General features: G+C 68.3%; 42 protein-coding genes, 3 tRNA genes and 1 pseudogene. 23 read left to right on the forward strand and 23 right to left on the reverse strand.

Features of this window, described 5'->3' with window-relative positions; genetic code table 11:
- Positions 1–184: 184 nt before the first annotated feature.
- Positions 185–1,546 carry an MFS transporter gene (locus ABZ824_RS34045; RefSeq protein ID WP_355075871.1) on the reverse strand — a complete coding sequence of 454 codons (1,362 nt, stop codon included), beginning with the start codon at positions 1,544–1,546 and terminating at the stop codon, positions 185–187.
- Between the two features lie 123 nt (positions 1,547–1,669).
- On the opposite strand from ABZ824_RS34045, the gene ABZ824_RS34050 reads away from it, so the two are divergent.
- The 4 genes from ABZ824_RS34050 (at position 1,670) to lysA (ending at position 6,668) form a co-directional block, all read left to right on the forward strand.
- Positions 1,670–2,248 (forward strand): PadR family transcriptional regulator, encoded by a 579-nt coding sequence (locus ABZ824_RS34050; RefSeq protein WP_356968301.1) that lies wholly within the window; start codon positions 1,670–1,672, stop codon positions 2,246–2,248.
- Positions 2,245–4,275 carry an NADPH-dependent 2,4-dienoyl-CoA reductase gene (locus ABZ824_RS34055; protein ID WP_356968303.1) on the forward strand — a complete coding sequence of 677 codons (2,031 nt, stop codon included), beginning with the start codon at positions 2,245–2,247 and terminating at the stop codon, positions 4,273–4,275. The genes ABZ824_RS34050 and ABZ824_RS34055 overlap by 4 nt, the downstream gene beginning before the upstream one ends.
- A 106-nt stretch (positions 4,276–4,381) precedes the next feature.
- Positions 4,382–5,185, forward strand: a complete 804-nt coding sequence (gene cmrA / locus ABZ824_RS34060; protein WP_356968305.1) for a mycolate reductase — start codon at positions 4,382–4,384, stop codon at positions 5,183–5,185.
- Between the two features lie 142 nt (positions 5,186–5,327).
- Positions 5,328–6,668 carry a diaminopimelate decarboxylase gene (gene lysA / locus ABZ824_RS34065; protein ID WP_356968307.1) on the forward strand — a complete coding sequence of 447 codons (1,341 nt, stop codon included), beginning with the start codon at positions 5,328–5,330 and terminating at the stop codon, positions 6,666–6,668.
- Between the two features lie 9 nt (positions 6,669–6,677).
- Here the strand turns inward: lysA and ABZ824_RS34070 are convergent, their stop codons facing one another.
- The gene (locus ABZ824_RS34070) at positions 6,678–8,366 is read right to left on the reverse strand and encodes a helicase HerA-like domain-containing protein (RefSeq protein WP_356968309.1); all 1,689 of its coding nucleotides are present in this window, start codon (positions 8,364–8,366) and stop codon (positions 6,678–6,680) included.
- 185 nt (positions 8,367–8,551) lie between these two features.
- Between ABZ824_RS34070 and orn the strand changes: the two genes are divergently transcribed.
- From orn to ABZ824_RS34085, 3 genes are all read left to right on the forward strand, one after another.
- Positions 8,552–9,205 (forward strand): oligoribonuclease, encoded by a 654-nt coding sequence (gene orn, locus ABZ824_RS34075; RefSeq protein ID WP_355075860.1) that lies wholly within the window; start codon positions 8,552–8,554, stop codon positions 9,203–9,205.
- A gap of 55 nt (positions 9,206–9,260) precedes the next feature.
- A tRNA-His gene (locus ABZ824_RS34080) sits at positions 9,261–9,336 on the forward strand.
- Between the two features lie 600 nt (positions 9,337–9,936).
- A complete protein-coding gene (locus ABZ824_RS34085) occupies positions 9,937–10,188 on the forward strand; it encodes a hypothetical protein (protein WP_355075858.1) in 252 nt (83 codons plus the stop codon).
- Positions 10,189–10,252: 64 nt separating this feature from the next.
- Here ABZ824_RS34085 and ABZ824_RS34090 read toward each other — a convergent pair whose 3' ends face one another.
- Entirely contained in the window at positions 10,253–11,395 is a 1,143-nt protein-coding gene (locus ABZ824_RS34090; RefSeq protein WP_356968366.1) for an Ig-like domain-containing protein, read from the reverse strand.
- Positions 11,396–11,796: 401 nt separating this feature from the next.
- Here ABZ824_RS34090 and ABZ824_RS34095 point away from each other — a divergent pair.
- From ABZ824_RS34095 to ABZ824_RS34110, 4 genes are all read left to right on the forward strand, one after another.
- Positions 11,797–11,869 (forward strand) — tRNA-Lys (locus ABZ824_RS34095).
- Positions 11,870–12,580: 711 nt separating this feature from the next.
- Positions 12,581–13,213, forward strand: a complete 633-nt coding sequence (locus ABZ824_RS34100; RefSeq protein WP_356968312.1) for a transglycosylase SLT domain-containing protein — start codon at positions 12,581–12,583, stop codon at positions 13,211–13,213.
- Positions 13,214–13,351: 138 nt separating this feature from the next.
- Positions 13,352–13,666: a hypothetical protein gene (locus ABZ824_RS34105; protein WP_356968314.1), complete on the forward strand. Its 315-nt coding sequence runs from the start codon at positions 13,352–13,354 to the stop codon at positions 13,664–13,666.
- A 93-nt stretch (positions 13,667–13,759) separates the two neighbouring features.
- Entirely contained in the window at positions 13,760–14,296 is a 537-nt protein-coding gene (locus tag ABZ824_RS34110) for a DUF1992 domain-containing protein (protein WP_356968315.1), read from the forward strand.
- Positions 14,297–14,315: 19 nt separating this feature from the next.
- Here ABZ824_RS34110 and ABZ824_RS34115 read toward each other — a convergent pair whose 3' ends face one another.
- Positions 14,316–14,768: a MarR family winged helix-turn-helix transcriptional regulator gene (locus ABZ824_RS34115; RefSeq protein ID WP_355075850.1), complete on the reverse strand. Its 453-nt coding sequence runs from the start codon at positions 14,766–14,768 to the stop codon at positions 14,316–14,318.
- A gap of 70 nt (positions 14,769–14,838) precedes the next feature.
- Here ABZ824_RS34115 and ABZ824_RS34120 point away from each other — a divergent pair, with 70 nt between their 5' ends.
- Entirely contained in the window at positions 14,839–15,816 is a 978-nt protein-coding gene (locus tag ABZ824_RS34120) for a pirin family protein (RefSeq protein ID WP_356968316.1), read from the forward strand.
- 139 nt (positions 15,817–15,955) lie between these two features.
- A complete protein-coding gene (locus tag ABZ824_RS34125) occupies positions 15,956–16,252 on the forward strand; it encodes an excalibur calcium-binding domain-containing protein (RefSeq protein ID WP_355075846.1) in 297 nt (98 codons plus the stop codon).
- 63 nt (positions 16,253–16,315) lie between these two features.
- On the opposite strand, the gene ABZ824_RS34130 is transcribed toward ABZ824_RS34125, so the two are convergent.
- Positions 16,316–16,537 carry a DUF3618 domain-containing protein gene (locus ABZ824_RS34130; protein WP_067802691.1) on the reverse strand — a complete coding sequence of 74 codons (222 nt, stop codon included), beginning with the start codon at positions 16,535–16,537 and terminating at the stop codon, positions 16,316–16,318.
- A 166-nt stretch (positions 16,538–16,703) separates the two neighbouring features.
- Between ABZ824_RS34130 and bcp the strand changes: the two genes are divergently transcribed.
- Complete coding sequence (bcp, locus tag ABZ824_RS34135) at positions 16,704–17,177, forward strand: thioredoxin-dependent thiol peroxidase (protein WP_355075844.1); 474 nt, start codon at positions 16,704–16,706, stop codon at positions 17,175–17,177.
- A 59-nt stretch (positions 17,178–17,236) separates the two neighbouring features.
- On the opposite strand, the gene ABZ824_RS34140 is transcribed toward bcp, so the two are convergent.
- Positions 17,237–18,463 carry a hypothetical protein gene (locus ABZ824_RS34140; protein ID WP_356968319.1) on the reverse strand — a complete coding sequence of 409 codons (1,227 nt, stop codon included), beginning with the start codon at positions 18,461–18,463 and terminating at the stop codon, positions 17,237–17,239.
- A 298-nt stretch (positions 18,464–18,761) separates the two neighbouring features.
- Between ABZ824_RS34140 and ABZ824_RS34145 the strand changes: the two genes are divergently transcribed.
- Positions 18,762–19,382, forward strand: a complete 621-nt coding sequence (locus ABZ824_RS34145; RefSeq protein WP_355075985.1) for a TetR/AcrR family transcriptional regulator — start codon at positions 18,762–18,764, stop codon at positions 19,380–19,382.
- Between the two features lie 38 nt (positions 19,383–19,420).
- Here ABZ824_RS34145 and ABZ824_RS34150 read toward each other — a convergent pair whose 3' ends face one another.
- Both ABZ824_RS34150 and ABZ824_RS34155 read right to left on the reverse strand, forming a co-directional pair.
- A complete protein-coding gene (locus tag ABZ824_RS34150) occupies positions 19,421–19,858 on the reverse strand; it encodes a holo-ACP synthase (protein ID WP_043721202.1) in 438 nt (145 codons plus the stop codon).
- A gap of 76 nt (positions 19,859–19,934) precedes the next feature.
- Complete coding sequence (locus ABZ824_RS34155; RefSeq protein WP_356968321.1) at positions 19,935–29,252, reverse strand: fatty acid synthase subunit beta domain-containing protein; 9,318 nt, start codon at positions 29,250–29,252, stop codon at positions 19,935–19,937.
- A gap of 386 nt (positions 29,253–29,638) precedes the next feature.
- On the opposite strand from ABZ824_RS34155, the gene ABZ824_RS34160 reads away from it, so the two are divergent.
- From ABZ824_RS34160 to ABZ824_RS34180, 5 genes are all read left to right on the forward strand, one after another.
- Positions 29,639–29,720, forward strand: a tRNA-Leu gene (locus ABZ824_RS34160).
- Between the two features lie 169 nt (positions 29,721–29,889).
- On the forward strand, positions 29,890–30,321 hold the full coding sequence (locus tag ABZ824_RS34165; protein WP_356968323.1) for a hypothetical protein: 432 nt from the start codon (positions 29,890–29,892) through the stop codon (positions 30,319–30,321).
- Complete coding sequence (locus ABZ824_RS34170) at positions 30,321–31,403, forward strand: site-specific integrase (RefSeq protein ID WP_356968325.1); 1,083 nt, start codon at positions 30,321–30,323, stop codon at positions 31,401–31,403. The genes ABZ824_RS34165 and ABZ824_RS34170 overlap by 1 nt, the downstream gene beginning before the upstream one ends.
- Positions 31,400–32,251, forward strand: a complete 852-nt coding sequence (locus ABZ824_RS34175) for a DUF2637 domain-containing protein (protein ID WP_356968327.1) — start codon at positions 31,400–31,402, stop codon at positions 32,249–32,251. Before ABZ824_RS34170 ends, ABZ824_RS34175 begins: the two co-directional genes overlap by 4 nt.
- 203 nt (positions 32,252–32,454) lie before the next feature.
- Positions 32,455–32,694 (forward strand): hypothetical protein, encoded by a 240-nt coding sequence (locus tag ABZ824_RS34180; RefSeq protein ID WP_356968329.1) that lies wholly within the window; start codon positions 32,455–32,457, stop codon positions 32,692–32,694.
- A 232-nt stretch (positions 32,695–32,926) separates the two neighbouring features.
- Here the strand turns inward: ABZ824_RS34180 and ABZ824_RS34185 are convergent, their stop codons facing one another.
- Together ABZ824_RS34185 and ABZ824_RS34190 are read right to left on the reverse strand one after the other, a co-directional pair.
- Entirely contained in the window at positions 32,927–35,290 is a 2,364-nt protein-coding gene (locus ABZ824_RS34185) for a GNAT family N-acetyltransferase (protein ID WP_356968368.1), read from the reverse strand.
- A gap of 201 nt (positions 35,291–35,491) precedes the next feature.
- Positions 35,492–36,082: pseudogene (locus tag ABZ824_RS34190) on the reverse strand (methyltransferase domain-containing protein); the annotation flags it as partial.
- A gap of 98 nt (positions 36,083–36,180) precedes the next feature.
- On the opposite strand from ABZ824_RS34190, the gene ABZ824_RS34195 reads away from it, so the two are divergent.
- The gene (locus ABZ824_RS34195) at positions 36,181–37,242 is read left to right on the forward strand and encodes a phosphotransferase (RefSeq protein ID WP_356968331.1); all 1,062 of its coding nucleotides are present in this window, start codon (positions 36,181–36,183) and stop codon (positions 37,240–37,242) included.
- Between the two features lie 64 nt (positions 37,243–37,306).
- On the opposite strand, the gene ABZ824_RS34200 is transcribed toward ABZ824_RS34195, so the two are convergent.
- The 12 genes from ABZ824_RS34200 to ABZ824_RS34255 form a co-directional block, all read right to left on the reverse strand.
- The gene (locus ABZ824_RS34200; protein WP_356968333.1) at positions 37,307–37,735 is read right to left on the reverse strand and encodes a hypothetical protein; all 429 of its coding nucleotides are present in this window, start codon (positions 37,733–37,735) and stop codon (positions 37,307–37,309) included.
- A gap of 120 nt (positions 37,736–37,855) precedes the next feature.
- On the reverse strand, positions 37,856–38,008 hold the full coding sequence (locus ABZ824_RS34205; protein WP_356968334.1) for a hypothetical protein: 153 nt from the start codon (positions 38,006–38,008) through the stop codon (positions 37,856–37,858).
- A 234-nt stretch (positions 38,009–38,242) separates the two neighbouring features.
- Positions 38,243–38,956 carry a hypothetical protein gene (locus ABZ824_RS34210; protein ID WP_356968336.1) on the reverse strand — a complete coding sequence of 238 codons (714 nt, stop codon included), beginning with the start codon at positions 38,954–38,956 and terminating at the stop codon, positions 38,243–38,245.
- Positions 38,953–39,399, reverse strand: coding sequence for an NUDIX hydrolase (locus ABZ824_RS34215; protein ID WP_356968338.1), 447 nt, complete (start codon positions 39,397–39,399; stop codon positions 38,953–38,955). Before ABZ824_RS34215 ends, ABZ824_RS34210 begins: the two co-directional genes overlap by 4 nt.
- A complete protein-coding gene (add, locus tag ABZ824_RS34220) occupies positions 39,392–40,423 on the reverse strand; it encodes an adenosine deaminase (RefSeq protein ID WP_356968340.1) in 1,032 nt (343 codons plus the stop codon). The genes ABZ824_RS34215 and add overlap by 8 nt, the downstream gene beginning before the upstream one ends.
- Positions 40,424–40,426: 3 nt before the next feature.
- Positions 40,427–41,515, reverse strand: coding sequence for a Gfo/Idh/MocA family oxidoreductase (locus ABZ824_RS34225; protein WP_356968342.1), 1,089 nt, complete (start codon positions 41,513–41,515; stop codon positions 40,427–40,429).
- A complete protein-coding gene (locus ABZ824_RS34230; protein ID WP_356968344.1) occupies positions 41,512–42,390 on the reverse strand; it encodes a hypothetical protein in 879 nt (292 codons plus the stop codon). The genes ABZ824_RS34225 and ABZ824_RS34230 overlap by 4 nt, the downstream gene beginning before the upstream one ends.
- A complete protein-coding gene (locus tag ABZ824_RS34235; RefSeq protein WP_356968346.1) occupies positions 42,387–43,493 on the reverse strand; it encodes a Gfo/Idh/MocA family oxidoreductase in 1,107 nt (368 codons plus the stop codon). The genes ABZ824_RS34230 and ABZ824_RS34235 overlap by 4 nt, the downstream gene beginning before the upstream one ends.
- The gene (locus tag ABZ824_RS34240; RefSeq protein ID WP_356968348.1) at positions 43,490–44,485 is read right to left on the reverse strand and encodes a Gfo/Idh/MocA family oxidoreductase; all 996 of its coding nucleotides are present in this window, start codon (positions 44,483–44,485) and stop codon (positions 43,490–43,492) included. The genes ABZ824_RS34235 and ABZ824_RS34240 overlap by 4 nt, the downstream gene beginning before the upstream one ends.
- Positions 44,482–45,438 (reverse strand): sugar phosphate isomerase/epimerase family protein, encoded by a 957-nt coding sequence (locus ABZ824_RS34245; protein ID WP_356968350.1) that lies wholly within the window; start codon positions 45,436–45,438, stop codon positions 44,482–44,484. The genes ABZ824_RS34240 and ABZ824_RS34245 overlap by 4 nt, the downstream gene beginning before the upstream one ends.
- Entirely contained in the window at positions 45,432–46,667 is a 1,236-nt protein-coding gene (locus ABZ824_RS34250; protein WP_356968352.1) for a methionine adenosyltransferase, read from the reverse strand. The genes ABZ824_RS34245 and ABZ824_RS34250 overlap by 7 nt, the downstream gene beginning before the upstream one ends.
- Positions 46,651–47,772: a Gfo/Idh/MocA family oxidoreductase gene (locus ABZ824_RS34255; protein WP_356968354.1), complete on the reverse strand. Its 1,122-nt coding sequence runs from the start codon at positions 47,770–47,772 to the stop codon at positions 46,651–46,653. Before ABZ824_RS34255 ends, ABZ824_RS34250 begins: the two co-directional genes overlap by 17 nt.
- A 451-nt stretch (positions 47,773–48,223) precedes the next feature.
- Here ABZ824_RS34255 and ABZ824_RS34260 point away from each other — a divergent pair, with 451 nt between their 5' ends.
- On the forward strand, positions 48,224–48,979 hold the full coding sequence (locus tag ABZ824_RS34260) for a GntR family transcriptional regulator (protein WP_356968356.1): 756 nt from the start codon (positions 48,224–48,226) through the stop codon (positions 48,977–48,979).
- Between the two features lie 10 nt (positions 48,980–48,989).
- On the forward strand, positions 48,990–49,691 hold the full coding sequence (gene pyrF, locus ABZ824_RS34265; protein ID WP_356968358.1) for an orotidine-5'-phosphate decarboxylase: 702 nt from the start codon (positions 48,990–48,992) through the stop codon (positions 49,689–49,691).
- 750 nt (positions 49,692–50,441) lie between these two features.
- Here the strand turns inward: pyrF and ABZ824_RS34270 are convergent.
- The coding region (locus tag ABZ824_RS34270) for a GNAT family N-acetyltransferase (RefSeq protein WP_356968360.1) at positions 50,442–50,815 on the reverse strand (374 nt) is incomplete at its 5' end.

The raw sequence follows: 50,815 nt of genomic DNA on the forward strand, positions 1-50,815 counted from the left end.
ACGTAACTCACTCGGCGGGCCGGGGCTCCTCGACATCGCCGCCCGCCGCGACCGAATCCGCCGAACTCACTCGGCGGGCCGGGGCTCCTCGACATCGCCGCGCACCGCGACCGAATCCGCCGAACTCACTCGGCGGGCCGGGGCTCCTCGACATCGCCGCCCGCCGCGACCGAATCCGCCGAACTCACTCGGCGGGCCGGGGCTCCTCGACATCGCCTCGCACCGTGACCGGATCCGGTGATCGCACCGGCAGCAGCACCGCGAGCCCGGCCGCGAGCACGACCAACAGTCCCGCGATCCCCGCCCGGTCCGAACCGAACAGCCAGACGAACAAGCCGAACAGGCTCGGGGCGAGGAAGGACACCGCGCGCCCGGTGGTCGTATACAAGCCGAAGAGCTGCCCCTCCCGGCCCGGCGGCGCGAGGCGGGTCAGGAACGAGCGCGCCGCCGCCTGCGCCGGGCCGACGAAGACGGTGAGCAGCAAGCCGAAGATCCAGAACATCAGTGGGCCGGACACCACCAGCAGCGCCAGCCCGCACACCAGCATCGCGGCCAGGGATACCACGATGACAATCTTCGGCCCGGCCCGGTCGTCGAAGCGCCCCGCGACGATCGCACCCAGCGCCGCAACGACATTGGCCGCGATGCCGAACAGCAGCACATCCGAGTCGGCGATCCCGTAGACCCGCACGGCGAGCACCGCACCGAAGGTGAACACCCCGGCGAGGCCGTCCCGGAAGACGGCGCTGGCCACCAGGAAGCCGACCGTGCGCCGGTCGACGCGCCACAGCTCGCGCAGGTCACGCCACAACACCCGGTACGAGCCGAGGAACCCCGCGCTCGCCGCGCCGGGATCGGCGTTCGTCCGTGGCAGTTCGGGGACCGCGAACAGCACCGGCAACGCGAAGGCGGCGAACCAGACGGCGGCGAGCACGGCGACCAGCCGGATGTTGAGTCCCTGATCGGTGGGCACGCCGAGCAGCCCGCGGTTGTCTCCCTCGCCGGATATGAAGCCGAAATAGCAGATCAGCAGCAGCAAGATGCCGCCGAAATAACCCATCGCCCAACCGAATCCGGAGACCCGGCCAACGGTCTGGGGCGTGGAGACCTGCCGCAGCATCGCGTTGTACGGCACGTTCGCCAGTTCGAAGCAGGCCGACGCGAACGCCAGCAGCGCCAGGCCGAACCACAGGTCGTGGTAGTCGTCGTGAACGAAGAACATCAGCGTCATCGCCGCGACGGTCAGCGCGGTCAGCGCACCGAGCGAGCCCTTGCGCTTCGCGGACGCGTCGAAGCGCTGTCCGCTGACCGGCGCGGTCAGCGCCACGATCAGGCCCGCGATGCCCAGCGCCCACCCAAGCCACGCGCTGGCGGAGACACCGCCGGGCAGATCGTCGCCGACCTTGTCGGTGAGATACACCGAGAAGACGAAGGTGAGGATCACGGCGTTGAATGCCGAAGATCCCCAATCCCACAGCCCCCACGCCACCACTTGCCCGCGCCCGGCGGCCTGCCCGACTGTCGCCTGGGCGTTCACCTCGGTCATGCCGCGCAGCTTAATGCGCGTGACGGTGACGAGGCGGGCCGAAATCGGGTCCGGCCGTGACGAAACGGAGGGTCCTTATGCACCTAGTTGCATAGTACCGAGTGTCACGGCTATCCTCACCGCATGGCACTCGAGCATGCGTTGCTGGTATCGCTGACCGAGCGCGCCGGCTCGGGATACGAGCTGGCGCGCCGCTTCGACAAGTCCATCGGCTACTTCTGGAGCGCGACCCACCAGCAGATCTATCGCGTCCTCAAGCGCATGGAGGAGTCCGGCTGGGTCGACGGCGAGACGGTGATCCAGGAAGGCAGGCCGGACAAGAAGGTCTACTCGGTGAGCGAGACCGGACGCGCCGAACTCGCGCGCTGGATCGCCGAACCGAGCGATTCCGCCACTCCGCGCAACGAACTCGCCGTGAAGATCCGCGCCGCCGCGTACGGCGACATCACCGCGTTGCGCGCGGAGGTGGCCCGCCACCGCGACCAGCACGCCCAGCGGCTCGAGCTGTACCGGCACATCGAGAAACACGACTTCCCCGCTCCCGAGCGGCTCGCCGGGACGGCCCTGCACCAGTACCTCGTCCTGCGCGCGGGCATCCGCGTGGAGGCCGGATTCGTCGAATGGTGCGACGAAGTTCTGCAAGCACTACACCCGCGCGCGACACCCCCGCACGCGGACGGAGAAAGGCGACCTGCCCCATGAGCTCCTTCCCCCATTTGTTCGAGCCGCTCGATCTCGGCTTCACCACCCTGCGCAATCGCGTGGTGATGGGTTCGATGCACACCGGGCTGGAGGACCGCGCCTGGGACACCAACAAACTGGCCGCCTACTTCGCCGAACGAGCACGCGGCGGCGCGGGCCTGATCATCACCGGCGGCTACGCGCCGAATCGCGCAGGCTGGCTGCTGCCTTTCGGCGCCAAGCTGACCAACAAAACCGAAGCGTACCGGCACCGCGCGATCACCAAAGCGGTGCACGAGCACGGCGGCAAGATCGCCATCCAGATCCTGCACGCGGGTCGCTACTCCTACATGCCGGGCAGTGTGTCGGCGTCGTCCATCAAGGCGCCCATCAACCCGTTCCGGCCGCGCGCGCTGTCGGCCAAAGGCATCGAGCGCACCATCGACGACTACGCCCGCTGCGCGAAGCTGGCCCAGTTCGCGGGCTACGACGGCTGCGAGATCATGGGCGGTGAAGGATATTTCATCAACCAGTTCCTCGCGCCGCGCACCAACAAGCGCACGGACGCGTGGGGCGGCTCCCCGGAGAACCGGCGCCGGATCGCGGTGGAGATCGTGCGCCGCACCCGCGCCGCGGTCGGCCCGGACTTCATCATCGTGTTCCGGCTGTCCATGGCCGAGCTGGTGGAGAAGGGACAGAGCTTCGACGAGATCGTCGCGCTGGCCGTGGAACTCGAAGCCGCCGGGGTGAACATCCTCAACACCGACATCGGCTGGCACGAAGCGCGGGTGCCCACCATCGTCACCTCGGTACCCCGTGCCGCCTTCGTCGAATTCACCGCGAAGATCACCGCGCGGGTGACCATCCCGGTGTGCGCGTCGAACCGGATCAACATGCCCGAGGTGGCCGAAGAGATCTTGACCCGCGGTGACGCGCAGCTGATTTCGCTGGCCCGTCCCTTCCTCACCGATCCGGAGTGGGTGAACAAGGCCGCCCAGGATCGCGTCGACGAGATCAACACCTGCATCGCGTGCAACCAGGCGTGCCTGGATCACGCCTTCCAGCGCAAGACGGTGTCCTGCCTGCTCAATCCGCGCGCCGGGCACGAGACCGAGCTGAAACTGCTGCCGACCCGCCGCAGCAAGCGCGTCGCCGTGGTCGGCGCGGGCCCGGCCGGGCTCTCGGCGGCGGTGAGCCTCGCCGAACGCGGCCATCGCGTCGACCTGTTCGAGGCCGACGACAAGATCGGCGGCCAGTTCGACATCGCCCGCCGCATCCCGGGCAAGGAAGAATTCAGTGAGTCGATCCGGTACTACACCCGGATGCTCGAGCTCACCGACGTCACGGTGCACCTGAACAAGCGGGTCGGCGCCGCAGAACTCATCGCGGGCGGCTACGACGAGGTCGTGCTCGCCACCGGCGTACAGCCGCGGATCCCGGACATCCCCGGTATCGACCACCCCATGGTGCTGTCCTACGCCGAGCTGGTGCGGGAGGAGAAGCCGGTCGGCAAGCGCGTCGCCGTGATCGGCGCGGGCGGCATCGGCTACGACGTCAGCGAATTCCTCACCGTGGAAGGGCATCCCGCCCTCAAGCTGGACGAGTGGAAGGATGAGTGGGGCGTCACCTCCGACGACGAGCAGGTTCCCGGGCAGCTCACCACGCCCAGGCCGGCTCCGGCGGCGCGCGAAGTCGTTCTGTTGCAACGCAAGACCACTCCGTTCGGGAAGGACCTGGGCAAGACTTCCGGGTGGGTGCATCGGGCCGCGCTGAAGGCCAAGGGCGTCGAGCAGATCGGCGGTGTGAACTATGAGCGCATCGACGACAACGGCCTGCACATCAGCTTCGGAGAGAAGCGACAACGGCCCCAATTGATCCCGGTCGACAACGTCATCGTCTGCGCGGGCCAGGAATCCGTGCGCGACCTGGAGGCCCCGCTGCGCGCCGCCGGGATGAGCCCGCACCTCATCGGCGGCGCCGAACTGGCCGCCGAGCTGGACGCCAAACGAGCCATCGACCAGGGAACCCGGCTGGCCGCACGGCTGTGAACGGGCGGCGGCCGGGCCCGGACGCCCGGCCGCCGTGACCGCGGCACGGAACCCCGCCGGGGATCGTGCGGCGGACCACCGGGTCACGTCGCCTAGGCTGCATCGGGTGAGCCTGCCCTCCCCCACTTCCGAGAACCGCGCGGTCGTCACCGGCGCCTCCTCCGGCATCGGCACCGCGCTCGCCGCCGAACTCGCCGCCCGCGGCTACTCGCTGATCCTGGTCGCCCGCCGCGAGGAGCTGCTCACCGAGCTCGCGCAGCGCCTGACCCTGGCCCACGGCATCACCGCCGAGGTGCGCGCGGTCGACCTGGCCGACCGCGAGCAGCGCGCTGTACTGGTGGAAGAACTGGCGACCCGCGAGATCGCCGTCTTGTGCAACAACGCGGGCATCGCGACCTTCGGCGCGATCGCCGAACTCGACCCGGCCTACGAGCGCGCGCAGATGGAACTCAACGCCGTCGCCGTGCACGACCTGACGCTGGCCGTGTTGCCCGGCATGCTCGCCCGCGGCAGCGGCGGCATCCTGATCAGCGGCTCGGCCGCGGGCAACATGCCGATCCCGAACAACGCCACCTACGCCGCGAGCAAGGCGTTCGCCAACACCTTCTCCGAATCGCTGCGCGGCGAGCTGAAAGGCTCCGGGGTGCACGTCACCCTGCTCGCGCCCGGCCCGGTCCGCACCGAGACCCCGGATCCCGCCGACGCCTCCATCGTCGACCGGATGGTGCCCGACTTCATGTGGGTCTCCTCGGAAGCCACCGCGAAGGTGTCCATCGACGCGCTCGCCCGCAACAAGATGCGCGTGGTCCCCGGCCTGATCAGCAAGGGAATGAGTGTGGCGGGACAGTACGGCCCGCGCGCGGTCACCGCTCCCATCGCCGGCGCGTTCTACAAGAAACTCGGCAGCTGAGCCAGCCGCGTCAGCGAGCTGTCAAGAAGCGACGCCCGGTGGTCAAGGATCCGCAAATGACCGGCCCACCGGCCCCGCACCCGGCGTAGTCCTGGCATCGGCCCCGCAATTCGAGAAAGCGGGGGCGACCCAGGAGAACATCGTGACGCTGCTCGACATCCTCCCGTCATTGCGGTCGGGATCACCTTCGCGCCTGGATGCCGCGGTCTGGCCGCGGGACACGCACTACGACGGCGACGGCGGGATCACCCTCGGCGGCGTCGCCCTCGCCGACATCGCCGATCAGTACGGGACGCCCACCTACGTCCTGGACGAGCAGGAGGTACGGTCCCGCTGCCGGGCCTATCGCAAAGCTTTTCCCGAGGCCGAGATCATCTACGCGGGCAAGGCCCTGATGACCCGGTCGGTGCTGGATTGGGTTACCCAGGAAGGCCTTTCGGTCGACGTGTGCTCGGCGGGCGAACTGGCCGTCGCGCTGGCGGCCGGTGTGGACCCCGCGCGCATCGTCCTGCACGGCAACGGAAAGTCGTTCGACGAACTGGCCACCGCCGTGCGCAGCGGGGTCGGCCGGATCGTGATCGACTCGCACACCGAGATCACGCTGCTGTCCGCCCTGGCCACGAAGCCACAGCAGGTGTTGCTGCGGCTGTCCCCCGGCATCGATGTCCACGGTCATCCCGCGGTGCGCACCGGTGTGCACGACCAGAAGTTCGGCTTCCCCCTCGGCAGCGATTCGGCCGCCGAGGCGATCGACCGTGTGCTGCGCCAACCGAACCTCACCCTGGTCGGCTTCCACTGCCATCTGGGCTCGCAGATCTACAACCCGGATCACTACGGCGAGGCGGTACGGCGCTTGGTCGCCGCGATGGCGCAGGTGCGGCAAGACCACGGCGTCGTGCTGACCCAACTGGATCTCGGCGGCGGTCACGCGGTGGCCTATCGCGCCGGTGACGCCGAAATGAATCTCGCCGAACTCGCCGACATCCTCGAGGACGCCCTCGACGCCGCCTGCGCCCGCCACCACTTCCCACGGCCGGTCCTCGCGCTGGAACCCGGCCGTGCCGTCGTCGCCAGGGCCGGGGTGACGCTGTACCGAGTGCTCTCGATCAAGCACGTCGAAGGCGGGCACACCTACGTCACCGTGGACGGCGGGATGAGCGACAACCCGCGCGTCGCGCTCTACGGCGCGCGCTACGAGGTCGTGGTCGCCAGCCGCCACCCGTGCGGTCCGCAGATGACCGCGACGGTCGCCGGTCGCTTCTGCGAGGCGGGCGACATCCTCGCCGCCGACGTCCGGCTGCCTGCCGACCTGCGCCCCGGCGAGGTGCTCGCGATGCCGTGCACCGGCGCCTACCATCACAGCCTTGCCTCGTCCTACAACACTGTCGGGCGGCCGCCGATCATCGCCGTTCGACACGGCCTCGCCCGCGAACTGATCCGCAGGGAGACGACGGCGGACCTGCTCGCCCGCGAGGTCGGATGACCGGCGCGCTCAACGGCGCCGGGTGCCGAACAGGCTGCGGGTGATCTCGCGTCCCGCCGCGGTGGCGGCCGAGCGCAGGAAGCCGCGGACCGCGGGATTCCGCATGATCCGCTCGGCGGCGGACTCCTCTTCCACGCGGTTCACGTTACGGCCGGGGACGGGTGCCGGTTCCGGCTCCCGCGCCGCGTCGGCCACCTTGGCGGCCAGCAGTTCGTAGGCCGATTCCCGGTCGATGGTCCGGGCGTACTTCGAGGCCAGCGAGCTGGACAGCGCCCGCGACCGGATCGCGTCCACGCCGATGGTGTCCATCAGCGACCGGGGTGGCCGCATCCTGGTCCAGGCCACCGGCGTCGGCGCGCCCTGCTCGGAGAGCACCGTCACGATCGCCTCGCCGGTGCCGAGGGAGGTCAGCGCCTGCTCCAGGTCGTATACACCGGTCCTGGGGTAGGTGCGGACGGTCTTGGCCAACGCCTTCTGGTCGTCCGGGGTGAACGCGCGCAGCGCGTGCTGGATGCGCGCGCCGAGCTGGGACAACACCGGGTTCGGGATATCGGTGGGCAACTGTGTGCAGAAGAACACGCCCACTCCCTTGGACCTGATCAGTTTGACGGTCTGCTCCACCTGATCCGAGAACGCCTTCGAGGCGTCGGAGAACAGGAGGTGCGCCTCGTCGAAGATGAACACCAGCTCGGGACGCTCCACGTCGCCGACCTCCGGCAGGGTCTGGAACAGGTCGGCCAGCACCCACATCAGGAATGTGGAGAACATCACCGGCCGCGCCGCCTCGGCACCCAGCTCGAAGAGTGTGATCACCCCTTTTCCGTCCACCACCCGCACCAGGTCGGCCGGGTCGAGTTCCGGCTCGCCGAAGAACGTGTCGCCGCCGTCGGCCTCCAGATTCGCCAAGGCGCGCAGGATCACGCCCGCGGTGGCCGCGGAGACACCGCCGATGCCTTTCAGGTCATCCTTTCCCTCGGAGCTGGTCAGATGAGTGATCACGGCGCGCAGGTCCTTCAGGTCCAGCAGCGCGAGGCCATTGCGGTCGGCCCAGTGGAAGATCAGTCCGAGGGTGGATTCCTGCGTCTCGTTCAGCCCGAGCACCTTGCTCAGCAGAACCGGGCCGAACGAACTGATCGTGGCGCGGATCGGAAGTCCTGTCCCGGTGGTGCCCAGCGACACGAATTCGGTGGGGAAGCCGGTCGCCGCCCAGTCCGCGGCGCCGGTCTCCGCGATCCGCGTGGCGAGTCTTTCGCTCGATCGGCCCGGCTCGGCCAAACCCGACAGGTCGCCTTTGATATCGGCCAGCACCACCGGAACCCCAGCGCTCGACAGTTGCTCCGCGATGCCTTGGAGGGTCTTCGTCTTCCCCGTACCGGTCGCCCCCGCGACCAGACCGTGCCGGTTCATCATCCGCATCGGGATACGGACGCGCGCGCCGGAATCCACCCTCCCGTCGACCACCACGGTGCCCAGGTCCAGCGCAGCGCCCTCGAACGCGTAGCCCGCGGCGATCTCTTGTGCGGCGGTCGAGCCCGGGGACGGTTCGTCTCTTCCTTCGGCAGCACCGGCTCCACCCGCTGTCTGCTCGGCCAGTTCACGTTCCGCGGCCTCCGCGGCGGCGGACGCCTCCGCCGCGATCCGCGCCGCCTCGTCGGCCGCTTTGCGCGCCGCGGCCGCCTTCTCCTGCGGGGTGGTCATCGCACGTCTCCGTCCTGGCTCGACCGGGCTGCTTCACTCAATGTTTGCTGCCGCACCGAAAACGCCGGGTGACGATCTGGAAGAAACTGTATCGCCACCGGTCGGATTCCTGTCCGCATCGGCGGCTTCGGGGTTGCCGAGCCGTATCGCGGGCACCGGACCTTCGCCCGGCTAATGTTGCACGGGTGTCCGACAAATACATGGTGTGGATGGATTGCGAGATGACCGGCTTGCGCTTGGACAGCGACAAGCTGATCGAGGTGGCCGCACTCGTGACCGACAGCGATCTCAACATCCTCGGCGAGGGCGTGGACATCGTCATCCACGCCGACGACGACGCGCTGGCCGCGATGCCTGCCGTGGTCGCCGAGATGCACGCGCGCTCCGGGCTGACCGACGAGGTCCGTCGCTCCACCGTCACCCTCGAAGAGGCCGAGCAGCGCGTGCTCGACTACATCCGCCAGTACATCCCCACCCCGCGCACCGTGCCGCTGGCAGGCAACTCGATCGCCACCGACCGCGGTTTCATCGCCAGGGACATGCCGCTGCTGGATGCCCACCTGCACTACCGGATGGTCGACGTGAGCTCGATCAAGGAGCTGTGCCGCCGCTGGTACCCGCGCATCTACTTCGGCCAGCCGGAGAAGGGCCTGAGCCATCGCGCACTGGCCGACATCCAGGAGTCCATCCGGGAACTGGAGTACTACCGGCGGACCGCGTTCGTCGCGCCGCCCGGTCCCTCCACCACCGAAATCGCCGCCGTCGCCGCCGAGGTCTCCGAGACCGCCGAACAGCGGACCGAATCGGCGCAGGTCAACGGCTCGCCAGATAACGATTAGGGAGTGGGCGGGTAGACACGCTAATATCTAGCCCGCTGGTTCTTCACCGGCGATGGTGAGCGTAGTTCAGTTGGTAGAGCACCAGGTTGTGATCCTGGCTGTCGCGGGTTCGAGTCCCGTCGCTCACCCCAGGTGTCGCGGTGTGCGAACCGTCCTCTGAGGCGGTTCGCACACTACGGCTGGCGCTTTCTCTACTCTGTTCATTCCCCGCATCGGCGCGCGACGTGAAATAGCCGTCCGTATCTCTCCGAGGCGGCGATCATGTCCCAAAGACCCCAAGCCATCGGCAAGCGCCTGCACTCGAATGGGTCCACATGCGAAATGCGTCACGATGCGGCGTGCCGTTTCATGCCTGAGCGCGCCCTCCTGCCACGGCCGACCACCGAAGGTCTCGGCGCCTATGGAAATCATCTTCCGCAGAGGCCGAGCGCCCGCATGACCCACCTCGCCGCACCGGCCGGGTCCTGACGCGTTCGTCGCGGGCATCGCTTCGCGCCGCCGATCGAGGAAACCGGCCCACGTCCCCACCGAGAGCCGAGTCGGCTCGATCGGGCGCGGCTGACACTCCGCGCAAGGCTCTTTCACTGCGCCCCAGACCTTTTGCCACCGGCGCTCACCGCGATGTGAAACGAAACCACTCCAGAATCCGCCACGCGTCCGTAGACTGCGGTGCACGTGGGACGGTGTCGCTGGGGCGCCTTCCCGGTTCGACCAGAAAGACACACCTCGTGATGCGTTCCGCGGTTATCGCAGCCTTCGTCGGCGCCACTCTCCTCACCGGATCCAGCGGAACCGCGGTCGCGGGAATCGGACTTCCCCCGCTGCCCGACTCCGGCTCGGCGTCGAGCGGATCGGCGGGCGGCCTGGCCACCACCGGCTCCTCCGGCACCGGATCGGCGGGCAGCAAGCTGCTGTGCGCCGCCACCGGCAGCGCCATCGCGATCCTGGGCGACGCCCAGTTGGGTTGCAACATGCTGCCGTGACCCCCTGAACGCCGAACGGGCCACCGGATTCGCTCCGGTGGCCCGTTCGGCGTTCCGCTTCGGCTCAGCGATTGTCTTCGGCGTTGCCCGCTTTCCAGACCGACCACGGGATGTTCCAGTCACCCAAGCCGTCCACACCGGACAGGGTGCCGCCCACGGTGTTCTTCACGATCGTGATGTCACCGCGCTTGGCGTTCTGGAAGACCCACTGCGCGTTCGCCGGACTGAGGTTCAGGCAGCCGTGACTGGTGTTGCTGTACCCCTGCGCACCGACCGACCACGGCGCCGAGTGGAAGAAGATGCCGCTGTAGGACAGTCGCGTCGCGAAGTCGACCGGCGTCTTGTACCCGTCGGGCGCGTTGACCGCCACGCCGTAGGTCGAGGAGTCCATGATGATCTTCTCGTGGCGGTCGGCCACGATGTAGACCCCGTTGTCGGTGGGGGTGCTGTCCTTGCCCATCGAGGTCGGCATGGTGCGGATCACCTGGCCGTTCAACTCGACGGTCACCTGCTTGGTGTTGTCGTCGGCGGTGAAGACCATCGCGTCGCCGATGGTGAAGAACGAGTGGATGTTGTCCTGCCCGTACAGGCCGTTGCCGAGATTACGTCCGTAGACGTTCACATCGACGGTGATCTTCGATCCCGGCGCCCAGAAATGCTCCGGCCGCCAGCGCACCTCGCGGTTGTTCACCCAGTAGAACGCGCCCTCCACCGGCGGCTCCGTGGTGATCTTGATCGCATCCTGCGCGGCCTTCCGGTCGGGGATGTTCTCGTCGAACTGGACGGCCACCGGCTGTCCGATACCGACGACCTCCGCCTCGCCGGGCACCAGATAGGGCTTGGTCTGGTTACCGGGCGAACTCGTGGTGAAACTCAGCGTCGCGGAGTTCGCCCCGCCGAGCCCGATCGCGTCGGCCTTCAGTCGGTAGGTCTTGCCGTAGCCGAGCACCTCGGTGGTCTCCCACGAACGCCCGTCGGCGGCGAGCCTGCCCTCCACCGCCTTGCCCTGCGGGCTGACCAAGCTCACGTTGGTGAACTTGCCGTCTTCCACCTCGAGCGCCAACGGGACGCCCGGCGATACCCCTACCTCGCCATCCTTCACCGGCGACAACAACTTCGGCTTGATCAGTTCTGTGATGGGGTTGCGGTCGATGGCCACCTGAGCCGCGTCCTTGGCGTCGGATGCCGAACATCCGGTCAATGCCAGCGCGGCGACCGCGACAACTATCACCGGTCCCGCGAACGTGCGTAGCGACCGCCTCGTAGTCGGCTTGCGCACGTGCCGACCTCGACCAAAACTCATTTCAACCCCGTTTCAAAGTCTCGGCGCTCCAGGACACACCGAGGGCTTCGGATACCGACCGCCACGCCGCTCACCCCGCCGTGTACGCGGGCGGTCGAAACCACAATCGGACATTCTGCCAGTGCGTCACGTCCTGGCCAATGTGAACACCTAGTCCGTCACTGCAGCGTTACCACCACTAGATCACCGCGGCGAACCCCCGCGTTACGGCGGCGGAGAGCATCACATCCGCGCCGGTCAGGACACGATTTCACTTCTGCGGCCCCGGCCTGTTAAGGTTTGTCCCGCACCGGAACACGGAGCAAGCGCCATTAGCTCAATTGGCAGAGCAGCTGACTCTTAATCAGCGGGTTCGGGGTTCGAGTCCCTGATGGCGCACAACACGCAAACCGTGCCCTTGTCAGTCATCGGCTGGCGAGGGCACGGTTTTTTTCGTCTCCACGATGGCCCCGATTTCCGTGACATCACCGTGACCTGGACTTTTTCCCAGTTGCACCAGTGGTCTCAATTCGGACAGCTATACGCCCGCCATCGCCGCGAAATCCACCTGTGCGCCCGAAAATTTCTGTGACCTACGGCACAAGAGGTTTAACGGCAAACTCCCAGCTTGGATAACGATTCGGCAACCGCGTCTTGGGCTTTCCAAGATCGTCAGCGCCTGCCGTTCATGATCAGTTCACCGTCCGTTAACCATGCGTGACCATTCTGCAATCAGGTCACAAAGCGACCTGAAGTTTGGTCAGCCCGAGGAGTTGTAGACACCGATTCGGTAACGATCACACGGCAGGCACCCTGCCCGCCACGTGATCGGCGGAGCGGAATCCGGCAACGGACCCGCAATCCCATACTTCCGCCCGTCTCACCGCATCGAGGATGCGGGTCTCGCGCGACAAGCGGCCGAGCCCACCGAGGGCGATCCGGTGCCGCACGCAGAAGCGTCGCGTTCCGGGGACATCAGCGTCCCCCACAACAAAACCACACAAAAGCACATGGCCGTTTCGGCGAACGCACACGAGCGTACGCCGCAGGATCCGTGCTGCCCAACTGCGGCCGGATCGAGTAAGTCCCCGATCAAGGAACCGATTCGCAATGCCTGACAGACGCCTTTCCACCCTTCGCCGCCCCTCGCTCCGCGAAACCGTCACCGTCGCCTTCGCCGCCGCGGGTGTCGTCGCCGTGGCCGCCTGCTCCGCTGCGTCCGTTGCCGACAACAGCGTCCCGTCTCGCATCGCCATGGTGGCCGAGCAGCAGCCCGAGGCCGCCGCCGCTCCGGTCGCCGCACCGGCGGCCGAGGCGATCCCCGCGCCGATGCCCGCACCCGCGCCCGCCCCCGCCCCCGCGCCCGCTCCGGAGGCGGCCCCGGTCCCGGCCCCGATGCCCGCCCCGGCCCCGCCGGTCTACGCGGACAACCTGGACGGCTGGATCCGCCAGGCGCTCGACATCATGTCGGCGAACGGCATCCCCGGCACCTACAACGGCATCTACCGCAACATCATGCGCGAGTCGACGGGCAACCCCCAGGCCATCAACCTGTGGGACTCCAACGCCGCCATGGGCATCCCGTCCAAGGGCCTGCTCCAGGTGATCGACCCCACCTTCGCCGCCTACCACGTCGCCGGCACGCCCTTCGACATCTGGGACCCGGTCGCCAACATCGCCGCCGCCTGCAACTACGCGGCGCACCGCTACGGCTCGATGGACAACGTCAACAGCGCGTACTGATCCACACCGTCACGCAGCCTCCCCATCCATCGGATGGGGAGGCTGCGGCGCTTTCCGGCCGTGTCCGCGCGGTCGGCCAGGCGTGTCTGCGGCTCCGGCAATAATGGTCCACATACCCGCGACCCCCTGGACCTTGCCGTGACCGACTACGCACACAACGACGCGGCGGCCAAGAGCCGCGCCGAGAAAGCACGCCGGCTGGCGAGTTACCTCTGGCCCCGTGGCATCACCGGCTCCGAGGTGCTCGCGATGCCCGCGCCGGTACGGCGCAAACTGGCCAGGGCCGCCGGAACGAATCCGCCGAGCACCGACGAGACCTGGACCGCGGTGGCACGGCTGCTGACGGAGAAGGACGACTGGGCCGCCCGACATCCGCGGCATCCCGCTGCCCGGCGCGAGCACACCGACGAGAAACTGCTCTGGGTGAAGCCGCCGATCACGCCGTGGTCCTGAGTTTCCGCGAAAGTCTTTGCGATTCAACGTTTTCCGCGTCTACTACAGACTTTCGTAGACTAGCGTCATGCACCCGCCGACTCAGCCGTCACGATGACCGAGCGCAAGCCGCCGAAGCAAACCTTCGAATCGTGGATCGACAAGCAGATCCGCGAGGCGGCCGAGCGCGGCGAATTCGACAATCTGCCCGGTACCGGCAAACCGATTCCCGGAGTGGGCACGGCTCCCGACGAGGACTGGTGGCTGCGCGCATATCTGCGTCGCGAAGGAGTCAGCGGTGACGCGCTGCTGCCCCCGTCGCTGTTGCTGCGACGCGATATCGAGCACTTGCCCGAGACCGTGCGTGATGCGACCGGCGAGCGGGAGGTGCGAGCCGCCGTGAACGAACTCAACAAACGCATCGTGGAGTGGCTGCGGATGCCGCAAGGACCGTTCGTGCCGATCGCTCCGGTGAACGCGGACGAGATCGTCGAGCAATGGAGGCGCGCACGCGAGGTCGCAAGGCCGAAACGCGCGCAACCCAGCCTCGAAGCCACCGGCCCCGCCCGAGCGCAGTCCGGCCGCATCGCGCCCCGTCCACGCCGCCAGTGGTGGCGGCGATGGCGGCGGCACGACACCGAAGCCGGATAGCGGCGGGAACGAACGGCGATCAGGCGCCGAGTTCGGTCACCTGCTCGACCTCGGTGACCACCTTGTCCGCCAGCGCGCGCAGCGCACGCGCCTCACCCGGCGTCATCAGCTCGACGAAGACGCGACGGACCAGATCGACGTGGTTGGGCGCGGCCCGCTCCAGCGCCACCCGCCCTTGCGGCGTGAGCTGCACGATGATGCCGCGGGCATCCTCCTCCGCGGGGCGCCGCTCGACCAGTCCGCGCGCGTCCATCCTGGCCAGATGCTTGGACAGCCGGCTCTTCTCCCAGCACACCTCGGTGGCCAGCTCTTTGGCGCGCAGACACCCGTTGGCGGCTGCCGACAACGCCACCATCAGCTCGTAGTCCGCCAGGGACAGGCCGTCCTCGGCCAGCCCGGCGGAAATCGCCCCGTCCAAACGCTGGCGCAGCCGCACGTAGGCCTGCCACGTCGCCTGCTCGTCGTCACTCAACCACCGGACCATGGGAATGAAGTGTAGTCACCGTTGGTTGACATGGACACCAACTCCCGAGGAGGTCCCCATGCCCGCCGTCACTGTTCCCGACATCATGGTCCTGCCACGCCTCCCCCGCCCGGACGCGACCCTGCGCCAACGGCCGGTCCGGAGCGTGGTCACCGCGCACAAACAGCGCGAAGGCGCGGGATTCGAGGTGCGCAGGCCGTTCCCCAGCATGGATCTGCGCACGGCCGATCCCTTCATCCTGCTCGACCAGATGGGTCCGGTCGCCTACGAACCGCACGAGGCGAAGGGTGCACCGTGGCATCCGCACCGCGGCTTCGAGACGGTCACCTACATGCTCGACGGCACCATGGTGCACCACGACTCGCAGGGCGGCGGCGGCGTCATCGGCGAAGGCGACACCCAGTGGATGACCGCGGGCTCCGGCATCCTGCACGACGAGGTCCCGCCGGAGGAGATGGTCGCCTCCGGCGGCTGGTTCCATGGCATCCAGCTGTGGGTGAACCTGCCGCGCGCGCTCAAGTTCGCCACGCCGCGCTACCAGGACCTGCGCGCTCGCGAACTGACGCTGGTGAGTTCGCACGACGGCGGCGCGCTGGTGCGGCTCATCGCCGGAGAGGTCGGCGGATTCACCGGCCCCGGTTCGACATACACCCCGATCGCCTACGCCCACGCGTCGATCACGCCCGGCGGGATCCTCGAAACACCTTGGCCGCAAGAGTTCACGGCGATGGCGTACGTGCTATCCGGCAGCGGCACGGTGGGCGCGGAGCGCAGGCCGCTGAACGAGGGGCAGCTCGCGGTCTTCGGCCGCGGAGACGCGATCAGCGTGACAGCCGATGCGCGCCAAGACAATCGGACCGGAGCGCTCGAAGTCCTGCTGCTCGGCGGACAGCCGATCCGCGAACCGGTGGTGCAGTACGGGCCGTTCGTGATGAACACTCGCGCGGAGATCATCGAAGCGATGGAGGACTACCAGGCCGGACGCATGGGAAACATCCCAGCGGAACACATCCGCGGCACCGGGACGGCCTCCTGAGCCACGGCACTGGGTGCGATCCCCTAATCCCCTAGTTCCGTCCCCGCGAGGTTGACAAGAGAGCGGCCCGTCACAACAGTGGATGCGGCGTCCGGTCGGACGCCCATCCACCGCAGCAACCACATACATAGAGGAATACATGAACGTTCGCCGGCTCTCCGTCAGCGCGGCCATCGCGGGATTGACCTTTCTCGCGGCTCCTGCCGCCCTAGCCGCCCCTCCGTCCGGATCCGCCGGAACCGGCTCCTCGGCCGTCGACACCGGCTCCGCCGCGACCGGCTCGGCCGGTCTGTCGCAGACCGGTTCGGCCGGTGGCGCCTACGCCAACTGCGACGACGCCCGCGCCGCGGGACACGCGCCGCTGTTCCGCGGCGAACCGGGCTACGGCCCGCACCTGGATCCCGACGGCGACGGCTTCGCCTGCCCGACGGTCTGAACCGACCGCGAAACGACGACACCCGGTGGGCATCGCCACACCGGGTGTCGTCGTTTTTCCAGCTCAGCGGAAGATCTTGAGCAGCACCAGCCCGACGACGACCGCGGCGGCGCCGATCAGGCTGTATTTCACCTTCGGCTCGTTCAGCTTCGAGACCACGATCTGCTTGGTGTCGTCCGCGATCCGATGCGGGTCCGCGCGTACCGCGAGTTCGTCGAGCGTGCTCGCCAGCCGAGTGCGGGCGGCCTCGATCTCCTGCTCGATCCGCTCGGTATCCCTTGCCACGTTCCACCCTCCTGTTGTCGATTGCCGCACCCGGTGCACGAATCGGGCCGCACGCTCGGCCGTTCGCGGAGCACCCGGGGCTCGCGGACGAGTCTATCCGCCGCCACGCGCCGCTATCCGGCCGCGCGAGGATCTCCGGTCGGGACCTTCGGATACCGTGCAGAAGGTGACCACCAACCAACGACTCTCCCCGGGCGACACCGCCCCCGACTTCACGCTTCCCGACGCCGACGGCAAGGACGTCTCGCTGTCGGACTACCGCGGTCGCAAGGTGATCGTGTACTTCTACCCCGCCGCGAGCACGCCCGGCTGCACCAAGCAAGCCTGCGACTTCCGCGACAACCTGGCCGACCTGGACGGCGCGGGCATCGACGTCGTCGGCATCTCACCGGACAAGCCCGCCAAGCTGGCCAAGTTCCGCGACGCGGAACGGCTGACCTTCCCGCTGCTGTCGGATCCCGATCGCGCCGTGCTCACCGCGTGGGGCGCGTACGGAGAGAAGACCATGTACGGCAAGACGGTTGTCGGCGTAATCCGCTCGACCTTCCTGGTGGACGAAGCGGGCAAGATCGCCGTCGCGCAGTACAACGTCCGCGCCACCGGCCACGTCGCCAAGTTGCGCCGCGATCTGTCGGTGTAGCGCGGGCAGCGAAAAGCCCGGCGCCGCAGGGGCGCCGGGCCGAAGTCGGGTGGATCGGATCAGACCTGCCACACCTGCTGGGCTGCCCACTGCGCCATCAGGCGAAGGTGCTCGTCCCACCAGTCCGCGGCTTCCGGGGTGAACACGGCGGGTGGTGGGGCCTCACCGGGGAACAGCAACGCGGCGTCGGGTGCGCCCACCTTGCGATCGGTCGGGACCCCGGTCCCCGGCAGGAGCGGCTCCGGGGTTTCCGTCTCCGGCCCGGTTGTCGCGTCCGCGGCGACCAACGGCAACGGACGATGCCGCGGGGCGAGCCCCCCGCGCTGGTCCGGAAGCCACACTCCGGTCGTGGTGGCGTCGCCGCCCCGCGGCCCGTCGAACGACTCGTCCGCCTCGGTGTCCGCGGGACGGACCGGCTCTACCGGATGCGTCGCGCCTGCGCCCTCGATCCGGGCGTCCGCCACGACGGTCGGCGTCGGCTGCGCGGAATCGTTCAGCAGATAGCTCCCGCCGACGACCATTCCGCTGGCCAGCACACCGGCCGCGGCGAACACCGCGACCCCGCCGCGCGCCCGGCTCGACTCGCTCACCGGCCCGACGTAGCTGTCCCGCTCCAGCCGGGCGCTCAACGCCGCGCCCGCGGCGGACGCGAAAGCGCCTACGGTGCAGGGGATCACCGGAGCCCCGAATTTCTCGACCGCCCTCAGCACCGCGGAGCCCGCGCCCGCCGAGCCGATCAGCGCCACCGCGTCCGGCCGCGCGCCGGCCGCGTCCAGCTGATCCCACGCCGCCGTGACGCCGATGCCCAGCGACCGGGGCGTCGCCCGGCCCGCCTGCCCCACGGCGGCGAGCACCCGGCGGCGGCCCCGGTCGACCAGGGTGAACGCGTGGTACCCGGGCACCACCTCGCACACCAGCAGGTTGTCGTAGGCGTCGAGCCACGTCATCATGCTCGCCACGCTCAGGTGGGCCGATTTCACCGAGACCATCGAGGCGCTGTGCCACGGGCCTGCCGCCAGCCGGGTCACGATGGCGCGCCGCTCCGCGGCGTCCCGATAGGCGACGGCCACGCCACCGACTTCCCGCTCCGAGCCCAGCCCGGCGGCCAGCGCGTCCAGCGCGGTCTCGACCGCCTCGGCCACGTCCGCCTTGCTGTCGCCGTCCGTTCGCTCGATCCGGCGCAGCAGCACCCGATCGGCCAGCTTCCTGCCGTCGGCGAGCGCTACCGCGTGCACGGCACCGCGTTCGGTCGAAACGCCGAGAGTCACCACAGATTCAGCTACCACTGATCACGCCTTCCCCTCTGTGCATTGACCGAGCTCACGGGCTTGCCGAAAGCCATGAGCCCCATGGATTCCCCTGCTCGGAACACACGTCGCGATGCACGCGCGCTCGGTATATGTTCGATGCCGCATCGGTTACGGATGGGTAGCGGAAATCAAGTCAGCTGGACGCGAACGGCGGATGCGCGTATCGCACGCTTGTCCCTACCGTTAGCCTGGATGCGTGGAAGTACGCGCGGAGGCCAGGGTGAAGCACCGTCTGGACCCTGCGTTGGAGCTGCAGGACGACCCACAGGAGCTCATGCCGCGACGCCGGCCGACGCAGGAACGCAGCAAACGAAAGTTCGACGCCTTACTCCAGGCGTCCAGGGAGCTGCTCGTCGAGGTCGGGTTCGAGTCGTTCACCTGCGAGGAGGTGGCGGCCAGGGCGGAGGTGCCGATCGGCACGCTGTACCAGTTCTTCGCCAACAAGTACGTCATCGTCTGTGAGCTGAATCGCCAAGATCTGGTTGCCGTTTCCCAGGAGCTGGCCGACTTCCACGGCGAGATTCCCTCGCTGGACTGGTTGCGGCACATGAACCAGTTCGTCGACCACCTGGCCAACCTCTGGATGACCGACCCGTCCCGGCGGGAGGTGTGGCTGGCCATGCAGTCCACGCCGTCCACCCGGGCCACCGGGGCGATCCACGAGAAGCAGTTCGCCGAGGTCGTGTCGCAGATGCTGCGGCCGCTCACGCCGCGCACCCCGCGGGCACGGCGCACCATGATGGCCGAAGTGCTGGTGCACGTGGTCTATTCGATGCTCAACTTCTCCGTGCAGGACGAGCAGAGCAGCGCCGAAGCGGTCGCCGAACTCAAGCGGCTGATGGTCGCCTACCTGCTGGTCGCGGAGAAGGAATCGCGGACCGGCGGCCAAAAATAAGCGGCGGTCCCGGCCGGAACCGGGACCAACCGCGCGACTCAACCGGCGCTGTCGCGGCCTTCGATGAGGTCGGCCAGCTCGCCCGGATCCTCCAGCACCACCATCGCGGCGGCGGTGTCGCCGTCGTGGGTCAGCGACAGGTGAACCCTTACCCGGGGCAGGAATTCGGCGGCCAGGCCGTGCAGCTTGATGCTCGGCCTGCCCCACGCGTCGTTGACCACCTCGATCAGCGGATAGGGGTTGTCCCCGATCTGCGGGCGGCGGGCGAACCGCGACGACGCCCATGCTTTGAGCACCGCCTCTTTCGCCGCCCACCGCGCCGCGTAGCTGCGCGCCGGGTCGGTCCCTTTGCTCTGGCAGTAGCGCCGCTCACCCGCGGTGAAGCTTTCCCGGAGCATCGTCGTTCCGGCGCGTTCGAGCTGTTCGGCGAACTCGGAGATGGTCACCAAGTCCAAGCCGATACCGAGGATCGTCATAGGCGGCCAGCCTACGACGTCCTCGGCGAGCCCGCGCACGGACCCGGCGCGGCGAGTTGCCCCGCCGCGCTTCCGGTTACGCGCATCCGATGCCCTTCGCGCGGTAGGCGCCGTCCTGATCCAGGCGCGCCTCCGGCGAGAGCAGCACGTCGGCCTCCAGCTGACGCGCCCGCTGGGACGGGGTGCCCTCCCCGCCGAGCCTGCGATCCGCGGGACGTTCGTACAGCGGCGCACCACCGCACATCGCCTCCACGAACCGCTGGCGGCCGGTCAGCTGACGCTCCTGCGCCGTGCGCTGGTACTCCTCGCGCCGTCCCGGCTCGATGGCCTGGATGAACGCCTCCGGGTGCACGATCGCCAGCAGACCGTTCACGTGGCCGAAGCCGAGCGAGGTGACCAGACCCGCCTTCAGCGGAAGGCGCCCGCCCAGCCGCAGCGGTTCGCGCAGCCACACCAGGTGCGGGAAGGCCAGCATCTTCTCGTCGACGCAGTCGAGGCTGCGGTTCGGCGGGATGACGCCCTGCTCCAGCACCTGGCACAGGCCGATGAGCTGGAATGCGGCCGCCCCGCCCTTCGCGTGCCCGGTGAGGGTCTTCTGCGAGACGACGAACAGCGGAGCGCCGTCCGAGCGCCCGATGGCCGTCGCGAGCCGCTCGTGCAGTTCCGACTCGTTCGGGTCGTTGGCGGCCGTCGAGGTGTCGTGCTTGGACACCACCGCGATCTCGTCCGGGGTGACGCCGAGCTTGCGCAGTTCGGTCGCCAGCCGGGATTCCGTCCCGCCACGACCGGCGCCCAGCGCGCCCAGCCCCGGAGCCGGGATGGACGTGTGCACGCCGTCGGCGAAGGACTGCGCGTAGGCCACCACGCCCAGCACCGGCAGGCCCATCTCCAGCGCGACGCTGCCGCGCGCCAGCAGGACCGTGCCGCCGCCCTGCGATTCGATGAACCCGCCGCGGCGGCGATCGTTGGCGCGGGAGAAGTACCGGTCGCTGATGCCCTTGGCGCTCATGGCCGCGGAATCCGCGGTGGCCGACATGTCACCGAAGCCGACGATGCCTTCGATGCCGAGATCGTCGTAGCCGCCTGCCACGACCAGATCGGCCTTGCCCAGCCGGATCTTGTCGACGCCCTCCTCGACCGACACCGCGGCGGTCGCGCAGGCCGCCACCGGGTGCACCATCGCGCCGTAGCTGCCGACGTAGGACTGCACCACGTGCGCCAGCGCCACGTTCGGCAGCGCCTCCTGCAGGATGTCGTTCGGCCGCGACTCACCGAGCAGGTTGTCGATGTACAGCGAGCGCATCGAGGACATGCCGCCCATGCCGGTGCCCTGCGTGTTGGCGACCAGCGAGGGGTGCACCCAGCTCATGAGTTCAGCGGGGCTGAACCCGGAGCCGATGAACGCGTCGACCGTGCAGACGATGTTCCACAGCGCGACCCGGTCCACCGAAGCGGCCATATCGGGCGAGATGCCCCAGATGGTCGGGTCCCAGCCGGTCGGGATCTGGCCGCCGACGGTGCGCGAGAGCTTGGCCCGGCGCGGCACGCGGATCTCCGTGCCCGCTCGGCGCGTCACCGTCCAGTCGCCGGAGTCCGCGACCGGTGTGATCACCGTGTGCTCCGGATCGGCGGCGTGGAAGGCACGCGCCTCGGCCTCGCCGCCCACCGTGAACGACAGGTCCTGGTCGAGGAAGACCGAGGTCATCAGTGGGGCCGAATTGTCGGTCATGGCGCCGTCGTCCTCGTAGCGGCGCACACCGCAACGGGCGACCACGGCGTCGTGGTAACGCTCGGCCAGCTCGTGCTCGGGGACGTAGTCACCGGACGCGGCGTCGTACCAGCCCGGCTTCGGGTCGTTCTCCCAGGTGACCATGCCGGTGGTCCAAGCCAGTTCCAGCACGCCCGCCGCCGACAGTTCGTCGGAGACCTCCATCTCGAAGCGGGTGCGCGCCGAGCCGTACGGGCCCAGCTCGCCCGCGCCGACGATGACCACCATGTCGGCCGGATCCACCGTCACCTCGCCCCACTCGGGCACCGGCAGCGCGGAGGTCACGGTCGGCGGCGCCGGCAGCGCGGCGATCGTGCGACCCGCGTCCGCGTCGGTCTCCGGCTCTGCCTGCTCCGCGGCCTGCTTGGCCAGCGCGGGCAGGTCCAGCTTGGCCCTGGCCAACCCACCGGTCAGGTCGATCTGCTGCGGGCCGGTCGCGGTCACCTGGCGGGCCCGCGAGGTGCACCACTTGAGCAACTCGTCGGCCATCTCCGCGGTGGACCAGGTCTGCACACCCGCCTTCTCGACCGCCTCGACCATCGGGTCGTTGTGGCCCATCAGGCCGGTGCCGCGCACCCAGCCGATCAGCGCGTGCACCAGGGTGACCCGGGTCGACCACGACTTCTCGGCACGCCACTTGGCGACCACCGCGTCCAGCGCCGCCTTCGACTCGCCGTAGGCGCCGTCACCGCCGAACATGCCGCGGTTGGGCGAACCCGGCAGCACCACGTGCAGTTTCGCGTCCACGTCGTGATCGGCGCCCAGCTTGGACAGCCCGCCGATCAGCCGTTCGACCGACCAGAGCAGCACGCGCATCTCCATTTCGGCGCGCGCGCCCGCGTCCGCGAGGTCACCGGCCACCCGCGGCGCCGCGAACGGCAGCAGCAGCGTGGGCGTCATCGCGTCCTTGACCTTGATCTTCGCGCCGCCCGCGCTGTCGACCTGCTCGGTGCCGATCCAGTCGATCAGGGCGTCGACGTCCTGGTAGGACGCCATGTTGGCGGGCACCACCCACAGAGCCGCGCCGTGCCGGGCGTTGTCGCGGTAGAGCTTCCGGTAGAAGGCGAGGCGTTCGTCGTTCAGCGACGAGGTGGTGACCACGACCGTGGCGCCACCGCTGAGCAGCCTGCCGGTCGTCGCCGCCGCGATGGATCCCTTGCTGGCGCCGGTGATCACCGCGATGTCGGAGGACCACAGCCCGGGCTCCTCCGTGCTCAGCGCCGCCTCGGCGATGCGCTCGTACAGGCCGGCCAGCACCGAGCGCGCTTCGTGCATCGCCCGCTGCCGCCACCAGTTCGCCTGCGCCGCAACGGCTTCTCCCGCACCGATGAACCCGGTGACCGGTCCGTTCGCGCTGCCTGCGTCGTCGGCGAGCCACAGCCGGGCCAAGTCCTCGCGCGCCGTGGCCCACCGGTCGTCCAGCAGCACCGCCTTGCGGGCGTCGAACGCGGGCGCCACCAGACGCGGCCAGTCCGAACCGAGTTCGGCCGACACCAGATCGACCAGGGAGTTGTCGGTCGCTTCCGGCGCGGAGACGCGCTCGGACAGTCCGAGCTGTTCCAGTACGACGCGCGCTGCCGTGGCGAGCACGCCGTCGCGTCCGGTGATCTGCTCGGTGAACTCGCCCAGCGCGGCGGCGTCGACGGTCGCACCGCCACCGCCGCCCGCCGAGGGCAGCGACACCGCGACACCGCGACGGGCCGCGACGGCCTGCACGGCGGCATCGATGGCCGCGTCGACCGATGCGGCGTCGCCCAGCGCGCCGGAGACCAGGCCGCCCAGGTCGCCACCACGCACGCTGGTGCCTTCCCTGGTGCCCAGCGACACCTCGGCGGTCACGTGGCTGGCCCACCCGTCACCGAGTTCCCAGACCTTCTTGACCCGGTCCGCGATGGCGGCCGGACGCTTGCCGGACGGCCCGAACACCTTGCGCAGATGGTCGCCGATGGCGTCGGTGAGCACCGTGCCGAACGGACGGTAGGTACGGGCGAGCCGCTCCACCGTCGCGGACAGCGCACCCATGTCGGCGTCGGCCGCGCCGTCGATCGCGCCGAGCGAGAGCTCGGAGCCGAGGTCGACCAGCAGCTGGTTACGCCGGGAGGACACGCCGTCGCACAGGCCCTCGATGGTGTCCACCGGGCCGATCTGGTCCAGCCGCAACTTGGTCCACAGCGCGATCAGCACGCGCGTGGCGTCGGCGGCGGTGAACGCGATGTCGTCCGGACGCGGGCCGCCCGAACTCGGGGCGGGCGCGGCCACGGGTGCGGCGGCGACGGCCGCTGCCGGAGCCGCTGCGGCGGCAGGCTCCTCCACCGGCTCGTCGACCGGGGCGGGATCGGTGTCGGTCGCGTAGACGATCGCCGCCTCGCGCTCGATGTTGAGCACTTCCACCTTGGCTCCGCCGAAAGCGGGGAGCTTCAACGTCTGGCTGGCCAGGTTGGCCACCGTCGGCGTCGCGCCGAGACCGATCTCGATGAACCGCTCGATACCGAGGCCGCCCTGTGCGGGGTCGGTGAACAGCAGGTCCTGGGTCTCGATCCAGCGCACCGGGCTGGCGAACTGCCACGCGAGCAACTCGATCAGCACCACGCGGCACAACTCGGTGGGCCGGGCGGCCCAGCTGTCGAAGTCGGCCAGCACCTCCGCGAGCGGTTCGGACGGCACCAGGTCCGCGATCTCCTGCACGAACGCCCGCTCGAGTGTGAACAGCCTCGGCACCAGGTTCGGGATGTAGCGGCCGATCAAGGTCTCCGGGCGCAGATCCACCGGCAGCAGCTGCTCGAGCTTCTGCCGGAACTCCGGAACGCCCTTGCGCAGCACCGTCGAGTGGAACGGCACGTCGATGCCGGGGACCAGGATGAACGCCCGCTTGCCGCCGAATTCGGCGCGACGACGGTCGATCTCCTGCTCCAGCGCGTCCAGCCCGGCCACCGTGCCCGCGATCGCGTACTGCGAACCGCGCAGGTTCAGGTTGACCACCTCGAGGAACTCCCCGACCCGATCGCCGACTTCCTTGACGAAGCCGACGACCTCCGCGTCGGGCAATCCGATCTGTGAGGGCCGGATCGCAGCCATCCGGTAGTCGCTGCGTCCCTGCGCATCCCGCGGCACCAGCTCGTGCATCGCGGAACCGCGCTGGAACACGACCTCGAGCACCGCCTCCAGCGGCAGCACTCCGGCGACGGCGGCGAGCGCGTTGTACTCGCCCACCGAGTGGCCCGCGAGCAGCGCGCCCTCGACGAACGCACCGGACTCGCGCAGTTCCGCCACCTGGGCGACGCCGAGGGTCGCCATGGCGACCTGGGTGAACTGGGTCAGGTGCAGCACGCCGTCCGGGTGGCGGTGTTCGACGCCGCGCGCCTTCAGGTAGGTCGGGTTGTCGCGCACCACGGCGAGAATCGAGAAGCCGAGCGCCGCACGGGTGTGCTTGTCCGCGCGGTCCCAGATCTCCTTGGCCGCCTTCGACCGGGCGCGGGCGTCCAGCCCCATCCCCTTGCGCTGGATGCCCTGTCCGGGGAAGGCGTAGACGGTCTTCGGCGCCACGGTACGACCGGTCGCGGTCATCACCAGCTCGCCTTCGGTGCGGCAGGAGACCTCGACGACCTCGCTGCCCGCGTCGAGCGCTACCCGCTCGACGCGCACATCGATCTGCGCCCCGGGACGGACCATGCCGAGGAACCGGGTGGTCCACGCGGTCACCGTCCGCGCGGGTACCGAACTCGTGGGATCGACCGCCGACACGACGTGCTGCGCGGCCGCCGACAGCCACATGCCGTGCACGATCGGGCTGCCGAGCCCGGCGAGCTTCGCCGCGGCATCGCTGGTGTGGATCGGGTTGTGGTCGCCGGAGACGGCGGCGAAGGCGTGCATGGTGCGCGGAGCCACGATCGTGACGTCGCGGCGACGCCTGCGCGGGGTGTCGGTGGCCGCGTCGGACACCGTGCCAGCCGCGCGCGGCGGATCGGCCAGTTCGCCCGCGCCGTTGCGCCCGCGGATCGCGAACCGCTCGGTGAGGGTGGCCAGCACCGGCATCGACATCCCGGTCTCGGGCTTGTCCAGCATGGCGGTGATCCGCACGTGCACCTCGACGACCCGGCCCAGGTCGGTGTCGACGGTCTCACCGGCCTCCGCGCGCACCGCCAGCACACTGGTCTCGGCGGGCAGCGCACCGGCGAGGTGCACTTGGTGGTCCAGGTGCACCAGGTCGAGCATGCCCTCGATGACGCTCTCGCCCTTCGCGGTGCGGGTCGCGCCGAGCACCGCGAACACGGCGGGCCAGCACGCGCCGACCAGCACGTCCGGCACGGTGCGGCCGAGCGTGCTCAGCGTGGCGGGCAGGCCGGAGCCGGTGACCCCGGCGTGATCGGCGATCAGATCCGGCGTCCAGGCCAGATTCACGTGGGCGACCTTGCCCTTGACCTCGGGCAGATCCTGGCCCGCGGCGACCGCGAGCAGCGCGGCCATGGCCTCGTCGGCGTCGGCCTCGGTGACGACCGGGGCGCCACCGTTGTAGACCGAGGTCGGCACGGTGATCCGGATGCGCACCGCGTTGCCCGCCAGCAGCGGGACGGTCAGCTCCACGTAGGCGTTCTCCGGCTCGGCGCCTGCGGTCTCGACCAGCGTCGCGCCGGTGGGCGGATGCACCGCACCCTTGCCGTCGACGACCCACTCGGACAGGTCACCGAGCCGGTGCACCGGGCTGATCGCGGTGCGTCCGGCCCACTGCACGTCCGGGGCGGCCAGCACGGCGTCGATCGGGCCGCTCGTGACGCCCGCCGTGCGACGCGCGTCCACCGGGGTTGGCGCCACGCCCGCGCGCACCAGGGAGTACGCCGTGTCCTGTTCGAAGCGGTCGAGCAGTTCGCCGACCGGCTCGTCGACCCGGGTGATGCCCGCGACCGCGACCGTGCCGGGGATGACGCACACCTGATCGGCCGAGTAGCGCGGATCGTGCGCCTGCCACAGTGAATCCGAGCGCCACCAGCGACGCACGTCGCCGTCCACGACGGGCACGAAGTTCACCGGCTTGCCCGGGGTCTTGCACAACGCGATGAAGAACGGGACGTCGGCCGGGTGCAGCAGCGTCTGCGCCGTGGCGGGGTAGGCGTCCTTCAAGGCGCACAGCGCCGCGACCGGGTTCTCGAAGTCGTCGTCACTCGCGAACAGCGTGGGGATCTCGCCGCGGTCGGCCGGGTGCAGCCGGGATTCGGTGCGGCGCACCATCTCCGCGAACCGGTCCCGCCAGGTGATGTCCAACCACACCGAACGCGTCGCCTCGGCGATCGCGTCGCCCAGGTCGCTGCCGCAGTCGAAGTCCTTGCGCCGGTCCAGCCCGACCGCGAGCTCGACGTAGCGCTCCAGCCAGTCCTGGTAGGTCATGGTGGCCAGGTCGCCGAAGTACGGCTTGGCGGTGGCGTTCAGCGCCGCGATGATCTCGTCGCGACGCGCCGCGACCGCCTCCGCGTCGCCCGCGACCTCGTCCAGCAGTCGGCCGGTGCGCGACGCGGCGTTGTCGATCTCGTGGATGTCGGCGCCCAGCTGGCTGCGGCCCGAGGCCATGCCGCCGGACGCGGTGCCCGCACCGACCCAGTCGGGCGTGCCGGGAGTGTCCACGAGCAGTTGCTTGACCTCCGGCGCGGTGGTGGCCTCCAGCGTGGCCATGGCCGCCGTGCCGACCAGCACGCCGTCCAGCGGCATCACCGGGTAGCCGTGCCGGACCGCCCACTGGCCGGTGAGGTACTCCGTCGCGCGCTCGGGGGTTCCGATGCCACCGCCGACGCACACCACCACGTTGGCGCGGTTGCGCAGCTCGGAGTAGGTGTCCAGCAGCAGGTCGTCCAGGTCCTCCCAGGAGTGGTGACCACCGGCCTTGCCGCCCTCGATGTGCATGATCACCGGGTAGTCCGGGACCTCGTCGGCGATGCGCAGCACGGCCCGGATCTGGGCGACCGTGCCCGGCTTGAACGCGACGTGGCTGATCCCGACCTCGGTGAGTTCCTGGATCAGCGCGACAGCTTCCTCCAGCTCGGGAATGCCCGCCGTCACGATGACGCCGTCGAACGGGGCGCCTGCCGTGCGGGCCCGCTGCACCAGTCGCTTTCCGCCCAGCTGCAGCTTCCACAGGTAGGGGTCGAGGAACAAGGAGTTGAACTGCACCGAGCGCCCCGGGTGCAGCAGCGTCCGCAGCTCGGCCACCCGGTCGGCGAAGATCTGCTCGGTCACCTGCCCGCCGCCGGCCAGCTCCGCCCAGTGGCCCGCGTTCGCCGCGGCCGCGACGATCTTCGCGTCGACCGTGGTCGGAGTCATGCCCGCGAGCAGGATCGGCGAGCGCCCGGTCAGCTTGGTGAAGGCCGTCTCGACCACGATGCGCCCGTTGGGCAGCCGCACCGGCCGCGGCGCGAACGCCGACCACGGGGCCGCGGGCTCCGGCGCGGCACCGGGGGTGAGCAGGCTGCGCTGTCCGGCGCGGGTAGCGGCCGCGATGATGCCGAGGCCGGTGCCCTTCAGCGTGCCCCCCGTGACGCGGGAGAGCAGGTCGCCCGGGCCCAGGTCAAGGATCCACTCCGCGCCCGCGGAGATCACGCCCTCGACGACGGCCACCCAGTCGATCGGATCGACCAGGATCTGCCGCGCCAGCTCGCCCGCCAGCTCCTTGTCCAGGCCGCACTGGTCGGCCCAGCTGCTCACCAGGTCGACGGTGTCGGCCAGCGCCGGGTGGTGGAACGCCACGTCGACGGCCACGTCCTCGAAGACCGGAGCGAACACCGAGCCGCCGCGCACCTTCGTGTCGCGCTCGCGCGCCTGCTCGTCGTGGATCTGCGCGCACCGCTGCCGCACCCGCTCCAGCTGCGCGGGCGGCCCGGACAGCACCGCGCGCCGACGTCCGTTGCGAATCGAGACCACCACGGCCGCGGCGGGATCGGATCCGTTACACACCTCGGCCACCACGGCGCCGAGCTGCTCGGGATCGACATTGGACACCGCGACCATCGGCGAGCGCTCGCCCACCGGCATCAGCCCGCGCCGCCGCGCGACCAAACCCGCTGCGGCGCCGATCATCTGGGCTACCGCGAGCAGCTCCGCGTCGCGGGCGCCACCGGCTTCGACTGCGGCGGCGGCGAGCAGACCCTGCGAATGCCCGACGATCGCGACCGGCGCGTGCTCGGCCGGATCCAAGCCTTGCAGCCGCAGCGCCCGCACGGCCGCCACCTGGGTCAGCAGCACACCTGGCATGGATACCGCCGCCGAGCGCAGTACGGCGTCGGACGGGGCCGCGGAGATCTCGCCCTCGTCACCGTCGGCGAGTTCGTTCTCCAGCATCCAGCCGATCGGGTCGAAGCCGACCGGACGAACCACCAGCAACTGCGCCGCGACCGGCTCCAACAGCGCCGCCGCCTCGTTGACCAGCGCGGTCAGCTCCGGCTCCAGCGCACTGTCGCGCGCGATCTCCTCCAGCTCGCTCAGCCACTGCGCACCCTGCCCACCGAAGGCGAGCGCGTACGACACGCCGCCGAGCAGACGATCCAACAGCGGCGACCGCGCCCCGCCCGACGCGGCCTTCCCGGCGGCGGCAGCCACCTTCGCGCTCTGTCCGGCTTCGGTCTTGGTGCTCTCGTTGATCGTCAAGACGCTTCGACTTCCTTCTCCATGCGACATGCCTCGGCGACACGCCGGTCCCTACCGGTTCACGAGTGATCGCGGTTGATCGGCCTGATACGGGCGAGGATGACACAGAATCATGAGGAAATCCTCACGTTTGCCCCTGGGCGCGCCCACTACTAGAGAGTATTTGAGTACGTACGTACCAGAATAGTCGTAAACATGACTCCGCCTCATGTTTGAACACGCTGGTCCATCGGGTTACCAACACGTACGAAACATGAGTGCCCCTCACATTGAGGTTTGCCAAATCGTTATAATCCCAGGTGAGGTTACTGACGAGTACGCCACGCCAACCCAATGCTTCGCGATGACCGATTGGCCCGGTAGAGTTTGGACGGTCGTACCATCAAGCGCGAGTGGCGAAATTGGCAGACGCGCCAGATTTAGGTTCTGGTGTCCACGGACGTAGGGGTTCAAGTCCCCTCTCGCGCACAGATCTCCGTCATTCATGACAGATATTCGTGCAGTGTGCGCGAGGGCCCTTTATTACAGGAGCCTGAGCTGTGATTTCACCTTCTGACCTGCGCCGATTGGTGGCGCGTCTGCCATTTTCCGTCACTTGTGCCGTCTCCCGGATGTTTGCTGACGGAAGCGATCCGCGGTGATCGCGCCGGTCATCCCGCCGCAGTCGCGGTTGCAGGAGCTCGTTTCAGGACCACAGGTCACGAACCACTCGGTCCGTCCCCGAAACGGGCACATCCAGTACGGGCTGTGCACCGTCGGCTCCGGAGGACGAATCGTCGACCGCACCGTCTTCACCGCCCTCGACTGGCAGCCCGGGATCCGACTCGAGTTGACCTGTCTCGATGCCGGTGCTTTGCTGGCCTGCCCCGCACCCGACGCAAACGTCGTGTTCGCCGAGGGCGGCTACTTTCGCATCCCCTACAGGCTGCGCCGTCGGATCGGGCTCGACATCGGTGACCGCGCCCTGTTGATCGCGCACCACACCAACCATCAGCTGCTGATCCACCCACCGGCCGTGCTCGACGAACTGTGCTCGCCGAGTCTCGCGTTGGTGAGCGAGGCCCACTGATGACGACCTCCAGCCACTCGCCGGTAACGGCCGACACCCTCGCCGCAGCACGGTTGCTGCTGACCCAGATGGGGATCTCTCCCGCCGATCTCGTCCACCCCGGCGCCACGGTGCCGACCTTCGCCGAGGTCATTCCGAAGGTGCGGGCACGGCTGTCGCCGGGCACGCTGCGCACCTACGACACTCATTTCACCCATCTGCTCACCCACTGGGCCGAGCGGCGTCTGGACGAACCGGAAAAGGCCGAGTTCGAGGACATGGCCCGCCGCCTCCAGGCCGAGGCCCGCACCAACCGGGCCTCGCGCGGCGGCACCGGCGCCGCCGAGAACTTCGTCAGCGCCCTGCGGTGTGTCTACCGCTTCGCCGAGGACTCAGGCTGGATCCGGCCCGTCGACAACCCCGCCCGCCGGATCGCGCGCCCGACACGCCGCCCGTCACACCGCTACGCGATCGGGTCGGATCAGCTGGCCGAGATCTGGACCGCCGCCGCGACCACCGGCGACGACCCCGACCTCGACGCGCTGGTCCTGCGCCTGCACATCGAAACCGCCTGCCGCCGTAGCGGTTCCCTCGCCCTGCGTCCGCACGATCTCGACCCCGACCAGTGCCTGATCTTCCTACGGGAGAAGGACGGCAGCGACCGGTGGCAACCGGTGTCACCGACCCTGATGCTCGGCTTACTGGAACACGCGGCCGAGCGCGGGAGCCCACGCTCGGAACAGTTGCTGCGCTACCGCAACGGCAAACCCATCACTTCCCGCCGCTACGACCACATCTGGGCTCGCGTCGGGGAGGAACTGCCGTGGGTCGCCGCCCAGGGCGTCAGCATGCACTGGCTGCGCCACACCACCCTCACCTGGGTGGAACGCACCTTCAGCTACGCCGTCGCCCGCGCATACGCCGGACACCGCGGCAAGAACGCCGGAGTCACCGCCACCTACGTCAAAGCCCACCTGCACGAGATCGCCGCAGCACTCGCTGTACTCACCGGCGAATCCCATCCACTCGCCCCCGCCTACCGCCACGACCGGACGGACCGTCCGCACGCCGCCCAGCCCGCCACCGGAGGAACCCGCTCATGACCGACCTCGCTCTCACCTCGTCCACGGACACCGCGCGGACGTCGGATCCCGAGGCGGTCACACCGAAATCCCGTGCGCACGGCTTCTTCTGGACCGTGCTCGCCGCCGCAGCCACCGTCAGCATCACCGGCAACGCCACCCAAGCCCTGCTGCACGACACGGCCCTGCCGGTCGTGGCCGCCGCGGTCGCGGTGATCCCGCCCTTGGCGCTGCTGGCCGCAGTCCACGGGGTAACGGTCCTCGCGCGTGCGCACACCGCGACCCGCGCCACCAGGTGGGTCGCGACCGCGATGACCGTCCTCATCGCCACCGGCGCGTTCTGGCTGTCATTCACCGCGCTCCGGTCCCTGGCGATCACCGCTGGAGTACCCCAGAGCGAAGCGTGGTTGTGGCCGCTGATCATCGAAGGATCCATGGCCCAATCCACCGTCGCGCTCCTCGCACTCGCACACTCCGTTCATGGGGAACAGCGTGCACACGCCACCGATCCAGCGCAGCCGATCGCTGAGCCGTTGGCCGACGGTCTGGCGAACACGCAGACACCGCCTGCGGTCACCGAGTCTGGGCAAACCCTTCCGCTCACGCTGCGATCCGCGGACCACAGGTTTTCTCAGCTCGCACTGCGACTGTGCGCACGGGATCCAGCTCGGCGTCGCGACCCCGAACTCGTCGCCAAAGCGCTGGCTCACCATCACCTCGACGGCTGGAATACCACCCGCATCGCAACCGAACTGAACAAAAGCCGCTCCACCATCAGCCGAATACTCAGCGACGCGGCAACTCTCCGAGCACACGACGCCGCCACGGCTGCCGCGGATCCCACAATCAGGTGGGGACGGACCGGGTAGACAAAGTTGAATATCGAGCCGCTCGACCGGTACAGATGCCAGTTGTGTGGAGGACCTCTGCATCAATCGCTTGGTCGATCAGCACTCCGCGCGCATCCGTCGCAGAGAGGGTGGGCGAGTTCGCGCACGCCGCTGTCGATGACGCCTTGGGTGGTAGGCGACTCACCCGAGACGTGCACCGCTGGGGAGACAGACTCGCGCGGATGATTCTGGAAGCCACCGCAGCCGCCGAGCAGGATGCTGCCGCGAAAGTGGAGAAGGCGATGCGTCCACTTACCCGAGATGAACACGTCACGGCGGGGATCACAGCGATCCGCGAAACGTTCGAACAGGTCGACCCCAAGCCGGACGATCGGAGAGTGCTGACAGAGGAAGAGATCCAGGCCGCAGACGATGCCTACTTCGAGCGAATGAATCGGCAGGGCTGGGGTATGGGTCGGTAAGGATGCGGCAAATGAGAAGTAAGCGCAGCCCGCCAGCGCACAGGCAGCCAGCTGTCTCCACCGATGAGTGACGTTCGCTGCACCTCGGCTTTCGCATATCTACCACTGCACCTCCACGACCTGACACGCCATTGCACCACCAGTCGCCTCGAAGGGGCACGATGCGGGCTCAACCAGTGGCGTTGACCCCGCCACCGCCCCGGCACGCCGTGGCCGCGTCCGTGGCGTCGATCTATGCACGAGCGGAGTCATGGCCGTCGCGGCGGGGCAGCAAGCGGCTCATGATGATCGAGTCCCAGAGTTCACCGTTGCGGCGTCGGTAGTGTGCTCGCAGCGTGCCTTCGACCTCGAATCCCGCGCGATGGTACAAGCCGATCGCGGGGAGGTTGTGCGGCCAGACCTGCAAGGTGACCTTGTGCGCGTTGTTGTTTTCGCACCAGTCAATCAGCCGCTCCAGTAATGCGGTCCCGATACCTTCACCCCTGTGGCTGGAGGCGACCATCATGGTGATCGACGCAACATCGGGCGTCATGAAAGCCGCGGTGGCCGTGGCCACGATCCCGGCCGATGAATGCTCGGCAACGAGCAGCCCTGCGGTGGTGGAGACAAGGTTGCGCAGACGGGCTGCGACGTCGTCTTCATCTATCGGGGGTTCCGGTCCGATCCATTTGCCTTCGGCGGCGACATCGACGTGCAAGTGGACGCAGGCGGGGATGTCCTCGACGCGGCCGTGGCGGACCGTCACGTCGGTGTTGTGGCGTTGTCGGTTCGGTTTCGTCGGTGCAAGCAGTTGGCGGATCACGTGTTGGTCGACCAAGGCGGCCTCGAGGCTGCGTGCGACAATCTCGTCCCCGACGGGCGACAGGTGCAGGCCGTCTGCCATCCACGGACTGTGCGCGGCTGACCAGTTATCGGAGCGCTCATGCAGCAGTGCGGCCGTTGTGACGAACTTGCCCCAGCAGTCTACGAACACAGCTCCGGCGTCTCGCGCCACGTCACGGGCAGCGAGGTTGTAAGCGCACAGGTCGCGGTTGATTGCCGCTGCCCGCGGGCCGATATGCGCGGCGACCGGTGGCGAGGCCAGACAGACAACAGTCCGGGAGCGGGCGGTGAGCTGGCCCAGCGCGGCTCGATAGTTGCGCGTGAACTCCTGCAGGCCGACACTGTCGGCGAGGCGGGCCTGGTGACCTCGCAGTACGTCGTTGGTACCGCACTCGAACACGGCGATGTCCTGGTCGACATCGGCGGTCTCGATGGCTTCCAGCAGGTCGCGTGAAGTGGCGCCGCCGCGGCCGTGATTGTGGAAGACCATGGCGACATCGGGAAGCCGTGCGGTCAAGCTGGTGCTCAGCCGCTCGATGAACCCGCCGTTTCGCCATCGGTCGACCGTTACCGCCGTGCCCGGCGCCGGAAGATCGGTGACGTCGACCAAGCGGTGTGACTCACCCACGAGGTGCTCGGTGTGGCTGGTTCCCCAGCACCGCACCACCAGCGTTCGAGACGATTCGACGGGGCCATCCTGATCGTCCACCGTGGCAGCGGGCCACTCATCGGCCTGAAATCGGTCGGGGCCAGCCCCGGCTGCTGGTGTGGTTGGCGCGGTGATGTCGGCGAAGATCATCTCGACGATGTCGGCGCAGGTTTGGGTAGCGTCCAGGCGGCCTTCGTCGACGAAGTACAGCGGATCCCAGCCGCTGTACCAGTCCCGCATCTCGTCGCGACCGAACGACGACGACTTGGCGCGGGTCGCGTGCCGCCGCAACGTCTCTTCGAACGGCAAGTCGAAAGCGTAGAACCGCGACACGGCTGCATGGGATCTCAATCGGTCCAGCATGTCGCCGTAACGGCGCGGCGAGAAGATCCCCTCCAGCACGACAACCAGCCCACGAGCCAGGCACAACGAGGCGATCTCGCCGATCAACTCGATATTGAGTCCGTCGGGAACATCGCTCTCGCGCAGGAACTCTCGGCGCACGACATCCTGCGAAATCACCACACACCGCGCTCGGTCGAACCGCCGCTGCAATGTCCTGGCCACAGTCGTCTTGCCGGCGCCGGAGCTGCCGCGAAGGACCACCAACCGGCCCGCAGGCTCGGCCGACAGCGACGAACGAATCCGCGCCGCGAGGTCAGCCATTTCGGTCTCGGTGTAGTCGAGGATGCCGTGGACAGGATCGAGCGCGTGCAGCTGCTGACGGCCGTAGGGCGTGTTGGCCGGAAGCGGAGCGACGTGCCAGTGAACATGGGCATTGCCTTGCATAGAGCCGAGCGACATCAAGTAGGTCCGCTCGGGACTGGTCACCGCGGCAACCGCGCGTGCCACTTTGTGCACGGCCGATTGCAGTCGAAGGTACTGTTGCGGGGTCAGGTCGGCAACCACATCTTCGACGTGGCGGCGCGGCACCACGAGAACGTAGCCGAACAAGGTCGGGTACTTGTTCAAAAACGCGACGTGCTCACCATCGTCATAGACCATGTGATGCTCGTGGCCAGGCCTGCCTTCCAGAAAGGCGCACACGAAGCAGCCCTCCGAACGCACCCGCTGTTCGTAGGCGGCCAGGTCCATCGCCACGCGACGGCCGCCGACCTCGGTCACTGCGACCGGCTCCGCTACTGCGGGTTTGACCGAAATCAGATGCGAGAAGCGGGCCGTCTCGACGTAGGGGTGCCGGTCGGCCAGCAGGTTCTCCAGCTGCAGGAGCTTCGCGAAGAACTCCGAGTCGTGCTTGATCCCGTCGTCGCTGATCAAGTCGCACACAGCGCGAACCCCGTACCGGACCGGACGCCGCAGACCGGCCGCGACCATCTCCGCGGCCAGGTCGGCCGCGGACACGGCGTCGATCTCGGCGTGATAGGTGACCGATGCCCGGCTGGTGGTGTTCAGCAGGCGCATCGCTTCCTCGAGCGCTCCGCGCCGCACCGCAGCAGTCAGCGGATCGCTGAACGGGTTCGGTGCCAGCACCGACAGCAGCCCGCCGCGGCGCAGCACCGACACCATTGTCTCGAGGACGGAACCTCGATCCGAAACATATTGCATCACGTTGTGGCACAACACCACGTCAATCGACCCACGCGCCGCGACAGTGAGCATGTCGGATATGTCCGCCACCCGGGTGTCGATCAGGTCTCCGAAGCCCTGTGCCTCGGCCAAGCCCACAGCCTCAGCCAGCGATGCCGACGAGGTATCCACGATGGTCACGTGATGGCCAAGCGCCGCCAAGCGCACAGCGTCGAGTCCATTACCTCCGCCCACGTCCAGCACTGTCAGCGGCCGAGCCGGCAGATGGCGGACAAGGTTGGCGTACACCTGCTCGTACCGGAGCCGACCCCACGGGGTGGTCTGGTAGCTGCGGAACGCGTCCAGGTGTCGATCGAATGCCGAGGCCATAGCACCCCTTCCTACGCGAAATCCGCGCCCGTCGAGGCAAGAACGGGTGACCGGTCATCGCCGACCGCCCTGCACCGACTTAACGGGTCGGTATCGGGATGTGCGCGAATTCCCAGCGGACACCGTCGGGGTCGCCGACGAGCCCTGCCACGCACACGATCATCACACCTGCCTCAAATAATGACTGGCGGACACCGGCGCCCGAATCCCACGATGGTGCCATGGCCGACAACGCAGGCACCGCGACGCGAATCGAATGGCACGAGCTGCCGCAGCCGGTACGCGCCGGAATCGAGCGCCGCCTCGGCTCCCGGGTACGGTCGGCGGTCACGCAGCCGGGTGGGTTCAGCCACGGCACGGCCGCGCGGCTCCTGTTGGCCGACAGCCGCAGGGTTTTCGTGAAGGTGATCAATCGTGACGACGCTCTGTGCGGGATGTACCAGACCGAGGCACGCACCGCAGCGCGGTTACCCCGCACAGTGCCGACACCGTCTGTCCAGTTCACGATCGACATCGCCGGGTGGTTCGCCGTGGTATTCGACGACGTCGACGGCCGCCATCCCCGCCTGGATCAGCCGGGCGACCTGGACGCGGTGCTCGCCACTGTCGAACGGTTGGCGAACGCGCTGACGCCCAGTCCCCTCCTCGAGGTGCCCACTATTGCCGACAGCTACGGGCCGAAGCTGAATGGCTGGCGGCAGTTCGCCGAGCACGGGCCACCTGCCGACCTCGACAGCTGGTCGCTGCGCAATCTCGACCGGCTCGCCGCGCTGGAATCGACCTGGCTCGAACACGCTGACGGTGCAACCCTGCTGCACACCGACCTGCGGCCGGATAACATGCTCCTGGGCCCCAACGGCACCGTCGCGGTGATCGACTGGGCCTGGCCGTGCCGCGGCGCCGCCTGGATCGAACTCGTCTCGCTGGCACCATCGATAGCCACCAGCGGAATCGACCCCGACCCGATCCTCACCACGCACCCGGCCACCCGCACAACCGATCCGGTCGCTGTCGATGCCTTCCTCGCTGCGCTGGCCGGCTACTGGGCGCGCAACAGCCGCATGCCCGCACCGCCACGGTCACCGAAACTCCGCCACCACCAGACACGTTCGGCGCGCGTATCGCGAGAATGGCTGCGCCGACGACTCTCATGGCCGTAACCGCACGCACGGCCGCACAACTCTCCCACGCCGTAGCGGGTGTGCGGGGCCGCGTTGTGGCCAGTTACAGCCGAGGCGGTGGTGGTGCCGGAAGATCTTTACGCACTCGATACACCACGCCAGCATCAGTGACCCGTTCCTGCCACGGCCCCACCACCCGCAAGTTCGGTAAGAACCAGCAGTGTTGTTCCTGCCGCAACGGCACCGCACCCGCGAGACACTCGGCGATGGTGCCGCCGTCGTCGTGTTCGTGGCCGGTCATCAACCGCTCCGCGAAGGCCGCCAGCTCCCATGCCGTGCGGATCGGCCCCACCACGACACCAGGACTATCACCGAAGCAGTATTCGGGAAATTCCAGCGGTCCGGCGATACGCCATCGGATCTGCGGCAGCGGATCGGTTTTCAATCTGTCGAAACCCACGAACCATGCCGCATCGTCGAGTTCACGTGCCTCGACACCGGCCGGTTTCGCGTCCTCGAGATGATCGGACAACGTCGGCGCGTCACATTCGTCCTCGTCCCAGGTACCGAGAATCCTCGACTCTTTCGGACGTGGAGTCGCATAGAATCGCGTCAGGCAATGCTCGTCATCGCACAACATGCACATCGGTCCTCACCCCCGGTCCGGACGATCGCCGTGGCTACGTGGCGCGCCGGCAAGTCCCGCCGCCAGCTCGTCAGCCGACTGCATCAGTACCGCAACTTCTTCGGTGGGTGTTGTGATGTCATCGCGTATCTGCCGCGGCTCGGCCATATCGACCTTCATGGGCTCGACTCCTCGCTTCCGTTTTGGTATTTGTCTGCAGTCTCGTTCAATGCAGCGTTCCCGCCTTCGTTCTTCCCGCCCAGCGTCGATGCTGCCGACGGCGGTTCCCGCCCCGAGACCATCAGGGGCGTCACTCGCACCACCAGTGCCAACATGTCAGAACCCAGTGCGCGCACGTCCCTGGCCGAGTGGGCACCGCGAGACCGGGAAGTGGGCTGTCGGCCGATCTTTCGGTCAGCTGAGCGAATGTGCCATCCACCCCGCCAGCGTGTGGCGCAGCTCGGCGATGCTGTCGCGGCTGGTGTCCCATCGCACGGCGGTGCCGCCGTTGAGTCCGAACACGTCACAGTTGGTGGTCCTGTCATCGATGAGCGCGGCCTCGGCTATCGAAAGGCCGTGAGCATCGAGCCACCCGCCGAAGAACCGTTTCGGGTCGTCCTTTTTGCAGACGCCGACGTCGCTGGAGCAAATGAGGCCGTCGAACAGCCCGACGGCCTCGGCCAGCGTCGCCGCCGCATCGGACCAAGGGGCAGCGGCGCGGTGGGCGCGCCGGAAGACGTCGGCGAAGCAGTCGATGTTGTCGGTGGCGACCACGATAAACGCTTGTGCCCGCAGCTCGGCCAGCAGCGCCGTGAGTTCGGTGTTGACCGACATGACTGCGCAGTCCTCGATCAGCCTGTCAAGCAGGAAGTCCTTACCGAGCCCGGCGGCGGGCGTAAGGTTCATCGCGGCGATCACCTGCTGGCTCGACCGGACGCCACGCATCCATTCCTCGCCTCGGACGCTGTTGTCGGTCAACACCTCACCGATGTATTCCATCAGCTGGTCGCGGAGCGGATGATGCGGGTCGGCGCAGATGGACTGCCAGTAGAAGTCGCGGGAAAGCACACCCCACCAGTCGACAAATACCACGCGGCGTCGCGACGGCATCCGATCCGCCGTGCTCATTTCTCGAAGCCCATGTAGATGTCCTTGCCGGTACGCCACTGGCCCTTCTTCAGGAATTGCGGGTAGATGTGTTCCTCGGCCTGCACTTCGGCCGGGGTGAAGAACCGCATGTGTTCCACCGGGCCGTCGAGGTCGGCCCAGTCCTGGTCCAGTTCACCGGATTTCAGGCGAGCGAGGAAGTAGCACTCCACTTTGTGGCGGTGGTGTTTGGCCTCCCAGTACTCGAAGACATGCACCAGTTCCCCAGCGGTGACATGGAGTCCGGTTTCCTCGTGGACTTCGCGGTGGATGCAGTCGTGCAGCGATTCGCCGGGTTGCAGGCGACCGCCGGGGGTGTACCAGATTCGGCCGTCGTTGGAGACCAGCAGCAGATCCTCGCCCTTGGTGACCAGGGCGCGTGCGGTGACCTGGATCTGAAACTGTTCGGTGGCGTCGCTATCCATGGTGTCCTTTCTTGGTGGGGTGATCGTCGGCGAGCCATCGCCGGATGCTCGATCGCAGTGCGGTGCGTGTGGTCTCGGTCATACCAGCCGTCGATGCTCCTTCGGCGGCGAGGTCTGCCAGCTGATGATCGGTGAGCCCGAAGGCTTGGCCGACTTGCTTGTACTCGCTGGTGAGGGTGGTCGAGAGCAGCATGGGGTCGTCGGCGTTGAGTGTGACGGGCACGCCATGGCGCAGCATCCTTGGCAGCGGGTGGCTGGCCAGCTCGCTGGTGACGCCGAGGCGCACGTTGGATGTCGGGCACACGTCACATACGATGCGCCGATCGGCGAGTTCGTCGAGGAGGCCCGGATCGGCGACCGTGCGGACGCCGTGCGCGATCCGATGCGGTCGCATGGCGGCGACGGCGGCGCGGATCGACTGTGGTCCTTGGGTTTCCCCGAGGTGTGGTACGACGAGCAGGCCGTGTGCGCGGACGATCGCGGCGGCCCGGGAGTACCGCTGGAATCCGTCGGTGGGCTCCAGCCCAGCCAGGCCGAGCCCGGCCACATTGCGGGTGGCGTGCTCCACGGCGAAGCGGGCGGCTTGTTCGATCCAGTCGGGCGGGCGTGCCCAATTCACCCCGAGCAGGTAGCGCACTTCGACGTCGTGGCGTCGCGCGGCCTGCTGGAAGGCGTCGTCAATGAATGCGAAGGTGTCGGGGACGGACCAGCCGAATCGGTCGGCATAGAGCCACGGCCCGACCATCGGTTCGCTGTAGCGGACGCCTTCGGCCGCTTCGTCGGCGACGAACTCGCGGATGACCCGCTGCAGGTCGTCGGGTGTGGCGATCACGTCGGTGACTTGCCGGAAGCAGTCCACGAACCCTGGAAGGTTGCTGAAGGCCGCGACGGCAGGCGGCGGGCGGTGGTGCCGATTCGCGAACTCGGCGATGGTGGCGGCGCGGGCGGCGCCTTCCAGATGCACGTGCAGGTGCGCCTTTGGCAGCCTCGTCAGACGCGTCGAGCGCTTCACGGTGCCGGTCATCGCCTACAGGTATTCCTGTCCTATCCGCAGATCGACAAGGGGCTGCGCGCCGCCGGCGGCGGGCGGGACCTTGACCGCACCTGTATGTGTCGCCAGCCCAGTCAGGATCAGCCGCATCGTGAACGCCGATTCGGCCAGGATGTTGGTGTGGGTGGCCACTGCGGCGACCAGCGCGGTGAGCTTGACATGTTCGGGATCGGCGCTGGGCAGGTCGATACCGAACGCCGGGGTGTCCTCCCATGTGGCGGTGTGGTGCGGCTGTTCGGGCGGGGTGCGCGATCGGACGAGGATGCGGTTGCGCCAGCAGTCGAGTCGAATGTCGCCGGATCGGCCGCGCACGATGAGGTAGTCCTCGGGCCGGTGCAGGCACCACGACGACTTGACTAGGGCTTGCTGTCCTGTCAGGAAGGTCAGCTGCATGCTCATGTGGTCCTCGACCTGCTGGGTGAGTGTTCCGCCGTCCAGGCATCGCCGGTGACGGATGGCCTGGGTCACCGAGGCGGTGGCCGCGCTCGGCGTGGCGCCGGTGAGAGCCAGCAGCCGCGACAGCGCATACGGCAATGTGTCCAGCGCCGGGCCTGCCACGGCCTCCCGACTGTAGTACCAGTTCGATCGCGGTGGCCCCGGGACGTCGAGCATAGAGGTGAATTCCATTGGCGCGCCGATGATTCCCGAGCCGAGCAGGTCGGCGACCGCAGTGAGCGCTGGGCGGTCGACGAGCGGCAGTGCGACCACGACACGATCGTGGCGGGCGGCGGCGAGTTCGAGTTCGTCCAGTTCACGGAGCGAGGTCGCGATCGGTTTCTCGATCAGCACGTGTTTGCCGGCCTCGAGCGCGGCCACCGCGTCGGTGCAGTGGTGAGCATGTGGGGTGCAGACCAGGATCGCGTCCACCGCTGGGTCGTCCAGTAGCGCGCTGCGGTCGCCGTGGGCGCGGGCGGTCGGCCACAACCGCAATGCCGAATCCCGGGACGATGCCGTCGGGCTGCAGATGGCGGTGACGCGAACCCCGTCCACGGCGTGGGCTTGGCGCAGGTAGGCGCTGCCGATCATGCCGCAGCCGAGTACGCCCAGACGCAGCGGTGCGGTCACGGTGTCTCCATATGGTCGTCGGTTGTTGTGGCGGGATCGAGGGGGAGGATGACGCCGGTGTCGTCGAGCAGCACCGCGTGCCGCTCGAAGAACTGGGAGACTCCAGCGTGGTGTTTGATCGGCTCGCCCAGCGGTTGACCGAGAACTCGGACGCCGCCGTGTGTTTCGTAGTAGCGGCGAAGGCCCGGCCGGCACAGGTGTCGGCCGTGTAGCCGTGGTACCAGTGGCGCGGCCAAGCGCTCGACCGGGATGCCTGTGCGACGTCCGGTCGGGTCGAGGACGGGCAGCAGCGCCGTGTGGATCTGGTCGGCGGGTCGGCCGGTGGTGTCTATGTTGTGCAGTGGACCGACGGCCAGTGTGGGGGCTTCGACGTGGTAGAACTCAGCGAGCGCGTCGAGGAAGTCGCCGTGATACCACTGGTGCTCGAATTCGCGGTCGGCCTTGTCGCGGCGGCGGTGCAACGACGCGGCGACCGGGGTGGTGAGCAGCACGATCTCCGCGGTCGGGGTCAGGTGCGGCCGGATGTCGCGGTCGAAGACGGCGCGGGCTTGCTGGTACCGGTCGCGGCCGCGGGTGGAGGCGGCGGTGGCCCAGCAGTAGGCCAGCACGCTGAGGTAGCTGCGGTCGAACACCGCGACCACCGGGTGCCGTGCATCGGCGAGGCGGGACGCCAGCCGGTCGCGGCGTAACTCCCGCCGTAGATACCATGTGGTGACCTCCTGAGAGGGCCTGTCGTGCAGGGCATCCCGGTCGGCGGTGGTGGGGTTGGTTTCGGGGACGGCGAGGCAGTCCTCGCCGAGCGCGGCGGCGAGGGTGACCATGATGGAGGTCTTGCCCGCGCCGGGTAGACCTTCCAGGTACACGCTGATCGTCATGGAACGGCTCCCGGTGAGGGCGTGGTGGTCCAGCTGCCGGACTCGTCGGCCATCGCCTGGTACATCGCGGCGACCGTGGCGTGGTCGGCAGCGGCTTCGGTGAGCGGGTACAGCGGTGCGATGGTGGGGTCGGTGACGCTGGCGGCGAGGTTGGTGAGGAACGCGGCGGCGGTGATGCGTTCTTCGTCGAGCGGTAGCAGCGGGTATGGGTTGTGCCACTTGGTGATACATGTCTCGTCGGCCAGGACGGCGATCTCGGCGAGGACTTCGACGCCGTGCAGGACGCGGGTGCGGCGCTGCACGCGGTAATGCCGGGCGTGGGGGTTGTCCGGGTCTGTGAGGGCGACCATCTCCTCTCCCCAGGCAGCGCCTCGGGTGCCAGTGAAACCGGCGTGGCGGCGGGCGCGGATCGGGGATTCGTAGTTCAGCCACGACCAGTGGTAGGTCGCGAGGGTGTCGTTGTCGAACTCGATCACGGCGTGCTGGATGCGTTCTCCGGCGAAGAAGACGCCGCGGTGGGTGATGTGGTCGGCCATCGGCAGATCCCGCTGCGCCGCCAGGACCCGCCTTGGCGCGGCGGGCTGTCCGAGGTAGGAGCGCAGCAGGCTCACACCGTGGTATTCGTGGCCGACGCCGTCGCTGTAGGCGGTCTGGACGTCGCCGAACACGCCGCGGTTGATCAGGTCGCGTTTGATGGTCTCGATCGGGCGGCGGTGGTACTGCTCGGCGACATCGGTGTAGCTGCTGCGGCCGAGCAGCGCCGACGCGACGTCCGCTGCTTCGGTCGGATCCGCCGACAGTGGTGTTTCCAGCAAGACTGGGCGGTCCCATGCCGCGAGTCGCCGATACAGCTCGGGGTTCTGCGACCAGGTGACGCACGCGATCACCGCGTCCACGCCCGGGTCTTCGAGCAGGGCGTCGAAGTCCGGATACGCGACGGCGCCCAAGGCTGTCGCGGCCTCGGCGCTGCGCTGCCGGTCGCGTCCGTATATTCCAGCGGGTCGGATGCCGGGAAGCATCGTCAGCAGCGGACCGTAGAGCGTGCGCAGTCGGGTGCCCGCGCCGATGACCGCGACACCGACCTCGGGCGGGACGGCGTTCATGGCTGCTCCACGGCGGTCCAGGCGCCGTCGGCGCGGGCCGAGTCTGCGGCCGCGGTGGCGACGGCAAGGCTGCGCAGGTGGTCGTCCAGCGAATGCGGCAGCGCCGCACCGGTTTCCACCGCGTGCGCGAACGCGCGATAGGCGCCGAGGATGCCGTCGGGCACCCATGCGCCAGAACAGTTCTCGTCCTCGACGGGCACGCCGTCGCCGGAGACGAGCCAGGCGCGGTCCAGGTCGGCCCCGGCGCTGCCGAGGGAGCCGTCGACGTCGAGGCGGTAGTGGAATCCGCCCGGCGCGGGCACGGCGTTGTTGAACGACAGGCTCGCGGTCAACGGTGATGTGTCGTCGAAGCCCAGCGTGATCGCGTATGCGAGCGGGCACGACGCATGCTGGCCGGGCTTGGACCATGCCCGCGCGGACACCGTCGTCGGGGTGCGGCCGGTGAGGTGGCGGACCAGGTCGAGGTAGTGCAGGCCGTGGTCGAGAAACAGGTAGTCCGGGTGATCGGTGTACCAGGCGGCCAGGTCCTCGTTGAACCTGTTCGCATGATGCACCGCATACACCTCGCCGAGGCGCCCGGCCTCGATCCACCCGCGCACCCGCGCATGCGCGGGTGCCCACCGGGCATTGTGGTTGACCGCCATAGGCAGCCCCGCCCGCCGCACATCCTCCGCCAGCGCACGCGCCGCGGCCAGGTCGTAGAGAACGGGCTTCTGCACCAGCAGCGGCTTACCGGCGTCGAGCAGCGTGCGGATCAGCGCGGCGCGGTCGCCGGGGCGGGTCGCGACGTCGACGACATCGACGTCACCGCGTCGCGCCAAGGTAACAGCATCGGATTCGACGGCGGCCCCGCAGGATTCGGCCGCGCTTCGAGCACGGGACAGGTCCAGGTCGCAGACCGCGCTCACCGTCACCTCGCCGAGGGCGTAGGCAGGCAGGTGTCCCTCCGTGCCGATTCGGCCGCAGCCGATCAACCCGACACGTAGCGTCATGACCGTCCTCCGGTCGGGGTGCGCCCGGGCGAACTCGCCCGCGCGGGGGCCAGACCGAGCAATCCAGCCGCGAACAGTCGGTGCGCAGCCTCGTCCGGATCGAGCTTCCACACGGACGGCGAGAAAAGCTCGATCGAGGCGGGCCCGCTGTATCCGGTGTCGGCGATGACCGCGAGCAATCCGGGCAGGTCGAGGATGCCCTGTCCTGGCGGGCAGCGCAGCTCGTCGCGCATCGCCGCCGGGACGGTGCCGTCGGGGACATCGCTGACCTGCACGAACTCGACCGAGCCTGGCGGCAGCGCCCGGATCTCGGCCTCGGGCACGGCGGCGGCGAACAGATGGCAGGTGTCCAGCAACAGCCCGACGTTGGGGTGGCGCAGCTGGTCGAGCAGACCCACCAATCCCGCAAGATCCTTAACGAACGAATGCTTTCCGTCCAGCATCGCGGGCAGCCCGGCGCGCAGGCCGATGAACTCGATCGCAAGGCGCACACCGTAGGGTTCGGCGCGATCGGCTAGCAGCCCGAGCCGATCCACCGCCATCAAGGCGGCGTCGGCGGGAGGCAGATCGGTGCGTGGATTGCACACGATAGCCGCCCGCGTGCAGCCCAACGCGGCTGCCGCAGTGAGCCGTTCATCCATCGTGTCCTCGGCAGCGCTCCATGCGGTCTCGTCGATCAGCAGCGGCGCGGGCAGCACCGGCCCGGCCGGCAGCAGGCCGCTGAACGCCTCGACCCGCACCCCCAGATCCGCGATTCGGGCGGCGACGGCGCCCAAGCCGCCGAGGAGATCGGCCAGGGCCAGGACCTGCTGGATGGACACCTCTACTCGCTCGAATCCCGCATTACCGGCGGCTCTGAGGAAGTCGCTGACCGAGGTGCCCCACCGGAAGCAGGCCGGGTTGATACACACCGGCAGGCGCGGACGGCCATCGCGAGCTGGCAACGTCAGCACAGCACTCGCCTCCCCGCGATCAGGTCGTCGCGCAGCGTCGGCAACGACCCCATCACGTCCTCGACAACCGTGGTCACGTACCCGCCGTCCACGGCGACGCCGCCGGACTGCTGGACCCCGACGAACTGTGGGCAGGTCAGCTCGCCACCCGACCGCGACACCAGACACACCGCCATCGGCAGCCCTGTCTCAGCGTGCAGCCGCTCGGCGACGGCTTGGGCCAGCACGTTGTAGAGCTTGCCGACGTGGTAGACGGGGTTCTTGCCGTTGGCGCCCTCCATGCTCATGGGCCGCATCAGCGAGATGACTCCGTTGCAGCGGTTGCCGCGCCCGACCACACCCTCGTCGCCGCTTTCGATCGACGACCCGGTAACCGTCAAATACAGCTCCCGGGCGTCATGGTCGTCGCGGGTGTTCAACGCCACCGTCGCCTCACCTGACGGGGCCAGACCACGCGCCCGCTCCAGAATCAGCCCGTACAAGGCGTGTTTGCGGTCGATGTAGGTGGCCAGATCCGGTGTATGTCGATCGATCTGGGGCACGCACAACGTGACGTGCAGGTCATGTCCATCGCGGCACACCATCACCTTGATATCCGACCCGAAGTGCGGTGCAGTGGCGGCGAATTCGGAGCCGTTGAGCCAGCCCTCGATGTCGAGGGCCGCGCGCTCGGCGATGCTCAGCGGCGCGTAACCTACACCTGCGGAGGTGTCGTTGGCGTGCAGGCGGCGGCGCTCGCTCAGATCGTCGAGGCTGCGCGGGGCGAACCAGTGCAGCCGCCCACCATCGCGCGAGCTAGTGTCACTGTGGACATGGCCAGGGCTCGATGCCGGGTTCAGCCGCATGCGGACTTCGATGTCGTCGCGCCCCAGCAGCGGCAACCGGGAACACAGGAAATCGCGGGAAACAGTCTCGATCAAGTCCCCCACTGGTAGCTTCCGGTCCCCCAAGGTCTCGCTGAACCGGCCGTTGACCAAAGCGGTGACGGGCCGATCTATGCTGCCGCCGCCGAACGCGACCGTGGCAGAGCCGCCGAGCAGGGCGGTCTTGTCGGTGTTGTGGTGCAGGATCGCCCCGAACTCCTCGAGGCACAACCGCGAGTAGGCACGCGACAACTCCTCGGCCAGCCCGTCAGCCAGCGAGTCGGGATGACCGATGCCCTTGCGTTCGACGATGTCGAACTCGTAGGCATCGACGAAGCGGTCGGCAAGATCAACAGAGACCAACACGACGGTTCCCTTCTGTGGTGGTGTCGCGCTCGACGGTCTGCGCTGACCGTGCGATTTCGGCGATGAGTTCAAGGTCGGCCAGAGCCTCGCGCGGGCCGGTCGCTGAGGCCCGGCCGGACACGGTCTGGTCGTGGAAGGCGATCAACTCGGCGGCGAACACGTCGTCGTAGAACAACTCCCGCGTCACCGCGTCACCGCCGCTCTCGGTGTCCAGCGCGATCGGCGCGTACGGCAGATACGGCGACGGGAACGACACCGCGCACCGGGCGGTGTCGCCGACCAGTGACAGAGTTTCGGTGTACCGACCGGCCGAAACGAAGGTGTAGGACAGAAGCCCTACCCGGCCCGAAGGGCTGCGCAGGGTCGCCTGCCCGCTCAGCCCGTCGTTCCAGAGTGCGGCGTTCACGACCCGCGCGTGGCCGCCGAGCGCGGTCCGCAGCAGGTTGACGTCGTGAATGACGCTGGTGGCCAACAGAAAATAGGCGGCCAACGCGGCGAGGGGAGCATCGACTCCGACGGTCCGCCGGATGGCGGCGGCACTGGCTCCGTCGGTGACCTGACGGTTCACGAAATCAGACAGCGACCCGCCGGGCGGCCGCGCTCGGCCGAGCACCGAATACAAATAGCGGTCCTCCGGCGGATGGACCAGATCCGCAGCCGCGGTACGCAGGCCCGACCCGATCCCGACCTGCCCCAGCGCGGTCGTCACAGCGTCGCTGTAGCGCTTCATGTACCCGACGACGCAGGAGACCCCGGCCGACTCGAGGGCCTCGACCAGCGGACGGGCCTGTTCGGGGGTCAACGACAGCGGCTTCTCGACGAATGTCGGCTTCCCGGCTGCCGCCGCAGCCTGGATCTCTGGGACATGTTCACCGCTCGTGGCGATCAGCACTGCGTCGAACAGTTCAGCCGCAGCAAACAACTCTCCCAGCGACACGAATGTGCGGCATCCGGTCGCCCACATCGCAGCCTGCTCCAGCGCCCGCGTGTCGGTGTCGCAGAGAGCGACCACCCGAAACCGGTCGCCGAGGCGAGCCAACGCCGGCAAGTGCCGAGTTTGCGCGGCGACGCCGCAGCCGATCACCGCGATCCGCAACCGCTCCATCACACCGCTCCGTTCGGGCACGACCGCGCGGAGGACCCGAGGGTGACCGCGGTGTCCAGCAGCGCCAACAGCGGTCGTTCATCACTCCCGGTCGAGCCTCGTGGAAGCGCCCGATGCCGGGGGACATACCCACCCCGGCATCGGGACGACTGCACGGGATGAAAACACCGATACACCTCGGCACGCTGCTCTGCCGTCGCCGTCGCAGGCGCCGTCGCCGTCGCAGGCGCCGTCGCAGGCGGGAGGAGTCTCCGACGCCTCGAACCGCCGAAACCTTCAGCCTGCATGGTGACCCCCGGCTCTTGGGCTGCTTGGTGCCCAGCTGAGAGGCTGCGCAACCACGTGACAATCACACGGTACCTATCCGCCAGGTGGTTGTCCACCAGGCGGATAGGTACCAGGCGGCGGGCGGTTTGCGGATGACCACCAGCGATGCAGTACCGTCATGGCCATGCCCAAGCAGCCCGAATACGTCTCGATCGCCGAGACACTGAGAGCGGAAGTGCTCGCCGGGAATTACGACACTGAGCCACTTCCCGGCAACGCCGCCCTCGCCGCTCGCTTCGACGTCAACATGAAGACAGCAGGGCGGGCAGTCCAACAGCTGGTTGCTGAAGGACTGGTGATCGCCCGGCCCGGAATGCGGGCGATACCAATGCCGCCCGAACTACGAGGCACCCGATGGCCGATGAACGGCCGATACGCACGAGCACGCGCTGCTCAAGGGCTGGTCTTCGCCAACGACGTGAGCGGCAATGTGCGCAAAGACACCATCGAGCGTGAATGGGTCGAGGCACCACTCCTGATCGCCCACCTCCTCAACCTCGAAGAAGGTGTGCGCGTCTTTCATCGTCGCAGCCGTACATACGTCAACAATGCACCCACGGAAGACACTTCGATGTTCTTCCCGGAATCCATCGTCAAAGCCGCTCCCCGACTCGAAAGCGAGGAACGCATTCGAGTAGTCGCCTTAATCGAAGACGCCGGACATGTCGTGACACGAACCGCCAACGAAATTAGAACTCGTCACGCCAATAGTTCAGAGCAGGAAATATTCGGAATCGATTCGAACGGCATCATCATCGAACACATCCACGGCACCTATGGCGCCGCAGATGAAGCACTGGAAGCTGTCATCAATGTGCGGCCAGCGCAAGGCAGCGTCATCACATTCGACACCTACGAAGCGCCCATTAGCGACGATTAGGAGACCCTCGATGCACACCTCATCATCCACCGTCAGAAATCGGCTGGCCATCGCGCTCGACACCGGCGATCTGGAAAATGCCCTGACCATCGCTAAAGCTGTCCAACCCAGCGTCGGTGTGGCGAAAGTTGGGCTCCAACTGTTCAGCGCCGCCGGTCACGACGCGGTGCGAGCCATCCAGGACATTGGAATGGACGTCTTCCTCGACGTCAAGCTGCACGATATTCCGAACACTGTGTACGGGGCCAGCACAGTTCTCGGGTCACTCGGCGTCCAGTACCTGACCGTTCATGCGGCCGGCGGAAAAGCCATGCTTCAAGCGGCGGTGAAAGGGCTCACGGAGGGGGCGGACGCAGCAGGTCTCCCAACGCCCACCGTGCTCGCCGTCACGGTTTTGACGAGCGCACCCGATGCCTCCCCCGCACTCCTCCAAGAACGCTTGTCCGACGCTGTCGCCGCCAACTGTGGTGGCGTCGTCTGTGCAGCCACCGACCTTTCTACAATCAGAAGCGCAGCTCCCGACATCCTGACCGTTGTTCCCGGTATCCGCCCGGCCGGCAGCCCAGTACACGACCAGCAGCGGATAGCCACACCTGCAGAAGCCATTCGCAGCGGTGCGAACATTCTTGTCCTCGGCCGTGCTGTCACCGCTGCGGACAACCCGGCTGTAGCCGCAGAAGCTATCGCCGCGGAGGTTGCACAGGCCATCTGATCAACGCCGCCCGAAACATGAGTGTGGTCGTGTGTCAATCCAGCGCACCGCACGCCGAACTCACCATGACTGGATATCAGGCCCCGCCAGTAAGGCTCATCTGGTTGGCGCACAAAGGTGCGACGCGGAGGGGTTTGCCGTCGGCGTTGCCGACGGCAAACCGAAGAATTCGATGACGGGGCCTTTGTGGGCAACTTGGAGCGATAGTCGGCGCACTACAGCCCCTTGGTGCCTCGACACATCCTGGCCGTCGCGGAATTTCCCCACGCGAGACTGGCAGCACATGGTCCGCTCCCCGTTCCACAGCTACCTCCTCGGCGTCTGAACGGGCACACTAGACGGCCACGCATCGCAGACGAGCGATCCGATCAGCTCGACGCCCAACTCGGACGGATGAAGCCCATCCGATCACAGAGTCTCCCCAGCAGGTCGCTATGGCGCCGACAGCCTCCAGTCGCTGAGCATCTCGGCGACCCTGACGAACTCCTGTCCCACGTCGAGAAACAACGCGCCAAACCCGGTCGCCACCGCGGCTGCACGAACGTTGTAACGCATGATCGGCCAGTCAGCCTCCGCATGGGCCCGGAAGCGTCGACGCAACCATGCGCGCCGCCGCGCTCTTCCGCGACGCCGGAATCCACACAGCACAACACCCGTGTCCGTCGAGCTGCCGCGGGCACCGCGGTAGACCGGTTCTCGCCGCTGGAGCGAGAACACACATGTTCGGCTACTGATCGATGCCAGGCACGTTCAGTTCCCCTCAACACCATCGAGCCGCAAGAACTGCCCGGTGGCGCGCATCGGCCATCGGTCGTAGAACCCGGCCACCGCATCGTCGGCGACCAGACCAATGTGCGCAACCCGGCTCCGAGTCGCCCAGCCGACAATCGAATCCATCAGCGATCCGCCGATCCCGCACCGCTGGTAGCCATCGGTGACGACAACATCCACAACGACCGCATACACGCCATCGCCGATTACCCGGGCCATCCCGACCGCCCTCCCGCTGATCTCGGCTACCACGCTGTGCAGCGACGCGGCCAACGCGGACTCACACTCGGCGGCTGCCGGGGCCTTCCAGCCGACCGAGGCCCGCAGCGCCCGATACTCGACCACCGTCGGCA

The organism is Nocardia sp. NPDC047038 (assembly GCF_040644075.1).
In the GTDB taxonomy this organism is placed as follows: Bacteria; Actinomycetota; Actinomycetes; order Mycobacteriales; family Mycobacteriaceae; genus Nocardia; species Nocardia sichangensis.

What these genes read in the sequence shown, in the direction of transcription:
- ABZ824_RS34235 (WP_356968346.1), bottom strand. Translation starts at nt 43,493, where the DNA reads ATGAACGCCGTCCCGCCCGAGGTCGGTGTCGCGGTCATCGGCGCGGGC.
- ABZ824_RS34120 (WP_356968316.1), top strand. Translation starts at nt 14,839, where the DNA reads ATGCCCGCCGTCACTGTTCCCGACATCATGGTCCTGCCACGCCTCCCC.
- ABZ824_RS34070 (WP_356968309.1), bottom strand. Translation starts at nt 8,366, where the DNA reads ATGACCACCCCGCAGGAGAAGGCGGCCGCGGCGCGCAAAGCGGCCGAC.
- ABZ824_RS34195 (WP_356968331.1), top strand. Translation starts at nt 36,181, where the DNA reads ATGTGCGCGAATTCCCAGCGGACACCGTCGGGGTCGCCGACGAGCCCT.
- ABZ824_RS34050 (WP_356968301.1), top strand. Translation starts at nt 1,670, where the DNA reads ATGGCACTCGAGCATGCGTTGCTGGTATCGCTGACCGAGCGCGCCGGC.
- ABZ824_RS34180 (WP_356968329.1), top strand. Translation starts at nt 32,455, where the DNA reads ATGATTCTGGAAGCCACCGCAGCCGCCGAGCAGGATGCTGCCGCGAAA.
- ABZ824_RS34145 (WP_355075985.1), top strand. Translation starts at nt 18,762, where the DNA reads ATGCCGCGACGCCGGCCGACGCAGGAACGCAGCAAACGAAAGTTCGAC.
- ABZ824_RS34175 (WP_356968327.1), top strand. Translation starts at nt 31,400, where the DNA reads ATGACCGACCTCGCTCTCACCTCGTCCACGGACACCGCGCGGACGTCG.
- ABZ824_RS34205 (WP_356968334.1), bottom strand. Translation starts at nt 38,008, where the DNA reads ATGAAGGTCGATATGGCCGAGCCGCGGCAGATACGCGATGACATCACA.
- ABZ824_RS34085 (WP_355075858.1), top strand. Translation starts at nt 9,937, where the DNA reads ATGCGTTCCGCGGTTATCGCAGCCTTCGTCGGCGCCACTCTCCTCACC.
- ABZ824_RS34215 (WP_356968338.1), bottom strand. Translation starts at nt 39,399, where the DNA reads ATGGATAGCGACGCCACCGAACAGTTTCAGATCCAGGTCACCGCACGC.
- ABZ824_RS34170 (WP_356968325.1), top strand. Translation starts at nt 30,321, where the DNA reads ATGACGACCTCCAGCCACTCGCCGGTAACGGCCGACACCCTCGCCGCA.
- ABZ824_RS34240 (WP_356968348.1), bottom strand. Translation starts at nt 44,485, where the DNA reads ATGACGCTACGTGTCGGGTTGATCGGCTGCGGCCGAATCGGCACGGAG.
- ABZ824_RS34125 (WP_355075846.1), top strand. Translation starts at nt 15,956, where the DNA reads ATGAACGTTCGCCGGCTCTCCGTCAGCGCGGCCATCGCGGGATTGACC.
- pyrF (WP_356968358.1), top strand. Translation starts at nt 48,990, where the DNA reads ATGCACACCTCATCATCCACCGTCAGAAATCGGCTGGCCATCGCGCTC.
- ABZ824_RS34055 (WP_356968303.1), top strand. Translation starts at nt 2,245, where the DNA reads ATGAGCTCCTTCCCCCATTTGTTCGAGCCGCTCGATCTCGGCTTCACC.
- ABZ824_RS34150 (WP_043721202.1), bottom strand. Translation starts at nt 19,858, where the DNA reads ATGACGATCCTCGGTATCGGCTTGGACTTGGTGACCATCTCCGAGTTC.
- ABZ824_RS34260 (WP_356968356.1), top strand. Translation starts at nt 48,224, where the DNA reads ATGCCCAAGCAGCCCGAATACGTCTCGATCGCCGAGACACTGAGAGCG.
- ABZ824_RS34100 (WP_356968312.1), top strand. Translation starts at nt 12,581, where the DNA reads ATGCCTGACAGACGCCTTTCCACCCTTCGCCGCCCCTCGCTCCGCGAA.
- add (WP_356968340.1), bottom strand. Translation starts at nt 40,423, where the DNA reads ATGACCGGCACCGTGAAGCGCTCGACGCGTCTGACGAGGCTGCCAAAG.
- ABZ824_RS34210 (WP_356968336.1), bottom strand. Translation starts at nt 38,956, where the DNA reads ATGAGCACGGCGGATCGGATGCCGTCGCGACGCCGCGTGGTATTTGTC.
- ABZ824_RS34110 (WP_356968315.1), top strand. Translation starts at nt 13,760, where the DNA reads ATGACCGAGCGCAAGCCGCCGAAGCAAACCTTCGAATCGTGGATCGAC.
- ABZ824_RS34230 (WP_356968344.1), bottom strand. Translation starts at nt 42,390, where the DNA reads ATGACGATCAGCGTGTACCTGGAAGGTCTACCCGGCGCGGGCAAGACC.
- ABZ824_RS34045 (WP_355075871.1), bottom strand. Translation starts at nt 1,546, where the DNA reads ATGACCGAGGTGAACGCCCAGGCGACAGTCGGGCAGGCCGCCGGGCGC.
- ABZ824_RS34255 (WP_356968354.1), bottom strand. Translation starts at nt 47,772, where the DNA reads ATGGAGCGGTTGCGGATCGCGGTGATCGGCTGCGGCGTCGCCGCGCAA.